At 64.0% G+C, this 57,671-nt stretch carries 44 protein-coding genes (1 of these 44 running past the window's edge); 20 read left to right on the forward strand and 24 right to left on the reverse strand.

Going from position 1 to position 57,671, the window contains the following annotated elements:
* Positions 1–2,457: aminopeptidase N (gene pepN / locus RTQ83_RS14275; RefSeq protein ID WP_312515804.1), on the reverse strand; the 2,457-nt coding region annotated here is incomplete at its 3' end.
* A 232-nt stretch (positions 2,458–2,689) separates the two neighbouring features.
* Here pepN and RTQ83_RS14280 point away from each other — a divergent pair.
* On the forward strand, positions 2,690–3,346 hold the full coding sequence (locus tag RTQ83_RS14280) for a DUF4136 domain-containing protein (RefSeq protein WP_312515807.1): 657 nt from the start codon (positions 2,690–2,692) through the stop codon (positions 3,344–3,346).
* 308 nt (positions 3,347–3,654) lie between these two features.
* On the opposite strand, the gene RTQ83_RS14285 is transcribed toward RTQ83_RS14280, so the two are convergent.
* From RTQ83_RS14285 to RTQ83_RS14310, 6 genes are all read right to left on the reverse strand, one after another.
* Positions 3,655–6,066: a TonB-dependent receptor domain-containing protein gene (locus RTQ83_RS14285; RefSeq protein WP_312515809.1), complete on the reverse strand. Its 2,412-nt coding sequence runs from the start codon at positions 6,064–6,066 to the stop codon at positions 3,655–3,657.
* Between the two features lie 93 nt (positions 6,067–6,159).
* The gene (locus RTQ83_RS14290; RefSeq protein ID WP_312515990.1) at positions 6,160–7,518 is read right to left on the reverse strand and encodes an enolase C-terminal domain-like protein; all 1,359 of its coding nucleotides are present in this window, start codon (positions 7,516–7,518) and stop codon (positions 6,160–6,162) included.
* A gap of 251 nt (positions 7,519–7,769) precedes the next feature.
* The gene (locus RTQ83_RS14295; RefSeq protein ID WP_312515812.1) at positions 7,770–8,858 is read right to left on the reverse strand and encodes a LacI family DNA-binding transcriptional regulator; all 1,089 of its coding nucleotides are present in this window, start codon (positions 8,856–8,858) and stop codon (positions 7,770–7,772) included.
* A 43-nt stretch (positions 8,859–8,901) separates the two neighbouring features.
* Positions 8,902–11,133 carry a beta-glucosidase BglX gene (gene bglX / locus RTQ83_RS14300; RefSeq protein ID WP_312515815.1) on the reverse strand — a complete coding sequence of 744 codons (2,232 nt, stop codon included), beginning with the start codon at positions 11,131–11,133 and terminating at the stop codon, positions 8,902–8,904.
* A gap of 11 nt (positions 11,134–11,144) precedes the next feature.
* Entirely contained in the window at positions 11,145–13,040 is a 1,896-nt protein-coding gene (locus RTQ83_RS14305; protein WP_312515816.1) for a glycoside hydrolase family 2 TIM barrel-domain containing protein, read from the reverse strand.
* A gap of 334 nt (positions 13,041–13,374) precedes the next feature.
* Positions 13,375–13,605, reverse strand: a complete 231-nt coding sequence (locus RTQ83_RS14310; RefSeq protein WP_312515819.1) for a hypothetical protein — start codon at positions 13,603–13,605, stop codon at positions 13,375–13,377.
* 469 nt (positions 13,606–14,074) lie between these two features.
* Between RTQ83_RS14310 and RTQ83_RS14315 the strand changes: the two genes are divergently transcribed.
* On the forward strand, positions 14,075–14,953 hold the full coding sequence (locus RTQ83_RS14315) for a CFI-box-CTERM domain-containing protein (RefSeq protein WP_409456115.1): 879 nt from the start codon (positions 14,075–14,077) through the stop codon (positions 14,951–14,953).
* A gap of 210 nt (positions 14,954–15,163) precedes the next feature.
* Here RTQ83_RS14315 and RTQ83_RS14320 read toward each other — a convergent pair whose 3' ends face one another.
* The 6 genes from RTQ83_RS14320 to RTQ83_RS14345 all read right to left on the reverse strand — a co-directional run bounded on the left by RTQ83_RS14320 (position 15,164) and on the right by RTQ83_RS14345 (position 19,019).
* A complete protein-coding gene (locus RTQ83_RS14320; protein ID WP_312515825.1) occupies positions 15,164–15,514 on the reverse strand; it encodes a hypothetical protein in 351 nt (116 codons plus the stop codon).
* 81 nt (positions 15,515–15,595) lie between these two features.
* Positions 15,596–16,480, reverse strand: a complete 885-nt coding sequence (locus RTQ83_RS14325) for a hypothetical protein (protein ID WP_312515828.1) — start codon at positions 16,478–16,480, stop codon at positions 15,596–15,598.
* An 89-nt stretch (positions 16,481–16,569) separates the two neighbouring features.
* Positions 16,570–16,785 carry a DUF4236 domain-containing protein gene (locus RTQ83_RS14330; RefSeq protein WP_312515831.1) on the reverse strand — a complete coding sequence of 72 codons (216 nt, stop codon included), beginning with the start codon at positions 16,783–16,785 and terminating at the stop codon, positions 16,570–16,572.
* Positions 16,786–17,435: 650 nt separating this feature from the next.
* The gene (locus tag RTQ83_RS14335; RefSeq protein WP_312515833.1) at positions 17,436–17,582 is read right to left on the reverse strand and encodes a hypothetical protein; all 147 of its coding nucleotides are present in this window, start codon (positions 17,580–17,582) and stop codon (positions 17,436–17,438) included.
* Positions 17,579–18,556, reverse strand: coding sequence for a quinone oxidoreductase (locus RTQ83_RS14340; RefSeq protein WP_312515836.1), 978 nt, complete (start codon positions 18,554–18,556; stop codon positions 17,579–17,581). The genes RTQ83_RS14335 and RTQ83_RS14340 overlap by 4 nt, the downstream gene beginning before the upstream one ends.
* A gap of 46 nt (positions 18,557–18,602) precedes the next feature.
* On the reverse strand, positions 18,603–19,019 hold the full coding sequence (locus RTQ83_RS14345) for a methylglyoxal synthase (protein ID WP_312515839.1): 417 nt from the start codon (positions 19,017–19,019) through the stop codon (positions 18,603–18,605).
* Positions 19,020–19,432: 413 nt separating this feature from the next.
* Between RTQ83_RS14345 and RTQ83_RS14350 the strand changes: the two genes are divergently transcribed.
* From RTQ83_RS14350 to RTQ83_RS14420, 15 genes are all read left to right on the forward strand, one after another.
* Positions 19,433–20,206: a DUF2182 domain-containing protein gene (locus RTQ83_RS14350; RefSeq protein WP_312515842.1), complete on the forward strand. Its 774-nt coding sequence runs from the start codon at positions 19,433–19,435 to the stop codon at positions 20,204–20,206.
* A 78-nt stretch (positions 20,207–20,284) separates the two neighbouring features.
* Complete coding sequence (locus tag RTQ83_RS14355) at positions 20,285–21,010, forward strand: YebC/PmpR family DNA-binding transcriptional regulator (RefSeq protein WP_312515845.1); 726 nt, start codon at positions 20,285–20,287, stop codon at positions 21,008–21,010.
* 13 nt (positions 21,011–21,023) lie between these two features.
* A complete protein-coding gene (gene purD, locus RTQ83_RS14360) occupies positions 21,024–22,289 on the forward strand; it encodes a phosphoribosylamine--glycine ligase (RefSeq protein WP_312515848.1) in 1,266 nt (421 codons plus the stop codon).
* Positions 22,290–22,607: 318 nt separating this feature from the next.
* Positions 22,608–23,519, forward strand: coding sequence for an oxygen-dependent coproporphyrinogen oxidase (gene hemF, locus RTQ83_RS14365; RefSeq protein ID WP_312515851.1), 912 nt, complete (start codon positions 22,608–22,610; stop codon positions 23,517–23,519).
* The gene (locus RTQ83_RS14370) at positions 23,516–24,232 is read left to right on the forward strand and encodes a nicotinate-nucleotide adenylyltransferase (RefSeq protein ID WP_312515854.1); all 717 of its coding nucleotides are present in this window, start codon (positions 23,516–23,518) and stop codon (positions 24,230–24,232) included. The genes hemF and RTQ83_RS14370 overlap by 4 nt, the downstream gene beginning before the upstream one ends.
* Positions 24,232–24,945, forward strand: coding sequence for a ribosome silencing factor (gene rsfS, locus RTQ83_RS14375; RefSeq protein WP_312515857.1), 714 nt, complete (start codon positions 24,232–24,234; stop codon positions 24,943–24,945). The genes RTQ83_RS14370 and rsfS overlap by 1 nt, the downstream gene beginning before the upstream one ends.
* 18 nt (positions 24,946–24,963) lie before the next feature.
* Positions 24,964–25,434: a 23S rRNA (pseudouridine(1915)-N(3))-methyltransferase RlmH gene (gene rlmH, locus RTQ83_RS14380; RefSeq protein WP_071361491.1), complete on the forward strand. Its 471-nt coding sequence runs from the start codon at positions 24,964–24,966 to the stop codon at positions 25,432–25,434.
* Between the two features lie 31 nt (positions 25,435–25,465).
* Positions 25,466–26,083: a Maf family protein gene (locus tag RTQ83_RS14385; RefSeq protein ID WP_312515860.1), complete on the forward strand. Its 618-nt coding sequence runs from the start codon at positions 25,466–25,468 to the stop codon at positions 26,081–26,083.
* Positions 26,084–26,238: 155 nt separating this feature from the next.
* Positions 26,239–27,702, forward strand: a complete 1,464-nt coding sequence (gene rng / locus RTQ83_RS14390) for a ribonuclease G (protein WP_312515863.1) — start codon at positions 26,239–26,241, stop codon at positions 27,700–27,702.
* A gap of 279 nt (positions 27,703–27,981) precedes the next feature.
* Complete coding sequence (locus RTQ83_RS14395) at positions 27,982–28,473, forward strand: type VI secretion system tube protein Hcp (RefSeq protein WP_312515866.1); 492 nt, start codon at positions 27,982–27,984, stop codon at positions 28,471–28,473.
* 17 nt (positions 28,474–28,490) lie between these two features.
* The gene (locus RTQ83_RS14400) at positions 28,491–28,871 is read left to right on the forward strand and encodes a BPSL0067 family protein (RefSeq protein WP_312515869.1); all 381 of its coding nucleotides are present in this window, start codon (positions 28,491–28,493) and stop codon (positions 28,869–28,871) included.
* Positions 28,872–28,873: 2 nt separating this feature from the next.
* On the forward strand, positions 28,874–29,308 hold the full coding sequence (locus tag RTQ83_RS14405; protein ID WP_312515872.1) for an STY0301 family protein: 435 nt from the start codon (positions 28,874–28,876) through the stop codon (positions 29,306–29,308).
* A gap of 140 nt (positions 29,309–29,448) precedes the next feature.
* Positions 29,449–30,105, forward strand: a complete 657-nt coding sequence (locus tag RTQ83_RS14410) for an N-methyl-D-aspartate receptor NMDAR2C subunit (RefSeq protein ID WP_409456116.1) — start codon at positions 29,449–29,451, stop codon at positions 30,103–30,105.
* Between the two features lie 181 nt (positions 30,106–30,286).
* On the forward strand, positions 30,287–32,701 hold the full coding sequence (locus RTQ83_RS14415) for a catalase (RefSeq protein WP_312515878.1): 2,415 nt from the start codon (positions 30,287–30,289) through the stop codon (positions 32,699–32,701).
* A gap of 274 nt (positions 32,702–32,975) precedes the next feature.
* Positions 32,976–33,767: a hypothetical protein gene (locus tag RTQ83_RS14420; protein ID WP_312515880.1), complete on the forward strand. Its 792-nt coding sequence runs from the start codon at positions 32,976–32,978 to the stop codon at positions 33,765–33,767.
* 27 nt (positions 33,768–33,794) lie between these two features.
* Here the strand turns inward: RTQ83_RS14420 and RTQ83_RS14425 are convergent, their stop codons facing one another.
* Positions 33,795–34,034 carry a hypothetical protein gene (locus RTQ83_RS14425; protein WP_312515883.1) on the reverse strand — a complete coding sequence of 80 codons (240 nt, stop codon included), beginning with the start codon at positions 34,032–34,034 and terminating at the stop codon, positions 33,795–33,797.
* A 260-nt stretch (positions 34,035–34,294) separates the two neighbouring features.
* Here RTQ83_RS14425 and RTQ83_RS14430 point away from each other — a divergent pair, with 260 nt between their 5' ends.
* Positions 34,295–36,583 (forward strand): family 1 glycosylhydrolase, encoded by a 2,289-nt coding sequence (locus tag RTQ83_RS14430; RefSeq protein WP_312515886.1) that lies wholly within the window; start codon positions 34,295–34,297, stop codon positions 36,581–36,583.
* Between the two features lie 242 nt (positions 36,584–36,825).
* Here the strand turns inward: RTQ83_RS14430 and msbA are convergent, their stop codons facing one another.
* The 5 genes from msbA to dnaE all read right to left on the reverse strand — a co-directional run bounded on the left by msbA (position 36,826) and on the right by dnaE (position 47,140).
* Positions 36,826–38,550 (reverse strand): lipid A export permease/ATP-binding protein MsbA, encoded by a 1,725-nt coding sequence (gene msbA / locus RTQ83_RS14435; RefSeq protein WP_312515889.1) that lies wholly within the window; start codon positions 38,548–38,550, stop codon positions 36,826–36,828.
* A gap of 18 nt (positions 38,551–38,568) precedes the next feature.
* Positions 38,569–39,573, reverse strand: a complete 1,005-nt coding sequence (locus RTQ83_RS14440; protein WP_312515892.1) for a glycosyltransferase family 9 protein — start codon at positions 39,571–39,573, stop codon at positions 38,569–38,571.
* Complete coding sequence (locus tag RTQ83_RS14445; RefSeq protein ID WP_312515895.1) at positions 39,560–40,786, reverse strand: O-antigen ligase family protein; 1,227 nt, start codon at positions 40,784–40,786, stop codon at positions 39,560–39,562. The genes RTQ83_RS14440 and RTQ83_RS14445 overlap by 14 nt, the downstream gene beginning before the upstream one ends.
* Before the next feature lie 334 nt (positions 40,787–41,120).
* Complete coding sequence (locus tag RTQ83_RS14450) at positions 41,121–43,334, reverse strand: DUF4214 domain-containing protein (protein WP_312515901.1); 2,214 nt, start codon at positions 43,332–43,334, stop codon at positions 41,121–41,123.
* 311 nt (positions 43,335–43,645) lie between these two features.
* A complete protein-coding gene (dnaE, locus tag RTQ83_RS14455; protein ID WP_312515904.1) occupies positions 43,646–47,140 on the reverse strand; it encodes a DNA polymerase III subunit alpha in 3,495 nt (1,164 codons plus the stop codon).
* A 175-nt stretch (positions 47,141–47,315) separates the two neighbouring features.
* On the opposite strand from dnaE, the gene RTQ83_RS14460 reads away from it, so the two are divergent.
* Positions 47,316–49,499 carry a glycosyltransferase family 4 protein gene (locus tag RTQ83_RS14460; RefSeq protein WP_312515907.1) on the forward strand — a complete coding sequence of 728 codons (2,184 nt, stop codon included), beginning with the start codon at positions 47,316–47,318 and terminating at the stop codon, positions 49,497–49,499.
* A 127-nt stretch (positions 49,500–49,626) separates the two neighbouring features.
* Positions 49,627–50,517, forward strand: coding sequence for a sulfurtransferase (locus RTQ83_RS14465; protein WP_312515910.1), 891 nt, complete (start codon positions 49,627–49,629; stop codon positions 50,515–50,517).
* 90 nt (positions 50,518–50,607) lie between these two features.
* On the opposite strand, the gene RTQ83_RS14470 is transcribed toward RTQ83_RS14465, so the two are convergent.
* The 5 genes from RTQ83_RS14470 to RTQ83_RS14490 all read right to left on the reverse strand — a co-directional run.
* Positions 50,608–52,365, reverse strand: a complete 1,758-nt coding sequence (locus RTQ83_RS14470; protein WP_312515913.1) for a radical SAM/SPASM domain-containing protein — start codon at positions 52,363–52,365, stop codon at positions 50,608–50,610.
* Between the two features lie 214 nt (positions 52,366–52,579).
* Entirely contained in the window at positions 52,580–54,118 is a 1,539-nt protein-coding gene (locus RTQ83_RS14475; RefSeq protein ID WP_312515916.1) for a class I SAM-dependent methyltransferase, read from the reverse strand.
* A 172-nt stretch (positions 54,119–54,290) separates the two neighbouring features.
* Positions 54,291–55,649, reverse strand: coding sequence for a TolC family outer membrane protein (locus RTQ83_RS14480; protein ID WP_312515919.1), 1,359 nt, complete (start codon positions 55,647–55,649; stop codon positions 54,291–54,293).
* 2 nt (positions 55,650–55,651) lie between these two features.
* On the reverse strand, positions 55,652–57,010 hold the full coding sequence (locus RTQ83_RS14485; RefSeq protein ID WP_312515922.1) for an HlyD family type I secretion periplasmic adaptor subunit: 1,359 nt from the start codon (positions 57,008–57,010) through the stop codon (positions 55,652–55,654).
* Positions 57,011–57,671, reverse strand: the final stretch of a protein-coding gene (locus tag RTQ83_RS14490) for a type I secretion system permease/ATPase (protein WP_312515925.1). 1,145 nt of this gene lie beyond the right edge of the window; only the last 661 of its 1,806 coding nucleotides appear in the window; its start codon lies beyond the right edge, outside the window — the gene reads right to left on this strand; the stop codon is at positions 57,011–57,013.

A 57,671-nucleotide genomic window follows, 5' to 3' on the forward strand; every position in this document is an offset into this window, starting at 1 on the left:
GGCGTAGCCGCTGCCGTCCGGGGCGTGGAAACCGACCGGGTTGTTGGCGCAGAATGTCGACACCAGGCTGCGCGCGCGGTTCGGGTTGCGCAGCGTGAAGGCCGGATGGCGCATCAGGGCGCGTACCGCCGCCACGTCAGTGGTCGGGGCCATCGCCTGCATCGCGAACCACTTGTCCACCACCAGCGCTTCGCCCTGGAACAGCTGGTAGAACTCGTCGAGCGCGTCGGCCGCTTCCGGCACGCGCGAGCCGATCAGGGCCGACAGCGCGGCGGCGCGGTCGGTCATGTTGCCGGCGTCGCTGAACTGGCGCTGGGCCAGGGTCACGCTTTCTTCATCCGGCGCCGCGTTCAGGTAGGCCAGCGCCAGGTTCTTCAGCGCGCGCTTGCCGGCGGACGCAGCATCCGGGCTGTACTCGCCCGGGGTCAGGTTGGCCTGGTAGGCGGCCAGCAGTTCGGTGCGCAGGCGGCTGCCGATGTTGGCGCGCACGAACTGGCGCGCCATGTGCACCGCCAGCGGATCGACGTTGTCGAGCTGCTCGGCAATCATGCTCTCGGACGGCAGCATCAGGCACTGTTCGCGGAAGGCCGGATCGAGGCTGTCGTCGACCAGTATCTTGCGCATCGCTTCGATGAAGGTTTCGTCCAGGTTCAGGCTGGCGCCGACTTTGGCTTCGCCGGTGAGTTTCAACAGGCGGCCCATCGCCAGGCGCTGGCCGGCTTCCCAGCGGTTGACCGGGTCGCTGTCGTGGTTGAACAGGTGCAGCAGGTCGAGGTCGGTGTAGCTGCCCTGCAGGATCACCGGCGCCGAGAAGTTGCGCAGCACCGACGGCACCGGCGAACTGGCGACGTTGGAGAAGACGAAGGTCTGCTCTTCGCTGAACAGTTCCAGCACCGCCGTGGTGCCACGCTCCTGGCCGTCGATGCTCAACGGCATGTCATTGCCTTCGGCATCCAGCAAACCGACCGCCACCGGAATGTGGAACGGCAGCTTTTCCGGCTGGCCCGGGGTCGGCGGGCACGATTGCGACAGCGTCAGCGAATAGGTCTGCGCCGCCTCGTCGTAACGTCCCTCGAAACGCAGCACCGGCGTACCGGCCTGGCTGTACCAGCGCTCGAACTGGGTCAGGTTCACGCCATTCGCATCGGCCATCGCACGGCGGAAATCGTCGCACTCGACCGCCTGTTCGTCATGGCGCTCGAAATACAGGTCCATGCCCTTGCGGAAACCATCGACGCCGAACAGGGTCTGGTACATGCGCACCACTTCGGCGCCCTTTTCGTACACCGTCACGGTATAGAAATTGTTGATCTCGACAAACGAGTCGGGACGCACCGGGTGCGCCATCGGGCCGGCGTCTTCCGGGAACTGGGCCTGGCGCAGCGTGCGCACCTGGTCGATGCGGGTCACGGCGCGGCCGGTGTCGGTGCCGATCATGTCGGCCGTGAATTCCTGGTCGCGGAACACGGTCAGGCCTTCCTTCAGCGACAGCTGGAACCAGTCGCGGCAGGTCACGCGGTTGCCGGTCCAGTTGTGGAAGTATTCGTGCGCCACCACCGCTTCGATGCCCTGGAAGTCGATGTCGGTCGCCACGCGCGGGTTGGCCAGTACGAACTTGGTGTTGAAGATGTTCAAGCCCTTGTTTTCCATCGCGCCCATGTTGAAGTCGCTGGTGGCGACGATCATGAAGCGGTCCAGGTCGAGCTCGAGGCCGTACTTTTCTTCATCCCAGCGGATGCTGTGCTTGAGCGACTGCATCGCGTAGTCGGTCTTGTCGAGGTTGCCCTCTTCGACCCACACCTGCAGCAGCGCGTCGCGGCCGTCGGCCAGGCGGAAGGTTTCCTCCTGGCACACCAGCTGCGCCGCCACCAGCGCGAACAGATACGAGGGCTTCTTGAACGGGTCTTCCCACAGTGCGTAGTGGCGGCCACCATCGAGCTCGCCTTCTTCGATCAGGTTGCCGTTGGACAGCAGCACCGGATAACGGGCCTTGTCGGCGCGCAGCATCACGGTGTACTTGGCCATCACGTCCGGACGGTCCGGGAAATAGGTGATGCGGCGGAAACCCTCGGCTTCGCATTGCGTAAAGAAGTTGCCGTTGGAAACGTACAGGCCGCTCAGGGTGGTGTTCTGTTCCGGCACGCAGACGGTCTCGATCTCGAGCACCACCTGGTCCGGCGTGTCCGGTGTATCGGGAATGACCAGCAAATTGTTGGCCAGGCGGTATTCGCCGGCCGTGAGCGCCTTGCCATTCAGGCGCAGCGCCACCAGTTCGATATCTTCCCCGTGCAGCTCGATCGCACGGTTCACGCCCAGCGGATTGCGGCGCAGCGTCAATCGGTTGGCGACGACGGTGCGGGCCGGGTCCAGGTCGAAGCCGAGCTCGACAGTATCCACGAGGTAGCTCGGCGGGGTATAGTCTTTCCGGTAGATGGTCTGGGGCGTATCGGTGCGCATAAGGAGTAGTCCGCTGACACAGTGGGAGAAGCCCTTATTGTACCCATAAGCCCCGCTTCTGAGCGTTTCGACAAGCTTGCCGGGCGCGCCATGCGTGAGCGGATTTCATGTGTCGGCATGTATCAGACGTGTGCGGCGCGTAACCGGGTGTAAATTCTGGTCTATGGATTCTGAACAAGCGCTAATCTGGAGCATCGGGGAAATACCGAACGTATAAAACAGGGAGAAATGCATGAAACGCCTCATCATGGTCGCTGCCGGTACGGCGCTCGCGCTGCTGCTGGGCGGTTGCGCGACCACCATCCGCAGCGATGTCACCACGTTCCACCAATGGCCGGCCCAGATCGCCGACAAGAGCTACGTCTTTGAAATCCCGCCGCCGCCGGACGATACGCTGGAATGGCAGAACTACAAGGAACTGGTGCGCAACCAGCTGGCGCAACAGGGCTTCCGCGACGCCGAAGGCGCGACGCCGGCGCTGACCGTGTCGATGCGCTTCACCACCACCGACATCCCGGTGCGGGTGCTGGAACCGATCATGACGCCGTACTACTACCCGTCGGCCCGCTTCGGCTATCGCGGCTACGGCTACCGCGGCTTCGGCCGGCGCTACTGGGGCGGCTGGTACAGCCCGTTCTACGATCCGTTCTGGGGTCCGTATCCGTCCTACCAGAGCTCGATCGAGCACCACTACCGGCGCGAACTGCAGGTGTCGATCAAGCAGGCCCGCGACGGCAAGCGCCTGTTCGACGTCACGGTGCACAACACCAGCCGCAATATGTCGACGCCGGAAATCATGCCGGCGCTGGTGCAGAGCGCATTTGAAGGGTTCCCGGGGCCGTCCGGCGTGGCGCGTCGGGTGGAGTTGAAGCAGGAACCGAAGTCGTAATCTCAGCGGATCTGCCGGTGTACGACCGGCGGATCCGCAGGTGGGAATATCTGCCAGCACACCAGCAACACCAATAATACTTTTAGCATCAGCACGTCATCCCCGCGCAGGCGGGGACCCAAGTTTCGCAGCGCACCGCTTACTTCACAGATAGTGGCAGTGCAACGGACTTGGGTCCCCGCCTTCGCGGGGATGACGGTTTTTAGGCTAGTGGAAACAGTTGCAGTGTCCTGCACGCAGACATAAAAAAACCCGCCCAACCGGGCGGGCATCAACACCGCGGGGAGACAACAGACGGCCGCGGTGATCTAGAAATTCACGTCCAGCTTGACCGCGATATTGCGAAACGCATTGCGCGGCGGGGTCCAGGTCGTGGTCTGCACGGTGGCCGGCGGGTTCGGCGCCATCGCATTGAAATTCCCCAGCTGGACCGAGCGGTTGCTCATGTAGCGCTTGTCCGTCAGGTTGTTGACCCGGAAGCTCAGCGTGTAGCGCCCGGTCTTTTCGCGCAACCCGAAGCCGGCGTGCAGGTAAGTAGTCGACTGCACGTAGTTGATCGGGTTCTGGTCGATGTTGGTGACCATGTCGCTGGCGTAGTTGAGGGTGCCGGTGACAAAAGCGTCGAAGCGGCGGCTCGGCATCCGGATGTCGTAGCGCATGTTGACGGTGGCCTTGCGCCGCGGCGCGAACGGCATGCGCCCGCCGCTGACGTCCTGCGTGTTCTGGTTGCCGAACTCCGGGTTGCGCAGGATGCAGGTGGCGTTGAAGCCGCCGTTGTTGCCGCCCGAGACCTGGTAGCACTGGGCGTTGCGGAACTCGGTGATGGTAGCGTCGGTGTATGCGAAGGCCGCGTTCACCAAGAGGTTGCTGGTCACCAGCGCATTCACATCCAGCTCCACGCCCTTGGTCTCCACGCCCGGCAGGCTGTTCAATCGGGTCTGGTAGATCAGCGTATCGGGAATATAGCTGCCCGAGTTCTGCTGGTAGTCCTCGAATCTGGAGCTGAACGCGGTGGCCGCCACCGTCAGGCGGTTGGCCAGGAAGCTGCCCTTGGCGCCGATCTCGTAGCTCTTCGCCGTCTCTGGCTTCACCGGCTGCTGGGCGGCGGTGAGCGCATTCAGGCTGCTGGTGATGTCGTAGGCGTGGCCCTTGTAGCCGGTGGAACCGGACACGTACACCATCAGGCCGGGCGTGATCTGCTGCTGCAGACTCAGTTTGCCGGTGACGTGCTGGTCGGTGTTGCCCAGGCTCGAAAAATTATTCAGCGCGACGAAGCCGGAGCCGAACGGCAGCGGCGACGGATTGCCGCTGCCGCGGAAGCGGTAGCCCGATTCCTGCTCGTTGTAGCGCAGGCCGGCGGTAAGCGTGGTGCGCGGGATGAATTCCCAGCCGGCCTGGCCGTAGGCGGCCTTGCTGATGTTGTAGGTGTCGCCATGGAACTCGGTCGGGCTGGTCGGACCGACGCCGTTCTCGCCGCGCTTGAAGTAGCGCGCCAGTTCGTTCTTGCCGTACCACAGGCCGGCCACATAGCGCAGGGTTCCGCGGTCGCTCGAGGTGTAGCGCAGCTCCTGGGTGCGCGAGACCACGTCGAAGCGGCCATGCTGCGACGAGCCGGCGTCGATCCCGGCCGGGCGGGTGGTGCCGATGATCGGGTAGTACAGCATCACCGGCAGGTCGGTGAAGTCCTGGTCGCGCGAATCGTTGGCGTGGTAGCGGTCAGTCGAGGTGATCGAGGTGATGCTGGCGCCGTTGTCCAGTTCCCAGTTGATGCGCAGGCCGGCGCCGCGGGTGGTCGACTCTTGGCCGGTGAAGGTGTCGTTGCGGATGTTGATGTTGCCCGGTTCGGCCGCGATCCCGTCCAGCACCAGCGAGATCGGGAACGCCGGCACGTTGTTCAGCAGGCCGTTCTGCACATTGGTGCCCGACACCCCGGTCAGCACCACCACGCAGCAGTCGGTGAGCGTGTGGTTGTAGCGCGGCGAAAAGTCGATGCTGACGTTGTCGAGCGGACGCCAGGTGAGTTTGGCGAGGAAGGTCTTGCCGCGCGCGCCGTTGGTCATCTTGCCGGTGGTGAGGTTGTTGACGTTGCCCGGGAAGTCGTTCTGGCTGGCGGCAATGCGAAAGCCGAATTTCTCCGACACGTCGCCGCCGACCGAGGCGCTCAGGCGCCACTCCTTATCGTCCGACATCAGCACGCTGGCGCGGGTGCGCACCGGGCCCGAGATCGGCTTGGTAACGATGTTGATGGCGCCGGCGATCGCCGACTTGCCGAACAGCGTGCTTTGCGGGCCTTTCAGGATCTCGACGCGCGAGACGTCGGTCAGGTCGCGGAAGGCCTGCACCTGCATGCCGATCGGGATGTCGTCGACGATCACCGCGACGTCCGATTCGACGCCGATGCCGATCGACTGGGTGCCGATGCCGCGCATGTTCAGGCCCGTGTTGGCGGGGTTGTCGGACTGGGTCTTGCTCAGCGACGGCGACAGCTCGATGATGTCGTCCAGGTCGCGCACGTTGTTGCGCTGCAGGAGTTCTTCGCCGATCACCGAGATCGACTGCGGGACGTTTTCCAGACGCTCGACCCGCTTGTTGGCGCTGACCACGACCTTTTCCAGCCCCGGCGCGGCTTCCTGCGCAGCCGCATGTTGCATCATGCCGGCCATGGCAAGCGCCACGGCGGCAGCCATCGGACACAAGGCGATTCGGTGATTCCTGTGCATGTTCGTCTCCTGAATTTTTGTTTGTGTGCTGCTGTTATGGGTACTACTTTTGTCCGTGCGGTTGCCCTGCTCCGTACTTGTTGCGCCCGCGCGTCAGCGCACCATGCACGGGGTCTTGCTGTCGAATCTCCAGTTCGGGATCAGGTGCTGCATCCCGGCCGCGTCGTCGCGTCCGCCCAGGCCCATCTCCAGGTACAGCCGGTGCGCGGCGTCGACCGCCTGCATGTCCAGTTCCACGCCCAGGCCCGGCGCCTGCGGCAGCGCCACCGCGCCGTCCACGATGCGCGGCGGATTGACGGTCAGGTGCTGGCCGTCCTGCCAGATCCAGTGAGTGTCGATGGCGGTGATCTCGCCCGGTGCGGCGGCCGCGACGTGGGTGAACATCGCCAGCGAGACGTCGAAGTGGTTGTTCGAGTGCGAGCCCCAGGTCAGGCCCCAGTCCTGGCACAGTTGCGCCACGCGGATGGCGCCGCCCATGGTCCAGAAATGCGGGTCGGCCAGCGGGATGTCGACCGCGTCGAGCTTGACCGCGTGCGCCAGCTGGCGCCAGTCGGTGGCGATCATGTTGGTGGCGGTTTTCAAGCCGGTGGCGCGGCGGAATTCGGCCATCGTCTCGCGCCCCGAATAGCCGGTTTCGGGGCCGCACGGGTCTTCGGCGTAGGCCAGCACCGGCGCCATGTCGCGGCACAGGCGAATCGCGTCGCTGAGCGACCAGCAGCCGTTGGGGTCGAGCGTGATGCGCGCTTCCGGGAAAGCGTGCTTCAGGGCGGTGACGGCCTCGATCTCCTGCTCGCCGCGCAGCACGCCGCCCTTGAGCTTGAAGTGGCGGAAGCCGTAGCGGGCCTGGGCGGCGCGCGCCTGGGCCACGATGGCGTCGGTATCGAGCGCTTTTTCGTGGCGCAGGCGCAGCCAGTCGTCGTGCGCATCGGGTTCGCTCGCGTACGGCAGGCCGGTGGCGGTGTGGTCGCCGATGTAGAACAGGTAGCCCAGCATCTCGACGCTGTCGCGCTGGCGGCCTTCGCCCAGCAGGTCGGCCACCGGCAGCTGCATGAACTTGCCGAGCAGGTCGAGCATGGCGCATTCGACGCCGGCCACGGCGTGGATCATCACGCGCTCGTCGAAGGTCTGCTGGCCGCGGCCGGCGGCGTCGCGCGCGGCGAAGGTGGTGCGCATGGCGCGCAGCACCAGTTGCGGGGCGCCGATCTGGCGGCCGATGACCAGCGGACGCGCGTCTTCCAGGGTCTGGCGGATGCGTTCGCCGCCGGGGACTTCGCCGAGGCCTTGCTGGCCGCTGCTGTCGGTGAGGATGACCAGGTTGCGCGTGAAGTACGGGGCGTGGGCGCCGCTCAGGTTCAACAGCATGCTGTCGCGGCCGGCGATGGGGAGGACTTGCATCGCGGTGATGCGAGGGGTGCGGCTGAGTTCTTCGGTATGTGTGTTGGGAAGGGTCATCATTTATTGTCGGTTGAGTTCTTGATACCGGTACCAAAGTGAAAATCATGATACCGGTATCTTTTTTGGGATGTCAACGATATTTGATAGGTGGTGTGTGGATCTGACAGGAGCTCGCTGCGCGAGCGTGGTGCTAGTGGGACGCGACGAACTTGGGTTCCCGCCTGCGCGGGAACGACGGTTTTAAGGGTGGTGGGAGAAGGAGGTTTGCGAGACGCTACGCACGTTGGACTGACGGCGTTGAGGTGGCGTCAGGTACTGCCGCGTTCGACGATGATGAAGCCGACGTCGCGTACCGGGTCGTCGACCGGCTTGTCTTCGGCGCGGTCGATCAGGAGTTGGGCGGCGGTGGTGCCGATGGCGGTGCCGTCGATGCGGACCGTGGTCAAGGGAGGATGCAGGTCGCGCGAGAACGACAGGTCGCCCAGGCCGATCACGGACAGCTGCTGCGGCACCTTGATGCCGAGGGCGAGCGCTTCGAGCAGGACGCCCTGCGCCATCATGTCCGAGCTGCAGAAGATGGCGTCGATCTTCGGATCGCGTTCCAGCAGTTCGCGCAGGCCGGTGCGGCCGCTGCCCAGGGTGGTGGGTGCGGGGACGATGCAGGTCGGGACCGCCGCGCGGTCGGTGCCGAGTTCGGGCTGCAGCGCCAGCACGGTGTCGGCGAAGTGGCGGTTGCGGCGCACGGCGCGCTCGTCGTCGGCGCTGATGGCGGCGATACGGCGGCGGCCGCGCCGGTGCAGGTATTCGGCCACCGCCTTGCCGATCTTTTCGTGCGAGAAGCCGACCAGCATGTCGATCGGGTCGGCGGTCAGGTCCCAGGTCTCGACCACCGGAATGCCGCTGGCCAGCAGGCGCCGCCGGCCCTGCTCCGAGCGCATGATCCCGGTCAGCACGATGCCGTCCGGACGGCGGCCGATGATGGCTTCCAGCAGCGCGTCCTCGCGCGAATTCTCGTAGCCGGCCTGGCCCAGCATCAGCTGGTAGCCGCGCGCGGCCAGGGCGTCGGTCAGCGCCTGCACCATCTCCAGGAACACCGAGCCGCTGATGGTCGGCACCACGGCCGCCACCATGCGGCTCTTCTTCGACGCCAGGCCGCCGGCCAGCAGGTTGGGCACGTAGCCGAGGCGGTCGACCGCGTCGCGCACCCGCTGCAGGATCTCGGGCGAGACCGCATCGGGATTGTTCATCGCGCGCGACACGCTCATCGGCGCCACCCCGGCCAGGCGCGCCACGTCGCGCACCGTGGGCGTGGCGCCCTTGCGGCTCTTGCGCGGAGCAGCAGGCGTCGCGCCCTCTTTAACGGGCGTGGCGGCGGCTTTCGATGCGGGCTTGGTCATGGAGGCGATTCTAGCATCGCGTCCATGGTTGCGGTACCAAGCCTCAATCCTGCAGCGTCAGCACGCCCTGTAGCCGGATCGCATCCGACGCCGTGCCGACCATGATGTCGAATTCGCCCGGCTCGGCGGTCCAGGCCAGCCTGGCATCGTGGAACGACAGCGTGTCGCGGTCGATCTCGAAGCGCACCGTGCGCCGCTCGCCAGCTTCCAGCTTGAGCTTCGTGAAACCCTTGAGCTCCATCAGCGGGCGCACGATCGAGGACACGCGGTCGCGGAGGTACAGCTGCGCCACCTCTTCGCCGGCGCGGCTGCCGGTATTGGCCAGCGTGAACGACACCGTCGCCTTGTCGCCGCGCCGCAGTGCCGGCTTGTCGATTGCCAGGTCGCTGTAAGTAAAGCTGGTGTAGCTCAGGCCATGGCCGAAGGTGTAGCGCGGCGTGTTGGGCGCGTCGATGTAGGCCGAGCGGTAGACGATGTTCTTCTCGTTCAGCACCGGTCGTCCGGTACGGTATTGCTGGTACGAGATCGGGATCTGGCCGACGCTGCGCGGGAAGGTCATCGGCAGCTTGCCGGACGGGTTGTAGTCGCCGAACAGCACGTCGGCCACCGCGTTGCCGCCCTGGGCGCCGGGGAACCAGGCGTACAGGATCGCCGCCGCCTTGTCGGCCACGTTGTCGAACACCAGCGGGCGCCCGGCCAGCATCACCACGACAATCGGTTTGCCGGTGGCAGCGAGCGCGTCGAACAGGGCTGCCTGGCGTCCCGGCAGGCCAATGTCGGCGCGCGACTTGGCTTCACCGCTCATGTCCCACGATTCGCCCAGCACCAGCAGCACGGCTTCGGCCTGATTGGCCGCGCTGACCGCGGCGTCGAAGCCCGCGGTGTCGGTGCAGGCCACGTCGCAGCCCCTGGCCAGCACCAGTTTCGTTTGCGGGGACAGGTGGTTGCGGATGCCGTCGGCCAGGCTGACCACGCGGCTTTCGTCCGACTGCACGATCCAGCCGCCCTCCAGGTCGCGCTTCGATTCGGCCAGCGCGCCGATCACGGCCAGCGATTTCAGGCCTTTGCTGAAAGGGAGCGCCTGGCGTTCGTTCTTGAGCAACACCAGCGATTTACGCGCCACGTCGCGCGCGATGCGGGCGTGTTCCGGGTCGTTCAGCACCGCCTTTTCGCGTGCCGCATCCGAGAAGCGGTAGGGATCGTCAAACAGCCCGAGCTCGAACTTCTTGCGCAGCACGCGGCGCACGGCATCGTCCAGCAACGTTTGTTTGACCTTGCCGCCCTTGACCTGCTGCGCCAGATGGCGGCTGTAGGCATAGCCTTCCATGTCCATGTCGCTGCCGGCGTTCAGGGCCTGGCTTGCGGCGTCGGCCAGGTTGGCCGCGTAGCCATGCTCCACCAGCTCCTTGATGGAAGCCCAGTCGCTGACCACGAAGCCGCCGTAGTTCCACTTTCCCTTCAGCAGGTCGCGCTGCAGGTAGCTGCTGGCGGTGGCCGGGACGCCGTTCAGGGTATTGAACGAGTTCATGAAGGTGGCCACGCCGGCATCGGCCGCCGCCCTGAACGGCGGCAGATAGGTTTCGTGCAGCTGCTGCTCGCTCATGTCGGCAGCGTTGTAGTCGCGCCCCGCGATCGCCGCGCCGTAGCCGGCGAAGTGCTTGGCGGTGGCCATCACGCGGTCCAGCGCGCCCGGCTGCTCGCCCTGGAAGCCCTTGATGCGCGCGACCGCGATCCGCGAGCCGAGATAGGCGTCCTCGCCGGCGCCTTCCATCACCCTGCCCCAGCGCGGGTCGCGCCCGACGTCGACCATCGGCGCAAAGGTCCAGTGGATACCGCTGGCGGCGGCTTCCTTGGCCGCGACGGCGGCCGACTGGCGCATCGCGTCCAGGTCCCACGACGCCGCTTCGCCCAGCGGCACCGGGAACACGGTGCGGTAGCCGTGGATCACGTCAAGGCTGAACAGCAGCGGGATCTTCAGGCGCGACTGCAGCGCCAGCGCCTGGATCTCGCGCGTCTCGGCCACGCCTTTCACGTTGAGCATCGAGCCGACCTTGCCACTCCTGATGTCGGCCAGCTTGTCGCTGAACTTTTCGCTGCCCGGGCCCGTCATCTGGCGTCCCGACAGCTGGTGCAGCTGGCCGACCTTTTCCTCGAGCGTCATCTGTGCCAGCAGCGCGTCGATCCGGCGCTCGATGGCAGCGTCCAGCGGTTGTGCCAGGGCGCCGGCCCCGGTGCCCAACATCGCCACCAGCAGCGCTATCGCGGTTCTGTTCATGCCAGCCCCCATCACTTGAACTTCTGCTGCATGGTGTCGTAGAACTGCTTCAGCGTATAGAACGCCTTTTTCTTCTGGCCAGTGTCCGAGATCAGGCCCTTGCGGTTCCAGAAGTCCTGGTAGTACGGATGCTGGCGCCGCGGCGAGCGGAAGTCGGCCAGGATCCAGGGCGTCATGCCGCGCAGGCCGGGGATTTTGGTGAGCATGGTGAACTGGTTCTTGTAGATCAGGTCCTGGTATTCCTCGCTCCAGCGGGTCTGGTCGTCGGCGTGGTAGCCGCCCAGCGCGTCGGCGCCGAACTCGGTCACCACCACCGGCTTGTCCGACTTGACGTTGAAGCGGAAGCCCAGCATGTCCTTCGAATTGCTCCAGTACCAGCCGGCGTATTCGTTGAAGCTGGCCAGGTCCAGCTTGTCGGCCAGCGGATCCTCGACGATGGCTTCCTTGCCTTCGCGGTGCACTTCCAGCGCCGCCGCCACCAGGCGCGTGTCGTCCAGGCCGCGCACGGTGTCGGCCAGCTTGCTCATGAAGGCGTTGCGAGCGGCGCCTGGCGGGGTCTCGTTCCCGATCGACCACACGATCACGCTGGCGCGGTTCTTGTCGCGCACCACCAGGTCGGTCAGCTGCTGATTGGCGTTGCGGTAGGTGTCGGGATTGGTCCACGAGATGGTCCAGTAGACCGGCACTTCGGCCCACACCAGCAGGCCCATTTCATCGGCCAGGCGCACCATCTGCTCGCTGTGCGGGTAGTGCGCCAGGCGCACGTAGTTGGCGTTGAGTTCCTTGGCCCACTGCAGCATCATGCGCATGTCGGCCTCGCCGCGCAGGCGGCCCTGGATCAACGGGTTCTCGTCGTGCAGCGAGATCCCGCGCAGGAAGATCGATTTCCCGTTGAGCAGGATGTCCTGGCCGCGCGTCTCGATGGTACGGAAGCCCACCTTGTCCTCGACCGCGTCAGGCCCGGCGGCGATGCGCACCGCGTACAGTTTCGGGTCTTCCGGCGACCAGCGCTGAAGCGCCGGCGCGGCGATGTCGATCGCGGCGCGGCCATCGGCGTCGGTGCGCACGCTGGTCTTGATGCCGGCTTCGCGGATGGTGACGGTGACTTCCTGCTGCGGGCGCACGCCGGCCAGCTGCACGTAGCCCTGGATGCGCTGGCCGTCGCCCTTGGCCAGCTGCACCTTGTAGTCGGCGATGTAGGCGGCAGCCGGCACCTCGGCCAGCAGCACGTCGCGCGTGATGCCGCCGTAGTTCCACCAGTCGGTGTTCACGGTCGGGATCTCGTCCTGGTGGCGCATGTTGTCGACCTTGACCACCACGAAGTTGCGGCCCTTTTTCAGCTTGCCGCTGACGTCGAACTGGAACGGCGTGAAGCCGCCCTTGTGCACGCCGATCTTCTTGCCGTTGAGGTAGACGTGAGCCTGGTAATTCACGGCGCCGAAGTAGAGGAAGTAGCGCTTGTCGTCCTTCGGCTCGGCCTGGAACACCTGGCGCATCCACACCGTGCCCTCGTACAGCTGCAGCTTCTCGGCCTGCGAATTCCAGTCGCCCGGCACCTTGAGCGTGGGTGACAGGTCGAAGTTGTACTCGACCCATTCGTTCTTGCTCTTCGGGGTCAGGTCTTCGTAGAAGCCGCCCTTGCCGCTGGGCGAGGCGTCGAAGGGCTCGTGACGGTAGTCGTAGTAGCCCATCTCGTAGGGGTCGATGATGTAGTTCCAGCGGCCGTTCAGGCTCAGGTGCTGGCGGGCGTAGATGTTTTGCAGGGGTGCGCTGGCCGGTGCTTCGGTGCCGGTGGTTCTGCTTGCGGCCTGGCCTGCGGCGGCGGGTGCCTGCGCCGTCGCCGGCAGGTGCAGGGTGAATGCCAAGGCGCATAGCCCGGCGCCGAATGCGTGCGTGAAAAGCTTCATTCTTCGTCTCCTCCGTATTTGCCGGCGCAAGGTCTGGATACTCTCTTGGTACCGGTACCATGATTGAACGGCTATGCTAGCGGCAGCTTATGGGCTTGTCAAACTGAAATGAACGTCGGGAGGGTCCTCTGTGGCAAGCTGATGTGCACCGCGCTGTAAACGGCGTTACTGCGACTGACAGCGTCGCAGCTATGGAATTTGCTCTGCAAATAACAACACCGTACACTCAGTCATTCTGTACAGCTGCTTTCGGCCAAGAGCGGACATCCGGCCGATAGCGAAAATGGTCTGCAGGCGCATGTCCGGCGACCATTTCTAATGTGGTGCATGCCGCTCAAAGTTGCAGAGCTTTACCATCTTCTCGAATACATACGCGGTCTTGAATGCCATGTTGCTTCCCATGTTCTTTTAGTTCTGTACGGCTCAGCGTCATTTGGTTGATCGCATCCATATGCGTCGCAACGATGGTCGCGTTCGGCACGGCTTCGTAGGCGTGAAACACATCGTCCTCGCAGCGCCGGCGTACGCGGCGGCTCGTCGCACAGGGGTTATCCCATGATGGCATCACCGTTGCTCAACAGGGCGAACAAGTCGAAACAGTCTTGCTGCTGCTTGGACACGCCGAGCCAGATCATGTTCGTCCGCACCTCCAGGTATCGCAGAAAAGGCTTGAAGACATGTTCACCATGGTTCTCTAGGTAGCCAAGTCAAAACAAGCTTAAAAGACAACTACTGAGGCGCATCGTCATGGCCGCCATGTTTTATCCCGTCAATTTCTATCGACTTAGCAAGCGTTAGCTTATAAAATTGCAAATACGAAACTCGTGTTGCTGCGCATATAGAGCCCGTCGGCGATGCGCACTTGTGCTGCACACCGCTGCACCTACGGATAAACCAAGGATAAGCTAATGACTTTTAGAACCGTAACGTGTCCTTCATGTGGAAAGGATCAGCAGCTACCTGCAGAATTAACCTCTGCGCACTGCATTTACTGTGGCAAGAGCGTTACCATTCAGGGCTTAACGCAAGTATCCATGGGGCCGGCTCTCGAGAACCTATTGGGCATGGCACGTACGGCCGAATCGGCTAATAACGTTGATGAAGCGGTAGCGTATTACAACAGGGTACTTGAAATAGATCCTAATTTGGCCGAGGCTTGGATCGGCAAAGGGCGGGCTGCGGGCTTGCAATCAACATTGGCCCATCTGCGAATCAACGAAAGTGTTGTGGCATTCAATCACGCGATCGCCAACACACCAGTTCAGCAGCGTGATAACGTAATCGACGCGTGTGTAGCTGAAACAAACCGGCTAGTGGCTATAATTTACGGCATGTCTGTAGGTCAGGCTCAGGAGTTCGCCGCCGTTGACGGACAATGGGCCGCGCATATAGGCCGTGTGACGCAACTGCTTCAGGCTCTAGAAACCGTACGGACTTGGCGGCATGACGATAAAACTACGCTTAATAATATTGTTACCTTATGTTCGCAGCTAATTGAAGGTATGCAATATGTTGGCTTTGATCGAGTTCCGAGAGCAAATTTTCTTGTTCCTCAGTTCGAGCAACAGATGCGTGATCAAATGCTGTCGGCGGCGAACCGCCTGGCTGAGCTTAACCCAGACTTTTTAATACCGAATCCGGTAGCTAAACAGCCGGCGTCGGCGTGCTTTGTGGTCGCTGCGGCCATGGGAAGTGAAGATCACCCGACGGTGGAGATACTTCGCCAATTCCGCGATCATTGGCTGAACAAACGGAGCTGGGGTCGTGATTTCATTTCGTTTTATTACCGGCAGGGCCCATCTGCCGCTGATTACATCCGACATCGAAAGCTCGCAAGGGTTGTAACCTACGCCATTCTAGTGGCCCCAGCTGCTACAGTCGCCCGCGTTATTCTGAGCAGTATCCGACGTTGACACACGTGTTAGCCAATATCGAAGGGTTAAAACGTCGCGTAGGCAGGGAAGCAGCGAGTCTCAGGGCCTCGGTGACGGCAGCGGGTATCGACAATGATCACGCAGCTACCACACTACCAATCCGTATTCCAGAGGGTCTTGCACTTCTATAGTTTGAAAAGTTCAAGAGCGCGTCAATACCGTTCTGTCGAAACTCGTTATCGGTATTTTTCATCGTGTTTGGGCACACACAAAATTCACCAAATCGGATTTGCTCGATCCTGACAGAATGTCAGTCCATTTGCTAGGAGTGCCAGCAATTTTTTCAGGGCCGTTCTCGCTATAGCCCATGTCACGGTACTGCATAGTCTTGCAGTTAATCTCTGTCTTTGAGTAGCCAGTCTCGTTAACACCAACGCGCTTATGCATCGTTGTTGTAATACCGTCCTTGATTTTTGCGCTTAACAAATAATATCTACCTTTATCAGCCATGGAGCGAGGAAACTGAACTTCTGCGCCAACGGCTGTGCTGCAAACAATCATCATTGATGAAAAAAGATAGAAGATGATATTTTTTTGCATTATGTTCTTTCCGTTTTTTAGGGTGAATTGTTGAAGCTCATGCGCTTTATGTCACATCTATCCCTGCGTCGACGCGGTCATCTACGTAACAATGTCCAAAGGTGTTATCGGCTTGAAAATTCCTGTCGCCGTCATGTTACGTTGCAGATCGAAAGCAGCAAGAGCTTCGCTAGGGTCGATCTGGTTGAGCATCGCAAAATTAATCTCATTCCACTGATAACGATCTACGCGAACTGAGTAGAGGTAGTCCTCTTTCGTTTTTCCAGTGGCGCTGTCGAGACGCTGCGAATAACCCGACAGCACTATCGTACGAACTGTCGGCAGCGCAGCGAAGGCCTCACCAAGGATACGAAACCCTAGTGAATGCACGTGCTGCTGATAGAGCTTGCGCGTGGCTGTAGCGCCAGCTTCTTTAATGGTTAGATCCCAGCTTCGAGCCCCGAGAGTCGCCCGCATTGTAGGCATATGCTCGATTTCGGGGAGATCGACGTCAAGCTCAAGCGCCATGCCGTCTTCGCTCACCGAAAGACTGATTAACGTTTCTCTAGGCCAGACGATCTCACGGAGACGATGTTCCAGCAGCCTTTCCATTGGATCTGGGTTGCCTGCCATGGCCGCGCTGTATGCCATGCGCGCCTGCACGTTTTTCTCGACGTGAGCCGCCTTTTCTTGTTCGTACTGTTCGAGCGCTGCGCGATACTCGCTTTGCCGACGCAAGTTCTCAGCCTCTTCCCATCGCCGCTTACCGGGCAAGAACCGCTCAGCAAACGTTAAGTTCACTTCTTCTGGAGGCCGAGGCTCTGCCAAATCGAATGGCGCAGGAACGAATTTAGGAGACAGGAGTGGTGCCGGTGTGTACCAGTGCAAATTGCCAAGGGCCGAGATGTCATTATTGATCTCGTTGCAACGCCGCTCAAGAAGCTGACGAATCGCATCTGGGTGCTGCCGGCGCGCCTGTGCAATCAATTCTTCTGAGACCGGAGATCCATTCTGGTCACTATAGCGAACGACACCGTCCTCACTAACTTGAAGCGATAGCGAAACCTTTACCGTTTCTAGTTCAGCCGTACGACGGGGGCAGCCGTAGGGGCATCAAGGCGAGTTCGCGAAGACAGTCCAGTACCAGGGATATTGGCGTTGAAATAGGTACCGCGCTTACCAATGCTAACTGATGCGCCACGAGGGCCGAGCGACCAGGACATTCCTGAACCGCTGACGTTGAGCCGAACACCCGGCGCAAGTTTGAAGGACTTTCTAAATCGCAAACCCATTATCACCTCGATCCTCGATTATTCAACGATCATATGAGGGTATAGCTTATTTAGCAAGCCATCTAAATGCAAAAAATGAAACAGTGACAAAGTGCGTATTTTTGCCGTCTCCATAACGGTATTCTTTGATACCTGAGACGCATGCGCCCATTCATTGCGCTAAGCCGGGAATATAGAGGGTTGATAGATGGAGAGGCTACGAAGCCACACTTTGATTTTGCTGTTCTGTGCGTTCGCTGCTCTCCCAGCCATGGCTAAGGATCGCCGAGCCGTCTCGGATCAAGAAATAAAACAACGGATAGTCGAAGATTCGATCGCTTCTTATCCAGGTAGGTGCCCATGTCCCTACAACGTAACGCGTAATGGAAGCTCATGCGGCGGGCGCAGTGCATGGAGCCGGAGAGGAGGGTATGCCCCGATTTGTTATGAGCGCGAAGTGACAAAAGAAATGGTGAGTCGACGCAAGGAGCAAGATCGCCACAGATCCGAGGCTGAGCCCATTTCTTTACGCTAGCACTATCCGCCGATACTGGTGCAATGGCTACGAACGATATGTCATCTGTTGCCAACGTATTGATAATGGCAGCGTCCGCTTTGGGTCAAAAACAGACAGTCCAAGTATTCAGCTAGCGAGGATGCAGCTCAAGGGCTCAGCTGAAGTACGCTTCCGACCCAAACGTAATCGCCACGATCAGCAGCAAGGCGAACGCCAGCACGATCAGCAGCCGTCCGAACTTCGGCGCGCCGTCGCCGCCCGGGACAGGCGCCGACGGCCGTTCGTCATGCGTGTCCCTCACGGCAGCAGCACCGTCGAGCCGACCGTGCGCCGCCCTTCCAGCGCGCGATGCGCCTCTGCAGCCTGCGCCAGCGGAAAGCGCTGGCGCACCTCAACCTTCACCTTGCAGCTGGTGACCACCTCGAACAGGTCGGCCGCCATCGCCTCCAGCTCGTCGCGGGTGGCCATGTAGTCGCCCAGCGTCGGCCGCGTCAGGTACAGCGAGCCGTGCTTGGACAGCTCGCCCGGCGCCACCGGCGGCACCGGGCCGGACGAATTGCCGAAGCTGACCATCAGCCCACGCCGGCGCAGGCAGGCGAGCGAGGCGGCGAAGGTGTCCTTGCCGACCGAGTCGTACACCACCGGCACCCCTTCACCGCCGGTGATCGCGCGCACGCGCGCGGCGATGTCTTCCTCTTTGTAATTGATCACGTGGGCGGCGCCGTGCGCCAGCGCCAGCTCGCCCTTCTCTTTCGAGCCCACGGTGCCGATCAGCTCGACGCCGAGGGCGCGCGCCCACTGGCAGGCGATCAGGCCGACGCCGCCGGCCGCGGCGTGAAAAAGGATGGTTTCACCGGCTTTCACCGGATAGGTGCTGCGCAGCAGGTACTGCACCGTCAGGCCCTGCAGCATCATGGCGGCGGCGGTGTCGAAGCCGACCGCATCCGGCAGGCGCACCAGCACGTCGGCCGGCATCGTGCGCAGCTCGGCATAGGCGCCGTTCGGTCCGCCCGCGTAGGCGACCCGGTCACCCGGCTGCAGGTGGGTCACGCCCTCCCCCACCGCCTCCACCACGCCCGCGCCTTCGCGGCCCAGGCCGGACGGCAGCGGCTGCGGATACAGGCCGGTGCGGTAATAGACGTCGATGAAGTTCAGGCCGATCGCGTGCTGGCGCACCAGCGCCTCGCCGGGGCCGGGCGCGCCCACTTCGACGTCGACGTATTCCAGGACTTCGGGGCCGCCGGTGGCGGCGAAGCGGATCGCTTTGGCGTGCATGGACTTCTCCTTGTCGGCTAAAGAATAGGATCAGCGGAAGTTCGGATCAGCGGCGCGTGCTTTGCAGCTGCGACAGCACCAGGCGCGCGGTCGAGACGTTGGTGGCGCACGGCACGTTGTGCACGTCGCAGGCGCGCACCAGGGCGTTGATGTCGGGTTCGTGCGGCTGCGGCGTCATCGGGTCGCGCAGGAAGATCACGCAATCGATCAGGCCATCGACCAGCTGGGCGCCGATCTGCAGGTCGCCGCCGACCGGGCCGGAATGCTTGCGCTCGACGTTCAGGCCCAGCTCGTTGATCAGGCGCCCGCCGGTGGTGCCGGTGGCCGACAGCGTGCAGCCTTTCAGGAAGTCGAGATACTCGGCGGCGAGCGAGATCATGTCGTCCTTCTTCTTGTCGTGGGCAATCAGGGCGATGCGTGGAAACGGGGTGGCGGCGGTCGAAGCGGCTGAGGTCGTGGTCATGTCGATGGCGGCGAATTCCGTAATGACGGGGGAGCGCCAAGCATACCGCATCCGGTCACCGCTCAAGAATAAACACTGGCTCCGTTTACAGGTACTGAAGAGTATCAATCGCGGCGCACGGCTGTGGCGGCGATGCCGACACGCGGCGTCCGGCACGCGCTCCGGACCACGATTGCACCGACCAGCACGCATGGCGGCGTGGCGCGGGAGTTGCAGCGGCGCGGGCAGACGGCTCATGCAGCCGGCGAACCCGGCATCGGTCGCTGGCGGCGTCATCCACGCCCCGTTTTTCCTGTGGCCGCGTCCGCCGAACGGGTGGAGCGATGGCGCGGTCGAACAGCCCATTCCAACCCGACAGGAGAAGTCGTCATGACCCGCACCACCTTCGCCGAGCATGCCCCGGGAGCGCCGCAATGAACGTCGGCGAACCCGATGCGCGCGCAGGCAGCGACCGCCCGGTCGCCCTGGCCCTGCTGCTGCTGTCGCTGCTGGCCAGCGTGTTCTGGGCCGCGCTGGCCTTGGTGACGCCGGGCGGCGATGCCGTGCTAGACGCCGGTGCCGCAGCGCCATCCCTGCCCTACCGCGCCGCCCGGCTGGCGCTGGTGTTCCTGATGTGGGCCGGTCTGTGCACGGCCCTGATGCTGCCGCTGGCCAGCCGCGCCGCGGTGCTGTTCGCGCGGCTGGCGGGCCGGCGCGCGCAATCGGCGCGGCGCCGTGCGCGCCTGTGCACCTTGTTGTTCGTGCTGGCCTACCTGCTGGCCTGGACCGGCTTCGCGCTGCTGGCGATGGTCGTCCAATGGACGCTCGATGCGGCGGCCGCCGCCGGCACGGCGCGCCATCCCGCCGTGCTCGGCCTGGCGCTGGCGGCGGCCGGCATCTACCAGTGGACGCCCGCCAAGCACGCCTGCCTGGAGCACTGCCGCGCGCCGCTGCCCGGCATCCTGGCCGGCTGGCGCGACGGCCTGGCCGGCGCCTTCGGGCGCGGCCTGGCGCACGCCCACCAGAGCCTGGGCTGCTGCTGGCTGCTGATGCTGGTGCTGCTGGCGGCGGGGCCGGACAACCCGGCCGCGATCGCCGCCATTGGCCTGTTGGTACTGGCCGAAATCCGCCTGGAAAGCGGGCACTGGATCGCCTGCGCGGGCGGCCTGGCGCTGCTCGCGCTGGGCACCCGATTGTTGTTTCCATGACGCGTTGGCGGCGATTTTGGAAGGGGGCGCTATGCTAGAATGTCGGCCACTCTTGCATACCGTCTAAGGATTTTCGACATGGCTGGACACAGCAAATGGGCCAATATCAAGCACAAAAAAGCGGCAACTGACGCCAAGCGCGGCAAGATCTGGACGCGCCTGATCAAGGAGATCACCGTGGCGGCGCGCATGGGCGGCAGCGACATCGCTTCCAACCCGCGCCTGCGCCTGGCGGTCGACAAGGCGGCCGACGCCAACATGCCGAAGGATAACGTCACCCGTGCGATCCAGCGCGGTTCGGGCGAACTCGAAGGCGTGAACTATGAAGAAGTGCGCTACGAAGGCTACGGCATCGGCGGCGCGGCGATCATCGTCGATTGCCTGACCGACAACCGCGTGCGTACCGTGGCCGAAGTGCGCCATGCCTTCAACAAATACGGCGGCAATATGGGTACCGAAGGTTCGGTGGCATTCATGTTCCAGCACACCGGCCAGTTCCTGTTCGCGCCGGGCGTCGAAGAAGACAAGCTGATGGAAGCGGCACTGGAAGCCGGCGCCGACGACGTGGTTCAGGATGAAGAAGGCGGTTTCGAAGTGCTGTGCGATCCGCACGCCTTCGCCGGCGTGAAGGAAGCGCTGGAAGCGGCCGGCTTCAAGGCCGAGGTGGCCGAAGTCATCATGAAGCCCGCGACCGAGACCGTGTTCACCGGCGAAGATGCGATCAAGATGCAGAAGATCCTGGACGCGCTGGAAAACCTGGACGACGTCCAGGAGGTGTACACCAACGCCGTGATCGAAGAATAAGAGTAGGTAGCATATGAAAATCCTCGTAGTCGGCTCGGGCGGCCGCGAACACGCGCTGGCGTGGAAACTGGCCCAATCGGAACGTGTGCAGACGGTCTTCGTCGCGCCCGGCAATGGCGGCACCGAGCGCGATGCGCGCCTGGTGACGGTGCAGCTGAGCGACCCGGAAGCGCTGGCCGACTTCGTGGTGTCCGAAGGCGTGGCGCTGACCCTGGTCGGCCCGGAAGCGCCGCTGGCGGCCGGCATCGTCAACCTGTTCCGTTCGCGCGGCCTGAAGATCTTCGGCCCGACCCGCGAAGCGGCCCAGCTGGAAAGCTCGAAGGACTTCGCCAAGGCCTTCATGCAGCGCCACGGCATCCCGACCGCCAAATACCAGACCTTCTCCGACGCGGCTGAAGCCCACGCCTACATCGACGCCAACGGCGCTCCGATCGTGATCAAGGCCGACGGCCTGGCCGCCGGCAAGGGCGTGGTGGTGGCGATGTCGCTGGAAGAAGCGCACGCTGCGGTCGACCACATGCTGTCCGATAACGCCTTCGGCGACGCCGGCGCGCGCATCGTGATCGAGGAATTCCTGGCCGGCGAAGAAGCCAGCTTCATCGTCATGTGCGACGGCCGCAACGTGCTGGCCCTGGCCACCAGCCAGGACCACAAGCGCCTGAAGGACAACGACCAGGGCCCGAACACCGGCGGCATGGGCGCCTATTCGCCGGCGCCGATCGTGACGCCGTCGATGCATGCGCGCGTGATGCGCGAGATCATCAACCCGACCATCCAGGGCATGGCGCGCGACGGCATCCCGTTCACGGGCTTCCTGTACGCCGGCCTGATGATCGACGGCGAAGGCAACCCGCGCACGCTGGAATTCAACTGCCGCATGGGCGACCCGGAAACCCAGCCGATCATGACGCGCCTGAAGAGCGACTTCGCCACGGTGCTCGAGCACGCCTGCAACGGCACGCTCGATACGGTCGAGCTGGAGTGGGACCGCCGCACCGCGGTGGGCGTGGTGCTGGCCGCGGCCGGCTATCCGGAAGACCCGCGCAAGGGCGACGTCATCGACGGCATCCCTGCCGAGACGCCTGAATGCATCACCTTCCACGCCGGCACCCGCATCGTCGGCGGCACGCTGCAGACCAGCGGCGGCCGCGTGCTGTGCGTGGTCGGCCTGGGCGACAGCGTCAAGATGGCGCAGAAGCAGGCGTACGAGACGGTCGAGCGCATCCACTTTAATGGTGCGCAGTACCGGCGCGATATCGGCTGGCGCGGCGTGAAGTAATTCGTCTGCGCGGCTGAGCGAACGCTGGCTGAACTTGGGTTCCCGCCTGCGCGGGAATGACGTTTCAACGCAGGTGGTGCTAAAAGCTTGCAGGTGTCCGGCGAGATACCGCGCGATCGACAGCCCCCCGTCCTAAAGACCGTCATTCCCGCCACTGGCGGCAATGACTTCCCGCGCAGGCGGGAACAATGCCATTGGCATCGTTCCCCCCAAGTCCGTTGATCAGCCCCCAAGCATCCATTCACCGCCCCCAAATGTAATCAACCCCACCCGCAGGTGTACAATCTGCGCACTTTTTCACTTCCACACCCGAACCGCATGTCCTCCCCCGATCCCGCCATCGTCAAAGCCTGGCTGCTTGACCTGCAAGCGCGCATCGTCGCCGCCCTCGAGCAGGTCGACGGCAAGCCGTTCCTGCGCGACAGCTGGCAGCGCCCCGAGGGCGGCGGCGGCATTTCGCGCCTGATCGAAGAAGGCAATGTGTTCGAGCGTGGCGGCGTCAACTTCTCGCACGTCACCGGCGCCGCCCTGCCGCCGTCGGCCAGCGCCGTGCGCCCCGAGCTGGCCGGCCGTGCCTGGGAAGCGATGGGCGTGTCGCTGGTGCTGCACCCGCGTAACCCGTACGCCCCGACGGTGCACATGAACGTGCGCTTCTTCGAAGCCACCGCACCAGGCAAGGACCCGGTCTGGTGGTTCGGCGGCGGCATGGACCTGACCCCGTACTACGGCAACCAACAGGACGTACGCCACTTCCACCAGGTCTGCCACGACGCCCTGGCCCCTTACGGCGAGACGCTGCCCGCGCGCTTCAAGACCTGGTGCGACGAGTACTTCTACCTGAAGCACCGCAAGGAGCCGCGCGGCGTGGGCGGCATCTTCTTCGACGACTTCAACGAACTCGGTTTCGACGAGTCGTTCGCGCTGGTGCAAAGCGTCGGCAACGGCTTCCTCGACGCCTACCTGCCGATCGTCAATGCGCGCAAGGACCAGCCATACGGCGAGCGCGAGCGCGACTTCCAGGCCTATCGCCGCGGCCGCTACGTCGAATTCAACCTGGTGTGGGACCGCGGCACCCTGTTCGGCCTGCAGTCGGGCGGACGTACCGAAGCGATCCTGATGTCGATGCCGCCGATCGTCAAATGGCGCTACGACTGGCAGCCGGAACCCGGCAGCGCGGAAAGCGCGCTGTACTCCGACTTCCTGGTGCACCGGGATTGGCTGGCGCCGTGAACGCAGGTGCCGGTACGCAGGGGCGCCGCCCCTGCATCGCCGTGCTGGGAGGGAGCTTCGACCCGGTGCACCACGGCCACGTCGCGCTGGCGCGGCTGTTCGCCGAGCTGCTGCAACCGGACCAGCTGCGCATCCTGCCGGCCGGCCGCCCATGGCAAAAGCAGTCGCTGCAGGCGAGCGACGACGACCGCGTCGCGATGCTGGAACTGGCCTTCGCCCACGCGACGCCGCCGATTGCGCCGCCGGTCACGGTCGACCGCCAGGAAATCGCACGCAGCGCCGGCGGCGCTCCGACCTACAGCGTCGACACCCTGCGCGCGCTGCGCGCCGAACTGGGCGAAGAAGCCTCGATCGTGTTCGTGATGGGCGCCGACCAGCTGCAGCGGCTCGACACCTGGCGCGACTGGCGCGACCTGTTTGGCCTGGCCAACCTGGGCGTGGCAACGCGCCCCGGCTACGACCTGGCCCAAGAGAAATTGCCACCTATGGTGGCGCAAGAATTGTCGGCGCGGCTTGCAACGCCCGACGCCGTGCGCGACAGCGCGCACGGCAAAGTCTGTCTCGCGCAGACGCTGGCGGTCGATATCTCGGCCTCCCGGATCCGCGCGGCCTTGCAGTCCGTTACGAAGGCAAACTTCGGGGCAGACCTGAACGCGCTCGTAACGACGCAAGTGCTAGACTACATTCAACAACATAACCTGTATAAGAACTAATGGATATCAAGAAACTGCAAACGCTCGTGGTCGACGCCCTGGAAGACGTCAAGGGCCAGGACATCGTCCTGTTCGACACGACCCACCTGACCAGCCTGTTCGACCGCATCGCCGTGGTCTCGGGTACGTCGAACCGCCAGACCAAGGCGCTGGCCGCCTCGGTACGCGACAAGGTCAAGGCCGCGGGTGGCGACGTCATCGGCCTGGAAGGCGAAGACACCGGCGAATGGGTGCTGGTCGACCTGGGCGACATGATCGTGCACATCATGCAGCCGGCGATCCGCCAGTACTACCGCCTGGAAGAGATCTGGGGCGAGAAGCCGGTCAAGCTGGGCGCCGCCAAGCGCAAGTCGACCGTCGAGGGCATCGAAGCCGATGCACCGAAGACCAAGTCGAAGCACCTGGCCGCCAACCAGGATCAGGTCGAAGCGAAACCGGTCAATGAACGCAAGCCGGCCGCCAAGCGCGCCACCGCCGCCTCGAAGACCGCTGCCGCCGGCACGGCCGCAGCGAAGAAGCCGGCCGCCAAAAAGGCCGCCGTCCCGACCGGCAAGACCGTGAAGGTCGCGCCGAGCAAGAGCGAAACCGCCGCCGTCGAAGCGCTGAAGGCGAAACCGCCGAAGCGTACGCCGAAGGCAGCCGCAGCACCAAGCGCGGAAGCAGCTGCGCCGGTGAAAAAGGTGATCCGCCGCATCAAGAAGACCGAAGAGTAATCGTTCGGAAGCTTCTTCATGCAGCTGATCATTGCCGCGGTCGGTCATAAGATGCCGGCCTGGATCGAATCCGGCTTTACCGAGTACACCAAGCGCATGCCGCCCGAGCTGCGCATCGTGCTCAAGGAAATCAAGCCGGTCGAACGCTCGGGCAGCAAGACCGCGGCCACCGCGATGGCGCTCGAACGCGAGCGCATCGAGGCGGCGCTGCCGAAGGGCGTGCGCATCATCGCCCTCGACGAGCGCGGCAAGGACCTGACCAGTGTCGGCCTGTCGCAGCAGCTGGAAACCTGGCAGCGCGACGGCCGCGACACCGCTTTCCTGATCGGCGGCGCCGACGGACTCGACCCCGAACTCAAGGCGCGGGCGGAAGGTTTGATCAGAATTTCGAGCATGACATTGCCACATGGCATTGTCCGTGTCATGCTTGCGGAACAATTGTACCGAGCCTGGTCGATCACGCAGAACCATCCGTACCACCGCGTCTGATCGCCGGGCCTGAATCACCGTCCCAACGTCGATGAAACACAAGCACAACAGAATCTACCTCGCTTCCAAAAGCCCGCGCCGGCGCGAACTGCTGCGTCAGATCGGTGTCGATTTCGAACTGATGCTACTGCGCAGCGACCCGGGCCGTGCGGTCGATGTCAGCGAAGACGTGTGGCCGGGCGAGGACGTGCACGACTACGTGGCGCGGGTGGCCAAGGAAAAAGGCGCATTCGCCTTCAACCTGCTGCTGCAGCGGCGCCAGCCGCTGCGTCCGGTGCTCACTGCGGACACTACCGTCACCATCGACGGCGAAATCCTGGGTAAGCCCATCGATAACCGAGAAGCGGTCGCCATGCTCGAGCGCCTGTCGGGCCGCACCCACCAGGTCCTGACCTCGGTGGCGGTACACGCCGAGCGCTGCTCGGAACAGATCACGCAGGTGTCCAATGTGCGCTTCGCCGAGCTGACCGCGGCGCAGATCCGCGCCTATTGCGCCACCAGCGAACCGTATGACAAGGCCGGCGGCTACGGCATCCAGGGGCCGGCGGCGCTGTTCATCGAGCATATCGAGGGCAGCCATTCGGGGATCATGGGGCTGCCGCTGTTCGAGACGGCGAATCTGCTGCGTAAGGCGGGGTTGTCGATCTGAGCGTTGCGTTCGCGGGGTATTCCGGCGTGCGTTGAACGCGTCGGCGCCAACGCGTAATGACGCCGATTGCGTCTTCAAATACTCTCCCCCGTCCTCTCTCACGCCCCACCCCAGCGTGTATCATGTCACCCTGAACAATACGCGCGTCCGGGCCCATGAACGAAGACATCCTCATCAACATCACTCCGCAGGAAACGCGCGTGGCGCTGGTCCTGCAGGGCGCGGTGCAAGAGCTGCACATCGAGCGCACGCTCACGCGCGGGTTGGCGGGGAACGTTTATCTGGGCAAGGTGGTGCGGGTGCTGCCCGGCATGCAGTCGGCCTTCATCGACATCGGCCTGGAACGCGCCGCCTTCCTGCACGTGGCCGACATCTGGGAAGCCCGCCCCCACGACGGCAGTAACGCCCCGCCGACCCCGATCGAAAAGCTGCTGTTCGACGGCCAGGTGCTCACCGTGCAGGTGATCAAGGACCCGATCGGCACCAAGGGCGCGCGCCTGTCGACCCAGATCTCGATCGCCGGCCGCATGCTGGTGTACCTGCCGCAAGACCACCACATCGGCATCTCGCAAAAGATCGAGAAGGAAGCCGACCGCGAGCAACTGCGCACCAAGCTGCAGAACCTGCTCCCGGCCGACGAAAAAGGCGGCTACATCGTGCGCACCCAGGCCGAGGAAGCCTCGACCGACGATCTGGCCGCCGATGTCGACTACCTGCGCAAGACCTGGGGCGCGATCGTGCAAGGCGCGCGCACCCTGCCCCCGACCACCCTGCTGTACCAGGACCTGAGCCTGGCCCAGCGCGTGCTGCGCGACTTCGTGCATGACGAGACGGCCAGCATCCAGGTCGATTCGCGCGAGAACTTCCTGAAACTGGTCGAGTTCGCCCAGGTCTACACCCCGAGCGTTCTGTCGCGCATGGCGCACTACACCGGCGAACGGCCGCTGTTCGACCTGTACGGCGTGGAAGAAGAAATCCTGCGCGCGCTGGGGCGGCGCGTCGACCTCAAATCCGGCGGCTACCTGATCGTCGACCAGACCGAGGCGATGACCACCATCGACGTCAATACCGGCGGCTACGTAGGCGGACGCAATTTTGCCGACACCATTTTCAAGACCAATCTGGAAGCGGCACATGCCATCGCGCGCCAGCTGCGCCTGCGCAACCTGGGCGGCATCATCATCCTCGACTTCATCGATATGGAGAACAACGAGCACCGCAACCAGGTGCTCGCCGAACTCAAAAAGACCCTGGCGCGCGACCGCACCAAGGTCTCGGTGAGCGGCTTCTCGGCGCTGGGCCTGGTCGAGATGACCCGCAAGCGCACCCGTGAATCGCTGGCCCACATCCTCTGTGAACCGTGCCCGGCCTGCGCCGGCAAGGGGCAGGTCAAGACCAGCCGCACCATCTGCTACGAGATCCTGCGCGAGCTGCTGCGCGAAGCCAAGCAGTTCAACCCGCGCGAATTCCGCATCGTCGCCTCGCAAGAGGTGATCGACCTGTTCCTGGAAGAAGAGTCGCAGCACCTGGCCATGCTGGGCGACTTCATCGGCAAGCGCATTTCGCTGCAGGTGGAAAAAGGCTATCCGCAGGAACAGTACGACGTGATCTTGATGTAAGGCTGCGTTTGTCCACAGTGCCGCCAGTGAAAATCGAACTCAAGATGCGCTCCTGGCACGGCTCCCCATTCGTCCTTTTCTTAAACACAGCGGAATCGTTCCAAGCGGCTCCTGGCGCGAATCGTCATAGGCGCTAACATATGTTGTAGGTCATTGATACTGACCAGAACTCTTCTGCGTTTGATTTTGCTTCATGTCAGAAGCAACTCAACCTTTGCGCCATCCCGCCTCCGGCACTAACGCCTCGGCTCAACATGAGAAATTTCGAGAGGGATTTCCATGGCAATCGATGTTTATCTTCAGTTAGACGGTATCAAAGGCGAATCTGCCGACAGCCAACATGCAGGCTGGATTGAATGCACGATGGCTGACTGGATGATTAGTCAGCCGAGATCGGCTACTAGCTCTACCAGCGGCGGCCACACCGCCGAACGTTGTGAACACTCCAGCTTTGCTCTTCGAAAGCTCACCGATCTCGCGACGCCGATTCTTCTTCAACACTGCGCGATGGGGAAAACCATCCCTTCCGGACGGCTCGAGTTTTTTCGTGCAGACGGATTAGGATCGCGAGTGAAGTATTTCGAGCTTGAACTCACAAACGTCCTGGTTAGCGAGGTTGCACCGGAACTGCAGGAAGGCACCTTCATGTCCGAGCATGTGAGTCTCAAATACTCGAAGGTGAAATGGCGGTACATCAAGCAGAAAGTCGGTGGCGGAACCGCAGGACTCACTGCTGGCGGATGGGATCTTGCTGTCAATCGTATCTGCTAAGCCCGGGAGAACCCATCATGTCAGAGGTATATACGGGCGTGGGCAGCCTGGAAGGTCTGCCAAAAGAAGGTAATGGCGAGTGTGTCACCCTCGTCAAAAATCACACCGCAGTGGGATGGACTGGCAACTGGAGGCAAGGAGAACAGGTTGTCGGTAACAACAACCTTGCGCGAGGGACTGCAATTGCTACTTTCGTCGATGGCAGGTACCCAAACCACTCTCATGGTAATCATGCAGCCTTCTACATGGGGCAGGTATCGGATGGCATTTACGTCATGGACCAGTGGCGCTCAAAGCCGAAAATCGGCAAACGCCTCCTCCGTCGGTTGGGCAAAGACGCACACGGAAGATTTATTAGCCCGTCTAACAATGCAGATGCTTTTTTCGTGATTGAGTGAACATGAAGAACTTTTCGATGGCCGTCGCCATATCCTGCGCATTCGTCGTGTCGATGGATGTACTTGCGGGGCAGACTTTATATGAATGCCCAAAATCCATTCCCGAAACTTCTTTGCAGCTAACTTCACCGAATCAGGATTGGAAATCATTTATCTCCTCGCCGTTATATCTGAGTAGCGCAGCGCCAGCAGACGGCCCTCCAGAGCGCTTGGGGATTCTGCGAGAGGACGACTACACGAAGACGAAAGCGGGCTGGAAGAGGAAATATGCGCTGACTGGTCAATATCCTGAAGGGAAATGGTTGAGGTGTGATTACGGCTCGCTCGGTGAAGTGTCGCTGGCAAAGCGACTTCCTGATGATATCAAGGAATGCACCGTTACTGGCAAGAAGGGCTCCCATGCAGGAGAATCGCTGGTAGAAATTCTGTGCCAGTAAATTAAGAAGATTCTCTACACAGCAAAGCCCCAGTTTCTGGGGCTTTTTATTTTTGACTTCAAGGGCGGCACATGATGAGCGATGATAGTCACGCGACAGTTCTAATTTCCGATCCAGATCCGATTTTATGTGAGTTGATGATGAGTACAACGCGATCAACAGTATCCGCAGCGACAGTGGAAGCGCTAACGCACCGCTGGCAGACTCTATCGCGGCATTTGATGCCGACGCAGCACTCCAGTCTGTTGACGCAACTTCTCGACGCCTGGCGCGAACCGCAGCGCCACTACCATACCCCGCAGCACCTGTCCGAATGCCTGTCCCTGTTCGATGAAGTGCGCGACCGGGCAGCGCACCCGCTCGAAGTCGAACTGGCGCTCTGGCTCCACGACGCCGTCTACGACGTGCGCGCCCACGACAACGAAGAACGCTCGGCGCACTGGGCCGACCAGGCCTTGAGCGACGCCGGCCTGGCGCCGGACAGCGTGCGCCGCATCCACGACCTGATCATGGCCACCTGCCACGCCGCCGCCCCGCACACCCTGCACACCCCGGACGCGCCCCTGCTCATCGACATCGACCTGGCCATCCTCGGCGCCCCCGTCCCCCGCTTCGCCGAATACGAACGCCAGATCCGCGCCGAATACGCCTGGGTGCCGCCGCAGCTGTACGCCGACAAGCGGCGCGCCGTGCTGCGCGGCTTCCTGGAGCGCCCGCGCATCTATGCCACGCCGCTGCTGCACGACCGGCTCGAACTGCGCGCCAGAGCCAATCTGACACGAGCCACGGCAGGGTAATCAGCAAAGCGGGCAACCGCAACGCCCGCCCGCCGCACCGCTCATCAATATTCCCTATCCGATCCATAGAAATAATTTCGGATAGAAAATTCGCTGTGTGTGTGATCCCACAGAGTTGTCCTTTGTTGCCGAGCTATTTTGTTGGGGCTATTTCTTAACCCCACAACCAACGAGGACAAGGATGACCACTCCCATCAACCCCAACGCTGTCGAAGGCGCCGGCTCGATCCTGAGCACCGTCGCCGGCCCGTCCGATGCCAATCCGCCGAGCAGCCTGGGGGTCAGCAACCCGGTCGCCGACCGTCTGCTGGACAAGATCCCGTCCGAACAGGAACTCGCCGCCGACCGCCCCTACAATGCCACCAAGGCCAGCGAATACGGCGAGGCGTCGCGCACCCCGACCGAGGGCGAGCACTTCAAGCCGTCGACCCACGCCGCCACCGGCAGCACCGCCAGCGAAATCATCGCCAATGACAAGGTCGGCGACGGCAACCCGCCGAAGGGCGAGAACCCGACCGTCGACCCGCTCGATCGCGTGCGCGTCGACCCGGCCAAGCGCGTCCTGACCACCAACCAGGGCATTCCAGTCGCCGACAACCAGAATTCGCTGAAGGCCGGCCTGCGCGGTCCGACCCTGCTGGAAGACTTCATCCTGCGCGAAAAGATCATGCACTTCGACCACGAGCGCATCCCGGAACGCGTGGTGCATGCGCGCGGCTCGGCGGCGCACGGCTACTTCGAAGCCTATGACAACTTCAGCAACCTGACGCGCGCGATTCCGTTCTCGAAGAAAGGCAAGCGCACCCCGGTGTTCGTGCGCTTCTCGACCGTGGCCGGCGAGCGCGGTTCGACCGATACCGCGCGCGACGTGCGCGGCTTCGCCGTCAAGTTCTATACCGAGGAAGGCAACTGGGACCTGGTGGGCAACAACATCCCGGTGTTCTTCATCCAGGACCCGATGAAGTTCCCCGACCTGGTGCACGCCGCCAAGCCGGAACCGCACCACGCCATGCCGCAGGCGGCCACCGCCCACGATACCTTCTGGGACTTCGCCTCGCTCTCGCCCGAGATCGCGCACATGCTGATGTGGGTGATGTCCGACCGCGCCATCCCGCGCAGCTACCGCACCATGCAGGGCTTCGGCGTGCACACCTTCCGCCTGGTCAATGCGCAGGGCGAATCGCGCTTCGTCAAGTTCCACTGGACCCCGAAGCAAGGCACCCACTCACTGGTGTGGGACGAGGCGGTGCGCATCTCGGGCGCCGACCCTGACTTCCACCGGCGCGACCTGTGGGAATCGATCGAGGCCGGCAACTTCCCCGAGTACGAACTGGGCCTGCAGATCTTCACCGAAGAACAGGCTGCCAGCTTCCCGTTCGACATCCTCGATGCGACCAAGATCGTGCCGGAAGAACTGGTGCCGCTGACCCCGGTGGGCAAGCTGGTGCTGGACCGCAATCCGGACAACTTCTTCGCCGAGACCGAGCAGGTGGCGTTCTGCACCTCGCACGTGGTGCCGGGCATCGACTTCACCAACGATCCGCTGCTGCAGGGCCGTAACTTCTCCTACCAGGACACGCAATTGACGCGCCTGGGCGGCCCGAACTTCCACGAGATCCCGATCAATTCGCCGATCGTGCAGATCCAGAACAACCAGCGCGACGGCTTCCACCGCCAGGCGATCAACCGCGGCCGCGTCAATTACGAGCCGAATTCGCTGGGCGGCGGCTGCCCGTTCCAGGCCGGCAAGATGGGCTTTACCAGCTTCCCCGAGCGCATGCCGAGCGAAGACAAGGTGCGCGGCAAGCCCGAGCTGTTCGCCGAGCACTATGGCCAGGCGCGCCTGTTCTGGCAGAGCCAGACCCCGGCCGAGCAGAACCACATCGTGAACGCCTTCCGCTTCGAGCTGACCCGTGTTCAGACCCCGGCCGTGCGCCAGCGCATGCTGGCGCTGCTGGCGAATATCAACGAGACCCTGGTGAGCCGCGTGGCGGAAGGCCTGGGCCTGGAGGTGCCGGCACCGCTGCCGCGTGCCAGCGAAGCGCCGGTCCCGGCCTACCCGGATTCGCCGGCGCTGTCGATCCTGAGCCGTCCGGGCGAGACCGGCATCAAGGGCCGCCGTGTGGCGCTCCTGGTCGGCAACGGTGTCGATGGCAAGTCCGTCGGCAAGCTGTACGCCAGCCTGCTCAAGGCCGGCGCGGTGCCGCGCCTGGTCGGCAATATGCTGGGCAAGGTCGCCAGCGTCGATGGCGACAAGCTGGATATCGAGATCTCGGTGGAAGCCGGCCCGTCGGTGATGTATGACGGCGTGATCGTGCCGGACGGCGCGGCCAGCGCCGAAGCGCTGGGACGCAATGCGCTGGTGATCGAGTTCCTGCGCGAGCAGTACCGCCACGGCAAGCCGATCCTGGTGTACGGCGCCGGCTCGACCCTGCTGTCAAAAGCGATGCTCCCGCAGGCGCTGCCGGATGGCGCGGCCGACCCGGGCCAGATCCTGGGCGATCCGGCCAACCTGGAAGCGGCGCTGGACGGCTTTGCCACGGCGCTGGCCGGGCACCGCGTGTATGCGCGCGAGACCGATCCGCCTGCCGTGTAAAACCGCTGACGTAGTCGTGTCCTGTCCCCGTTCGGCGCTGCCGGCGGGGACAATGCATCAAACTGACAACGCCGGTTGTTGCAATTCGCTTCAAACATCCAGAATTTACAAAAATATATTTTTTAGTATCAAATTACTATTGTATGTAGCGTTTTGCTAACGTAATCTTCCTGTCATACAACGGTCATCTTCCTGTCATGTGCCATGTCATCTCCAATGCGATGACAAGCGACGACGCGGTGGATGGCAACAATAACGACAAGGAGAGAACCTCATGCAATCCTACCGCTTCAGCGGCAGCCCGCGCGCCTTCGCCCAGGTCCTGGGCATCATCATCGTCTGCCTGCTGTGCGCCAATGCCATCGGCCTGGTATTTCGCTTCGGCTTCGACCATGACTACGTGATGGGACTGGTGCCCCTGTTCGACGTCGACACCGAAGGCAACATCCCCACTTTCTTCTCGGTCGCCATGGCGCTGTTCAGCGTGGTGCTGTTCACCATCATCGCGCTCGACGCCAGGCACCGTGCCAGCGTCGATACGCGCTACTGGTTCGTGCTGGCCGGCGGCTTCCTGTTCCTGGCCTACGACGAAGCGTTCCAGGTGCACGAAAAGATGACGGTCCCGATGCGCGACATGCTCGGCAAGGAAGACCTGGGCTTCCTGCACTATGCCTGGGTGGTGCCGGCGCTCGGCGCGGTGCTGCTGGCGACGCTGTTCTTCCTGCGCTTTCTGCTGCGCCTGCCGGCCGCCACCCGGCGCCGCCTCTTGGGCGCCGGCGCGCTGTTCCTGGGCGGCTGCATCGGCATGGAACTGATCAACGGCCGCCACTTCGCTGCGCATGGCGACACGCTGTTCTACAACTGCCTGGTCATGATGGAAGAAGGCCTGGAAATGGCGGGCCTGGCGACGCTGATCTACGCACTGGTGAGCCACATCGCCGAGTCGGGCCGCAGGGTGGAATTCGACCTGCAGGCAAGCCGGGCGACGCCGCCGCCGGTGCTGGCAGTCGTGCCGGCCGTGGCGCCGCTCGCGCAAGCCGACGCCGCGGCCGCCGCCGCCCGCTAAGCCGGCCTGGCGCAGACGCCGCGACCTTCAGCGGCGCCGCTTCTTCCAGTTGTAATCGGGGCCGGTCACATCCACGCCGGGGTGGCCGACCACGTCCGGGTGCTCCGAGCACATGGTCACAAAGCGCACTCCTTCGCCGCCGCGCTGGCGCTTGCGCAGCTCCTCCATGAATCCCATCGCCTTGACCATGTCGCTCGTGTCGAAGGCCTGCGCATGCGGTGCGCCAGCTCCTTCTCCATCCAGCTCGGTCCAGTAGACCATGTACATTGCTTGCTCCCTGCTGCGGTTCTGTTTGCGTTGACGCCGATTGTCGCGCCTTTGGCGCCGCGATGGCGCACATACGTTGCGCAAAACAATGATTGAAGCAGATAAGTGCAGTTAAAGCCGGTTGAGTACCAGAAGGACCCGAATTACCCATAGAAAGTAGGACTTGTCCGAAAAATCACTTTTATGTGGTCCACTTCACATTAGCAGCCGCATCAGGCTATTAGGCTGCAACCTGTGTTCATAACGCAGGTACAGCTTTCATGGATATCCATCACGACTCCCAATCCGTCAGCACTTCGGATTCCTCTTCCGACCTCGCACTCTGGGGCGGACTCGAATGCACCGTCAACCGCGTACGCGACAACTACTTCAGCCAGATGGACCGCAACGGCCACGCCGAGCGCCTGCAGGACATCGAACGCTTCGCTTCGCTCGGCATCAAGGCGATCCGTTATCCGGTGCTCTGGGAGCGCACCGCACCCGACGGCGTCGACCGGGCCGACTGGTCCTGGCCCGACGAACGCCTGCCGGCCCTGCGCGCGCTGGGCGTCAACCCGATCGTCGGCCTGGTCCACCACGGCAGCGGCCCGCGTCACACCAGCCTGATCGACCCCAACTTCCCCGACCTGCTGGCCGAGTACGCCGGCGCGGTGGCGGCGCGCTATCCCTGGGTCGAGTACTACACCCCGGTCAACGAGATCTGCACCACGGCGCGCTTCTCGGGCCTGAACGGCGTCTGGTACCCGCACGGCGGCGATGAAGCGACCTTCATCCGCGCCCTGCTCACCCAGTGCAAGGCCACGGTGCTGTCGATGCGCGCCATCCGCGCCGTCAACCCGGACGCCAAGCTGGTGCAGACCGACGACCTGTCCAAGACCTACGGCACGCCCGAGATGGAAGAGATCACCGGCTTCTTCAACGAGCGCCGCTGGCTGGCCTGGGACCTGCTGTGCGGGATGGTCGACGATGGCCACAAGCTGTGGAACTACCTGCTCGAATCCGGCGCTACTGAGGACGAACTGCGCTGGTTCCGCGAGAACCCCTGCCCGCCCGACGTGATGGGCGTGAACTACTACATCACCAGCGAACGCTGGCTCGACCATCGTCCGGAACGCTATCCGGAAACCCACCGCCACGTGTACCGCGGCGCGCCGCACGCCGACATCGAAGCGCCGCGCGCGCTGGCCACGCCGACGCCCGGCATCGGGCCGCTACTGATGGAAACCTGGGAACGCTACGGCCTGCCGATCGCGATCACCGAAGCCCACATCGACGCCAACCGCGAAGACCAGCTGCGCTGGCTAGTCGAGATTTGGAATGCGGCGCTCAAGGCGCGCCAGCAAGGCGCCGACGTGCGCGCCGTCACGGTCTGGGCGCTGCTCGGCTCCTTCGACTGGAACTGCCTGGTGACCGAATGCCGCGGCTACTACGAGCCGGGCCCGTTCGACGTGCGCGGCGCGACCTTTGGCAATGCACCGCGCCCGACCGCGGTGGCGACCCTGATGCGCGAGCTGGCCAGCAAGCGGCCGCTGTCCAATCCCGTGCTGCAGGGCGAAGGCTGGTGGCGCCGTCCCGGACGCTTCCTGTGCAAACCGGTGGCGACCCGCCTGGCGGTGGCCGACATCGCCGTACGCAGCCAGTTCAAGTCGACCCACGTGCAGCCGATCCTGATCAGCGGCGCCAACGGCACCCTCGGCTCGGCCTTCAAGCGCATCTGCGAGAAGCGCAACCTGGCCTGCCATGTGCTGACGCGCCAGGAGATGGACATCACCGATCCGGCCTCGGTCGAAGCGGCGATCGTGCGCTTCAAGCCATGGGCGATCATCAATGCCGGCGGCTACGTGCGGGTCGACGAGGCCGAGGGCGACGAAGAGCGCTGCATGCGCGAGAACACGCTGGGCCCGACGGTGCTGGCGCTGGCCTGCATCCGCCACGGCCTGCGCTTCATGACCTTCTCGACCGACCTGGTGTTCGACGGCGCCAAAGACCGGCCGTACCTGGAATCGGACCCGGTCAATCCGCTCGGCGCCTACGGCCGCAGCAAGTTCGAGGCCGAGCAGCGCGTGCTGGAAGCCGACCCGCAGGCGCTGGTGATCCGCACCAGCTCCTTCTTCGGGCCGTGGGACCAGCACAACTTCGTGACCCAGGCGCTGAACGCGCTGGATATCGGCCTGCCGTTCCAGGCCGCCGGCGACGTCACCGTTTCGCCGACCTACGTGCCGGATCTGGTCAACGTCTCGCTCGACCTGTTGATCGACCGCGAGCGCGGTATCTGGCACCTGGCCAATGCCGACGCGGTGAGCTGGGCCGAACTGGCGCGCCGGGCCTGCGTGGCGGCCGGGGTGTCGAGCGAGCGGCTGGAGGAAGTATCTTCCGCGTCGTGCGGCTATACGGCGCAGCGGCCGGCGTACAGCGCGCTGGGCAGCGAACGGGCGATGCTGCTGCCGCCGCTGGACGATGCGCTCAAGCGTTATGTGGTGGCGGTGCAGGAACGGGCCAACGAGGTCGGGACCGGGCAGCCGGGAGAGGCGGCGCATTACGCCAGCTGATGGGTTGACGACAGCTTGTCTGTGATTGCCGCGCATGCCGTCAGGCTGCGCGGCTTTTTTGTGCGTGGGTACGCGGGATGCCAGCGTAAAAATCTTTTGTTAGCTTACGAACGTCATCCCCGCGAAGGCGGGGATCCAAGTTCGTCGCATAGCCACTTTGTTCTGCGCTGTTGGCGGAACAAGCAAACTTGGATCCCCGCCTTCGCGGGGATGACGTGCAGAAGGAGCGGGCAATAACGCCGTTATTTGCTCTCGGCCGCGAACTGCAGGCGGTACAGGTTGGCATACATCCCGCCCTGCGCCAGCAGCTCGTCATGCGTGCCCTGCTCCATCACCTGTCCCGCTTCCATCACCACGATGCGGTCGGCACGCTCGATGGTCGACAGCCGGTGCGCGATCACGATCGTGGTGCGGCCAGCCATCAGGGTGTCCAGTGCCGCCTGCACCGCGCGTTCGCTTTCGTTGTCCAGCGCCGACGTGGCTTCGTCCAGGATCAAGAGCGGCGCGTCCTTGTAGATGGCGCGCGCGATCGCCACGCGCTGGCGCTGGCCGCCCGACAGGCGCGAGCCGTTTTCGCCGATGCGGGTGTCGATGCCGTCCGGCAGGCGCGCCACCACGTCCGTCAGGTGCGCGGCCTTGACCGCGGCGCCCAGGCGCTCGTAGTCGATCTTTTCCATGCCATAGGCGATGTTCGCCGCCAGTGTGTCGTCGAACAGCACCACGTTCTGGCTCACCATCGCCAGCTGGCCGCGCAGGCTGGCCAAGGCGATGTCGTGGTACGGCACGCCGTCGAGCAGCAGGCGCCCGCCTTCCGGATCGTAGAAGCGCGTCACCAGATTCACGAACGTCGACTTGCCGCCGCCCGACACGCCCACCAGCGCCACCGTCTGCCCCGGCTGCACGTCGAGCGAGACGTTGTTGAGCGCCAGCGCCGCTGCATTCGGATAGCGGAACGTCACGTTCTCGAGCACCAGGTGGCCGCGTGCGCGGCCCAGGTCGCGCGTACCGGTGTCCTGCTCTGGCTCGGCGTCCGTGAGGCCGAACACGGTTTCGGCGGCGGCGATTCCGCGCTGCATCGGGCCATTCACCTCGGCCAGCGATTTCAGTGGCGTGAGCAGCATCAGCATCATGGTCACGAACTGGGTGAATTCGCCGACCGTCATGTCGGCCTGGATCGCCAGCACGATCACGAGCGACAGCGCGAGCGAGGTGGCGATCTGGGTCACCGGCGTGGTCGCGGCGAATGCCACCGTCATGCGCTGCGAGAAGCCGCGCAGCGCTTCGCTGCGCTGGTGAAAGCGCCGGCGTTCGTAGGTTTCGCCCGAGAACACGCGGATCACCTGGTGGCCGCGCGCGGCTTCCTCGACCACGCCGGTCATCTCGGCGGTGACGCGCTGGCTTTCGCGGTTCAGGTTGCGCAGCCGCTTGGTGGTGGTGCGCACGATGACGGCGGTGAGCGGCACCACGATGATCGCGACCAGGGTCAGTTTCCAGTTCAGGTACAGCAAGGTGCCGAGCAGGCCGATCACCACCAGCACGTCGCGCACGCAGGCCACGAACACCGACTGGATCATGTCCACTACCTGGCGCACGTCGTTGACCACGGTGTTGATGATCTTGCCGGTGGATTCGTCCTGGTAGCGCGCCACCGGCAGGCGCAGCACGCGCTCGAAGGCCATCGCGCGCAGGTCGTTCAGCACGCGCGACAACACCCAGTTGTTGAAGTAGGCGGTGGCAAAGGTGCCGATGCCGCGCAGGACGAAGATCGAGACCAGGATCAGCGGAATCCACCACAGGCTGAAGTCGACCTGCTCCTCGAAGCCTTTATCGAGCAGCAGCTGCAGCGCCTTGCCCAGCAGCGGCTGGGTGGCGGCGGTGAGCGCCATCGCCAGCAGCGCCATCCAGGCACGCGACTGGTACGGTTTGATGATCGCCAGCAGGCGTTTGACGATGACGTTGGTTTCCACGTTCTTGCCTTCGTTGGTTCAGTTCCGCGCCCACGCGCGCAGGCGCGCGGCGACTTGTTGCGGCGTGATCGATGCCATGCAGGTGCAGGTCGCCGTGTCCTTGCAGCCGGCGCACGGCTGGTCGGCGCAGAGTACTTCGGCGCGCGTGCCGAGCGGACCCCAGCGGCCCGGGTCGAGCGGTTTGATCGGCGGGAACAGCCCCAGCGTGCGCGTACCCACTGCGGCCGACAGGTGCAGCGGCCCGGTGCTGCTGGCCACCAGGCCGTCACAGGCGCCGATCAGGGCCAGCAGGCCGTCCAGATCCAGCTTGCCGCACACGTTTTCCACGTTCGGCAACGCCAGCAAGTCCGGCGCCTGCTGCGCGATCAAGCTGCCTTCGGCCGCGCTGCCGGTGACGAACAGGCGAATCTGCGGGTCCGTCGAGAGCTCGCGCGCCAGCGCCGTGAAGTGGTCGAGCGGCCATTCGCGTCCGCTGCCGTTCGACTTTGGATGCAGGATGAAGTGGCGCGTGCCGGCCTGCAGCAGCGCGTCGACCGCCGGCCGGCGCGGCGCTTCGAGCCCGTACAGGGCCGGCATCTCGTCCAGCTGCGGCACGTGCTCGATGCCCAGGGGTTTGAGCAGCAAGAAGTTCAGCTGCGCTTCGTGCAGGTTCGACTTCACGCGGCTGAAATGGGCCAGGCGGTTGCAGGTGAACCAGTGGTACAGGCGGTGGCTGGTGCCGACCCGCTGCGGCACGCGCGCGCGCTTCGCGGCCTTGGCCAGGCGGCGGTCGGGGAAGGCGAAGATCACCGCGTCGTAGCGCTCCTGTTCGAAGAAATCGGCCGGCTCGCCCGCTTCTTCGATCGTGATCACGCGGTCGAGAAAGCGCGAATGGCGCATCGCCGGCGCCACGTAGGCGCGGCACAGCAGGTCGATGCGCGCCTGCGGGAAGCGCGATTTCAGGTAGCCGGCCAGCGGCAGCGTCAGGACGACGTCGCCGATATTATCGGTGCGGCAGATCAGGATGCGGTCAGGTGGTCGCATGGCGTTCGTGCGAGGAAATGGAGGTGGCTGCCGCCGGCGTCTTCGCCGCCAGACAGAAGCCGGTCAGGATGCAGATCGTGGTGGCGTAGAAGGCCTTGGTCAGCATCAGCCAGAACATCACGTCGGTCAGGCCGAACACGATGAAGCAGATCACCAGCAGCAGCCCGGCCAGCGCCGGCCCGGCAGCAGCCGGCGGTCCGTGGCGCAGGGTGCGCATGAAGAAGGCGAACGGCGCGCCGTAGATCAGCAGCAGGAAGCTCAGGTCGAGCAGGCCGCCGGTGGCCAGGGTGTTGAGCACGTCGTTGTGCGGGGTGCTGTAGATCAGGGCCAGCGACTTCTGCAGCCGCCCTTCGCGCTCGAGCGCCTGCAATTCGTCGTGGAATTCGTCCCGGCCGACGCCGACCAGGGGATGCTCGGCGATCATCATCGCCGACGCCTTCCACAGTTCGAGGCGGATGCCGACATTGGTGCTGGCGTCGTTCAGGCTGTGATAGCGCTCGATGTCGGACACCGCTTCGCCCATGCGGCCGGCCACGCCGGTCTGCGGCACCAGGTAGGCGCCGACGCAGGCAGCCAGTACCAGGCCGACCGTGACCCGGATCGTCTTGCCGTGCATGTGGCTGCCGTACTTGAGCATCGGCCACAGCGCCACCAGCAGGCCCAGCCAGGCGCCGCGCGAACCGGAGAACAGCGACGCCAGCGCGCCGCACAGCAGCCCGACCAGCGGCAGCCAGGAAAAACGCGTGTTGCGCAAGTCGTTCAGGGCGCAGAACGACATCACGCCCATCGCCACCGCGATGTCGCCGAAGCTGATCGCATGGTGGGTGGCGCCGACCGCGCGGTCTTCGCCCAGCACGAACCACTGGTAGCCGCCGATCAGGGCGGCGCCGATGGTGCCAATGCACAGGCCGATCCAGAACATGCGGATATTCGGGCGCAGCATGCCGACGAAGCCGATGCAGCCGAGCGCGAAGAGGAGCCGCGATGGCCCGTCCAGTGTGCCGGCGGAATCGCGGAACCAGAGCATGCGCAGCACGGTCAACAAAAAATAACCGCCGAAGGCCAGCGCGATCCAGCGGATCTCGCGCGCATGCGCGGCATAGAACGACGCCAGGCCGCGCCGTACCAGAAAGGCGAGCGACAGCAGCACGATCAGGAGCGTCAGGTGCACGCCGAAGCTGGTGGTCAGTACCGATGCGGGGAACAGCAGCATGAGCCAATCCGCCGCCTTGCCGCTGCGGTTGCCGACGCGCGCGGGCGTTTCCGTCGTTATTGTTTCTGTCATTAATTGAGCCAACCGCGCGTGCCGCGTGTCGAGAAGTCAGGATTATAGTCGATGGTCCGCAAGCGCCGCGGGTGCGCCGGAGCCGGCGTGCGATATGCGACGGGACTGCGTTCGCAGGTGCGGGAAGCGGGCCTGGCAGGACGAGATGTCGCGCCGCCAGCACAGGGCGGCGCTGAGCCCGCGCCCGTGGCTCGGGTGGGGAAGATTCAGGGAAGGCGATATGCGGCGCGCTCACCTCGGTGAGCGCGCCGCGAACGGCAGGTCAAGCCGTGATGAAGTCGGCGGCAACCGCCTGGGCGACGCCCACGACCTGCACCGGCGCCGGATCCTGCGGCAGCGGCACGCCGGCCCAGGGAATGAATTCCATGCCGTCCGAGGTGCTGGCCAGAACCTGGGCCTTGTTTTCCACGCTGTCGCTGAACTCGAGCATGATCTGCTCACGGCTCGAATCGTCGACCCGGGTCAGCCAGTAGGCGAAGCCGTCGGCGTCCGGCGCGCGGTTCAGGACGTTCTGGTACAGGCGTTCGAGGAACACCACGTCGCTCGGATTCTCGCCGTATTTCTGGTCGAATTCGGGCTGCCAGGTGAACTCGTGGGCAATCTGCTGCATCGAGGTGCCGTTATCCAGACGATCCATCCAGTAGCCCAGGCCGAATGCCTCGGGATCGCGGCCGAGCGCGGCGCGGTAGAGACGGAAGATCGAGGCCGCGCCTTCATCGATGGCCTGCCAGCCGTCGTTGAACTGCAAGCGCTCGACGTCGTACAGACCGGTGACATTGCCATCCTGGCCGGTGATCGCGTAGCCCCAGCTATCCTTGGCGATCGTGTAGTCTTCGCGGGTGCCGTCGAAGACGGCGATGTCGATGCCCTTGCCGCCGCTGACGGCATAGCCGCCGGCACCCATCGTGAAGGTGTCGGCGCCGTCGGTGCCGATCCGGTCCATGGCGCTGTCCACCGTCAGCTGGACTTCGCGCGTGCCGCTGGTCGCATTGCCTGCGCCATCGACCGATGCGGCAAACACGGTGTAGGTGCCGTCGGGCAGAGGCTTGGAGTTGAGTTGCCAGGTGCCGTCGGCACGCACTTCCGCCGTGCCGACCTGAATGAAGTCGCCGTCGCGATACAGCTCGATCTTGGTGCCGGCTTCACCGGTGCCGTAAAACACCGGCTTGTTGCTGCCTTCGCTCAGTGCCACCCGCACGGTCGGCGCTGACGGCGCGATCGAGTCGATGTTGAATTTCACGACATTGCTCGCCGCCGAGACGTTGCCGGCTTCGTCGATCACCAGCGCGGTGGCGCTGTAGCCGAGACCGTCGGCCAAAACCGCTGGCGACTTGGCGTTCCACATGCCGTTCTCATCGGTCTTGACGGTGGCCACCAGGCGGCCGTCGATGAAGACCTGGACCGTCGAATTCAACTCTGCCGAACCATAAATCGTCGGCACGTTGCCACGCACATAGTCCTTGGCGTTCAGCGTCATGCCCACCACGGCCGGGGCCGGCGCAGTGACGTCGAACAGGCTGGCGCGTTCCACGCTCATGTCGGCGAATTGCAGTTGTTCGATGTTGTACAGGGTCGTGGTGCCTTCCGCCGCGTTCGACACCGTCAAGCCGCCGTTGGCCAGGTTACCGAATGCATAGGTGCTGCGAATGCCGTTGAATACTGCCGTATCCCGGCCTGCTCCTCCGTCGATCATGTCGTTTCCTCCATTGCCTTGTAAAGTATCGTTGTATTCGGTTCCGATCAGGGTATCCGCCTTGCCGGTGCCAGTGATGTAGCGTCCGCCAGTGCCGTTGATGCCGAGTTCGCCGCGCAGGCCGTCGCCGCCGTACAACCAGTTCAGCGCGGCGATGTCGTACGGGCGCAGCGCGCTGTACGGGCCGCCGCTGTGGGTATAGGACATCAGGGTATTGGCGGTATTGTCCTCGGCGGCGCTCAGCACGATTTGCTGCGCTTCGCCGTTCGCTTCGTAGAACGGATGCTTCAGGCCCAGTGCATGGCCCAGTTCGTGCAGCAGCGTTTCATAGCCGTCGCCGCCCGGCGTCAGGTCGCGCGTCATGCTGCGGAATTCGGCGTTATCCAGGTACACATAGGCATTCGCGCTATAGCTGCTCAGGGTATCGCCATACATGCCGTAGTTCGCGCGCCAGCTGGCCAGGCCGATGGTGTTGTAGCCTTCGATATCGATATTGGCCAGGTGGAGCTGTGCTGCCGTGCCGTTCTGGGTTTCCTGGAATTCGATGCCCGTGATTTGCTGCAGATAGTCGAACGCAGTGCGCGTCCATGCCTGCTGGGACAGCGAAAACATTTCCTGCCCGCTCACACCGTCCTCGTTGCCCGAGGCCGTGGAAAAGGTGTAATACAGGATGTTCCCGTAAGGATTGGTCAAATAATTCCAATCCGGCCCTTTGTCCAGCAAAGCGTCGATATGATTCAGGCCCGAGAGCGGGGTGATGGTGATGTCGGAAACGGTTGCCATTGCTGAAAAAGAGACTTGCCGAGGGGAAAATGGTTTGAATAAATCGCTAATGAACAAGTATTTCTTGCTCGACAGTTCTAGTCAAATGCGATTTTCAATCGTGCGCACCTCTTGCCACCCCATCAAGGCTTGGACGCAACAGTTCGTGAGAATGTTATCTGGATGGCTAGATAATTCAGCATCGGTGGATGCTTGCTACATCCAGCCGCACTCTGTTGTAGAGGTGCGACATTACGCCGCAGCGAAGCTGCGGCAAGACCAATATTGCATCGGTCGTTCCTGGCGCGGCCGTGCCGGCCGCGCCGCGTGGATCAGTACTCGACCGCCACGTCTTTCGCGCCCAGCGTCAGCTCCAGGGCCTGCTTGAGCGTATCGGACGGCGCCACGCGCCACTCGTCGCCCAGCTGCATGATGTAAGGGATGCCGTTGGTCTCCAGACGCAGGCTGACCGGCATGCCGTCGTGCACGCGGTACGGCTGCAGCACCTCGGCGATCTTCGCCGGGCTGACCGTGGTCGCCAGATCCATCTCCAGCTTGTGGCCGTACTGGATGCGCGAGCTGGCCAGGTCGAACACCTTCTCGGCCGTGATGCGCAGGCCGCCATTAAAGCGGTCTTCGGACACCTTGCCGACCACCAGCAAAAATTCGTCTTCCTTGAACGCGTTCTTGTTGGCCTCGGCCACCTCGCTGTACACGGTCACTTCGACCACGCCGGTCTTGTCGTCCAGCGCCACGATCAGGATCTTGCCGCGCTGGGTCATCTGGGTGCGCACGCCGGTGATCACCCCGCACAGCATGCGCGGGTCGCGCGACGGCTCCAGGTCCTTCAGCTTGGTCTTGGCGAAGCGCCGCACCTCGGCCGCGTACGAGTCGAACATATGGCCCGACAGGTAGTAGCCGAGCGCGATCTTCTCTTCCGACAGCTTCTGGCGGTCGGTCCACGGCGTCGCCTTGACGTACTCGGGCGGCGCCACCAGGTCGGAATCGTCGCCGCCGAACAGGCTGACCTGGTTCGCCGCGGCCGCCGCCTGGCCCGCCGCTTCCATCGCGAAGCCGACCGAGGCCAGCAAAATCGCGCGGTCGACGCCGAAGGCGTCCATCGCACCGGCGCGGATCAGGGATTCGATGGTGCGGCGGTTGATCTGCTTGCGGTCCACCCGCTTGCAGAAGTCGAACAGGTCCTTGAACTTGCCGCCCTCCGCGCGCGCGGCGATGATCGCCTCGATCGCACCCTGCCCCGCGCCTTTCACGCCGCCCAGGCCGTAGCGGATCTGGCTCACCTGCTTGCCGGTCTTCGAGCGCGGCTCGCCTTCCGGGGTGAAGCGGAACTGCGATTCATTCACATCGGGCGGCAGGATCACGAGCTTACATATTTCTTTTGCATCCTCGACCAGGATCTTGATCTTCTCGGTGTCTTCCATCGCCAGCGACATGTTGGCTGCCATGAACGCGGCGGTATGGTGCACCTTCAGGTAGGCGGTGTGGTACGACAGCAGCGCATACGCGGCCGCGTGCGACTTGTTGAAGCCGTAGCCCGCGAACTTTTCCATCAGGTCGAAGATCTCGTCGGCCTTCTCGGTCGACAGGCCGTCCTTGGCGGCGCCGGCGCGGAAGATCTCGCGGTGCTCGGCCATCTCTTCGGCCTTCTTCTTGCCCATCGCGCGGCGCAGCATGTCGGCGCCGCCCAGCGAGTAGCCGCCGACGATCTGCGCCATCTGCATCACCTGCTCCTGATAGACCATGATGCCGTAGGTCTCGGACAGGATCGACTCGGTGCGCGGATCGGGATAGTCGAATTTTTCCCCGTGCTTGCGCTTGCAGAAGTCGGGGATCAGGTCCATCGGGCCCGGACGGTACAGCGCGACCAGTGCGATGATGTCCTCGAAGCGGTCGGGACGCGCGTCCTTGAGCATGCCCTGCATGCCGCGCGACTCCAGCTGGAAGATCGCGACGGTCTTGGCATCCGACAGCAGCTTGTACGACGGCCGGTCGTCCAGCGGCAGCGTCTCCAGGTTGAAGCCGGCGTCCTGCGGGTCGAGCGCGCGGATGTAGTTGACGGCGCGGTCGAGAATCGTCAGCGTGGTCAGGCCCAAAAAGTCGAACTTGACCAGGCCCACGGCCTCCACGTCGTCCTTGTCGTACTGCGACACCACGCCGGCGTCGCCGCCCTGGGTGTACAGCGGGCAGAAGTCGGTCAGTTTGCCCGGCGCGATCAGCACGCCGCCGGCGTGCATGCCGATGCCGCGCGTGATGCCTTCGACCTGCTGCGCCAGGTCGAGCAGCTGCTTCACTTCCTCCTCGTTCTCGAGGCGTTCTTTCAGCAGCGGTTCTTCCTCGATCGCCTCGGCGATCGACACCGGTTTGCCCGGCTTGAACGGAATCAGCTTGGAGATGCCGTCGCAGAAGTTGTAGCCGAAATCGAGCACGCGGCCGACGTCGCGGATCGCGCCCTTGGCCGCCATGGTGCCGAAGGTGGCGATCTGCGACACCGCGTCGCGCCCGTACAGGTCTTTCACGTGCTGGATGACGAGTTCGCGCTTTTCCTGGCAAAAGTCGATGTCGAAGTCGGGCATCGAAACGCGTTCAGGATTCAGGAAGCGTTCGAACAGCAGGTTGTATTTCAGCGGATCGAGGTCGGTGATTTTCAGCGCGTACGCCACCAGCGAGCCCGCACCCGAGCCGCGGCCCGGGCCGATCGGCACGCCGTTGTTCTTGCCCCACTGGATGAACTCCGCCACGATCAGGAAGTAGCCCGGGAACTTCATCTTGATGATGGTGTTGTTCTCGAATTCCAGCCGCGCCTCGTAGCGCGGGCGCTCGGCTTCACGCTTGGCCGGGTCCGGGAACAGCTGCACCAGGCGCTCTTCCAGGCCCTTCTTGGTCTCGGCCACCAGGAACTCGTCGATCGTCATGCCCGGGGTCGGGAAGTTCGGCAGCTGCGGTTTGCCCAGCGTGAGGGTGACGTTGCAGCGCTTGGCGATTTCGACCGAGTTGGCCAGCGCGCCCGGCAGATCGTGGAACAGCTGCGCCATCTCGTCCTGCGACTTGAAGCACATGTTCTCGTTGAAGCGGCGCACGCGCTTGGCGTTGGCCAGCATCTCGCCTTCGGCGATACAGACGCGCGCTTCGTGGGCGATGAATTCGTGCTTTTCCAGGAACTGCACCGGGTGCGTCGCCACCACCGGCAGCCCGAGGCGGCCGGCCAGCGCCACCGAGTGGCGCACCTGCTGCTCCTGGTTCGGCTGGCCGGCGCGCTGGATCTCGATGTAGAAGTGGCCCGGGAAGATGCGCGCCCAGCGCTCGGCATTGGCTTCGGCTTTCGCCAGGTCGCCGTTCTCGATCGCCTGGCCGACGTCGCCGAAGTGGGCGCCCGAGAGCACGATCAGGGCGTTGGCCTGCGGCTCGTCCGGGTGCAGGGTCGAGACCGAGGTGGCAAGGGCTTCGAGCCACTCGGCGCGCAGCTCGGCGCGGCCCTTGTACTGGTTGGTGAGCCAGGCGCGCGCCAGCAGGTCGCACAGCTGCAGGTAGCCGGTGTGGTTCTTGGCCAGGATCAGCAGGCGATGCGGCTTGTCGCGGTTGTCGTCGTTGGTGATCCAGGCATCGACCCCGACGATCGGCTTGATGCCCTTGCCGCGCGCCGCTTTATAGAAGCGCACCAGGCAGAAGGTGTTGGCCAGGTCGGTCACGGCCAGCGCCGGCTGGTTGTCCTTGACCGCCGCCTTGACCAGGTCGTCGATGCGGACCAGGCCGTCGACGATGGAGTATTCGGAGTGGACGCGCAGGTGGGTGAAAGTCGGGGAAGTCATCCCGTCATTTTACCTCGGCAGGCGTGCCGGCGGAGATCGGACCCGCAGCGCCGCGACGGCGCGCCCGAGGCGATACGCGGCGATAAGCGGCAAGATAGTTGCAGTTTCACAACGGTTAGGCGGCGATGCGTTGACGTCTATAATGCCGCTCACTCTATTCACCGACGTCGCACGCATGCCAACCCACTCCGACCATCCACGCCCCGCTGATCCGCTCCTGGCATGCCTGAGCGCGCCGATCGAGACGCCGGATGGCGCAGCGTGCGCGGTCGTCGTGGTGGCGCCGCCAGCCCCCCCAGCCGGCAATGCCGCCGCTGCACCTGCCACGCCGCGCGCGGCGTCGCCCCTGCGGCGCCTGGCGCGGCCGCTGCTGTTCGCGGCGCGCCTGGTGCTGCGCCGTCCACGCGCGCGCCAGCTGGCGCTGCGCGTGCTCAAGCGCTTCCCGGCCCTGTACCAACGCGCCTATCGCATGGTGATGGCATCGGGCAGCGCGCCGCCGGCCGCGGCCCAGTCCCGGCCCGGCCACGTGGCCACGCTGTCGCCGCGCGCGAATGCCATCCTGCGCGGCTTGCGCACCCTGGACCGCGCGCCTGCCAACGCCGGCGCACGGCCGCGCCTGGCCTTCGTCTCGCCGCTGCCGCCAGAGCGCAGCGGCATCGCCACCTATGCCACCGAACTCTTGATGGAACTGACGGCGCATGCCGACATCGAGCTGGTCGCAGCCCAGGACGAGGTGCGCATGCCCGCGAGCCTGGCCCACCTGCCGCTGCGCACCGCGGCCTGGTTCCTTGACCATGGCGCCGGTTACGACCAGGTGCTCTACCAGCTCGGCAACAGCCCGCTGCACAGCCATATGTTCGCCCTGATGGCCCGCCATCCGGGTGTGGTGGTGCTGCACGACTTCTTCCTGGGCGGCGCGCTGGTACACGCGCAGATGAGCGGTGCCGCGCCGCACGCCTGGCTCGACGCGTTGTACCAATCGCATGGCTACCTGGCGGTGCGCGCCAGCGAGGCCGCGGCCGCGAACGGACAAGGCCAGGTCCACAAGGACTGGCCGGGCAGCCTGCCCGTGATCGAGGGCGCGACCCGCACCATCGTCCATTCGCGGCACGCGTGCCAGCTGGCCGCCGACTGGTACGGGCCGGGCGCAACGCGCCGCATCGACGTGATCCCGCATCCGCGCACGCCGCCCGCGTCGGTAGACCGCGCCGCCGCGCGCGCCGCGCTCGGCATCGCACCCGACTGCTTCCTGGTGTGCAGCTTCGGCTTCATCGCGCCGCATAAGCTGACCCACGAACTGCTGCGTGCCTGGACCGCGTCATCGCTCCATGCCGACCGCGACTGCGCGCTGATCCTGGTCGGCGCCAACCACGACAGCCCGTATGGTATGGAAGTCGAAGCGCTGATCCGCCGCGCCGGCCCGCATGCCAACATCCGCATCGCCGGCTGGACCGACGACGACACCTATCGCCAGTACCTGCAGGCGGCCGACGTCGGCGTGCAGCTGCGCACCAATGCCCAGGGCGAAAGCTCGGGCGCGGTACTGGACTGCATGAACTACGGCCTGGCCACGATCGTCAACGCCAACGGCTCGATGGCCGAGTTCCCCGAGGACGCGGTGTGGCGCCTGCCTGACGTGTTCGGCGAGGCCGAACTTGGCGCGGCGCTCGAGACACTGCACGCCGATGCGGCGCGCCGCCAGGCGCTGGGCGAGCGCGCGGTGGCGCTGCTCGATGCCTCGTTCCGCCCTGCCAAATGTTCGCGCCAGTACCTGGACACGCTGGCGCAGGCGCGCGCCGAGACCGCGGCGCGCCATGCGGCGTGGCGTGCGGCGCCGGCACAGACCGCACCAAGCGATGAGAGCGGCTTACAGCGCCTTGCCGCCCGCCTGGCGCAGGACGAGACGCCGGCGCGGCGCCAGTTGCTGGTCGACGTCAGCGACTGGGCGCGGCCCGGCGCCGCCTTCGATACCCTGGCGGCGGCCCAGCTGCGCGAACTGCTGGCGCAGGAATATCCCGGCCTGCGCGTGGAGCCGGTGTATCTGGACCAGGCCGGCGACCTGCCCTGCTACCGCCAGGCGCGCAATGCGGTCGGAGGCCTGCTGGGACTGGGCTGGCCGGCGCAGGACGAACCGGTGGTGGACGTGCATGCGGGCGACATCTATTACGCGCCGGATGCGGCGTCGCGCGCGGTCGCTTCGGCCGGCGCCGCCGGCCTGCTGGCCGCCTGGCGCGCACGCGGGGTGACGGTCAATCTGCTGGTGCGTACCGAGCAAGACATCGCGGCCGCGCGCGCCGCCGGCGCCGATCGCCTGCTGTGCACGTCGGACGCGGTGGCTCGCCGGCTTGCACATGCGTGAAGGGCGGCCTACGGCAGCGCTTCACCGTTGAATTGTCGCGAAAATGCCGGCAAGTGGCAGTTGCCCGAGCCGGCTGACTTATAATGTCGGCCTGTCTTTTCTTCAGCCTTTGCAAGGCCTATCGACCATGTCTTCCGAAATCCAATACGTCAACATCGCCGCCTATAAATTCATCACGCTCGACAACCTGGAAGAATTGCGTCCGCAATACCAGGACCTGTGCAACGAGCTCGGATTGAAAGGCACTGTGCTGCTGACGCCGGAAGGCATCAATATGTTCCTGTCGGGGACGCGCGAACACATCGACCAATACCTGGCCTGGGTGCGCAGCGACCCCCGCCTGGCCGACCTGGAGTGGAAGGAAAGCCTGTCGAACGAGCAGTCGCACAAGCGCATGCTGGTCAAGATCAAGAAAGAGATCATCACCATGCGCATGCCGCTGATCAAGCCGGAACTGGGCCGCGCACCGGCGGTGGACGCGCGCACGCTCAAGCGCTGGCTCGACCAGGGCCATGACGACGACGGCGTCGAGGTGGTCATGATGGAAACCCGCAACGCCTTCGAAGTGGACGTCGGCACATTCGACAACACGCTCGACTACCGCATCGACAAGTTCACCGAGTTCCCGGCGGTCGCGGCCGAGCACAAGGACGAACTGGCCGGCAAGACCGTGGTCACCTTCTGCACCGGCGGCATCCGCTGCGAGAAAGCCGCGATCCACATGAAGGAAATCGGCTACGACCGCGTGTTCCAGCTCGAAGGCGGCATCCTCAAATATTTCGAGGAAGTCGGGGGTGACCACTATTCGGGCGACTGCTTCGTGTTCGACTACCGTACCGCGCTCAATCCGAAGCTGGAGCCGACCGAGACCGCGCAATGTTTCGCCTGCCGCGCCGTGGTGACGCCGCGCCAGCAGCTCTCGCCCGACTACGTGGTGGGCGTGTCGTGCCCGCATTGCGCGGGCAAGGGGGCCAACGGCGCCGGCCATCCGGAAAACAGCGGCGTCGCCGCCGGCTGACTGCCAGGGCTCCAATGACAATGCCCCGGGCTGCTCGCGCGGCCCGGGGCGTTTTTTCGTCGTCAAGTACAGGGCACCCGCCCTGTCCCGTCAATCCTGACCGACCAGCAGCCTCCGCAAACGCGTGAACAGGCCGGCCGACGGCAGCGCCGGCTGCGGCAGCGGCTCTTGCGCCTCTTGCAGCGACTGCGGCTTGGCAGCAGCAACCTGTTCCACGCGTGGCTCGCGATACTGCACACCGGCTTCGAACAGCATCAGGCCGAGCGCGCGCTGGTCACCGCTGCCGTCGGCGCCGCCAGGCACGAAGGTCGGCGACAGCAGATCGATGCGGTACAGCTTGCCGGCCTCGAAGTTCAACGCCAGCTCCGCCGTGCTCACTTCGTTCTGCGTTGCGTGGAAGGTCACACGCTGCACGACCTCCGAGACGCGGTTGCTGCCCCGGTCGAGTTCGCGCAGTTCGACCGTCAGCGGCGACGAGGAATCGTGTACGCTCAGATACCGCAACGACAAGGTATTGGCGCTGTGGCGCGCCAGGAAATACATCCAGCCCTGGCCATTCGACCAGCGTCCGCCGATGCCGTTTGCTTCCGGCTCGAACGGGTACCAGCCGCGGCCGAACTTGTCGATGCGCGCAGCCTCGGCGCCGGCCGCTTCCGGGTCGAACACGAACATATTGCCCTGGCAGCGCCGGCACACTTCCGTCTGCATCGAATCCTTGGCGATCGCCTGGCGCTCCGGGCTGCGCAGCAGTTCGACCACCGAGGTGTCGCGCAGGTTGGGCAGCTTCATCTCGCCCTCGTAGTCCAGACAGCACAGCGACAACTGGCCATCGGCGAGCATCGAGACGTTGTGCGCCATCGAGCAGTCCAGCGCTTCCTCGCGCTCTTCCACATAGACGATCGACTCCTTCGGCAAGAACGTCTTCATGAACGATTCTTCCTTGGTCCACAGGCCGAAGTTCTTGAAGCGGATGAAGCAGTTGGGGGCGAACATATAGCCCCAGAACTGGTCTTCGGTCAGGTCGGGCGCATTCTCCGGCACGTCGGCACGGCTGGCCGCCAGGTGATTGCGGGCGATCTGTTCGCCGTACTTGTCCAGGGAGCGCGCCTGCTCGGCGGCATACTGCTCCGGGAATTCCTCGCGCAGTTGCGCGGAAAACGCCTCGAACCGGTCCAGCATGCCGCGGATGAATGCGTCCTTGTCTTCGGATGCGAACGGATCCCACATATCGAGTTCGACGTCGGACTGGATAGTGGAATCGGCGCGCATGTTCGAGGTCGACGTCACGTGCACTTCGACGCGCGACTGGCTGCCGTTCGCGAACTTTTCGCGCAGCGCCGGGAAGATGCGGTCGAAATACTCCTCGTAGCTCAGCTTGTCGTAGCCGCGCAGGCGCTTGTACGAATCTTCGGTCGGCGTTTGCAGGCTGAGCACCAGCGCGACGTTATCGTGCTGGAAGATCGACTGCGCGCGCTGCTGGTCCAGGATCGAGATATTGCTGATCAGGTAGACCTCGATACCGTATTGCTCGCACAGGTCGATGTATTTGTAGACCTTCTTGTTCAACAAGGGCTCGCCCAGGACATTGAACTGGATCGGCCGCTTGATGTCCAGATCGCGCACCTGTTCGATGAAACGCACCGCCAGTTCGTCGTCGGCATTGGTGCGTTCTTTTTTCAGGTAGTCGGACGGACAGAAGGTGCAATGCATATTGCAGTGATTGGTCAGCTCCAGGAAAAACACGTCTGGCTGAATGATCCAGTCATTTACCGGCGCCGGCTTCTGTTCCGTCGTTGGCAGGGGCGTATCCTTACGCGGCGTCTCGGGATGGATTGGTATGTGGATCATGTAGGAGCGGATATCGTCGGCGGTGAACCTGAAAATTATACCAGCGGTATGCACCCGCCACGGCGCATCGTCGACGGCCGCTTACGCGCCGCGGCCTGGAATGAAAACGCGCGCCGTGCCAGCACGAGCGCGAGAAATAACATGCGCGCCCCGTTAAAACAAACGCCCTGGCCGCGCGATGCGGCCAGGGCGTTTATCGAGGACGACAATCGATTCAGCGCGCCACGCCCAATGCCTGCAGCAGCGGCAGGCGCGCTTCGGCGAATTTGGCGGCCTGCTTGCCGAGTTCTTCCAATTGATGCGCCGGCGAATCGACCGGCTTGCCTTCAATCAGAATGCGCTGGTTCTGCGATTCCAGCAGTGCCGACGCAAACCTGGCCCATTCCTGCGGCTCACTGCTTCCACTTTCCCTGGAGAGCAGGAACAGCTGCTCCAGGCGCGGCACCAGCACGCCGCCGCCGGTCACCGGCGAGGCCAGGTAATTCATGTCGGTGGAATAGCGCGCCTGGCGGCACAGCCGCGCATTGATGGCGTCGGTTTCCGGACGTGCCTTGCGGATCGCCTGCTCGTCCTGCACCGGGAAGATGGTCCCGTTGCCGGCCAGGATGATCAGCGCCTGCAGGATCTGGCTGATGGTGATGCCACGTTCGGCCACGGCGCGTTCGATGTCGCTGACGTAGTGCGGCTGGTAGTCGCTCAGGACGTCGAGGATGGGACGATAGATTTCCTCTTTCAGATCGGCTTCCAGCAGCATGCCCTTGGCTTTCAGCACCACCTTGTCGAGCGGCGTGCCCAGCACGACCTGCTGCGCGCGCAGGCGCTCGGTCTGTTCCAGCGGGGTCAGGCGGCGCGCGCCGCGGATCCAGTAGTCGCGCCGGAAACGCTGGTTCACCATGAAATCCTTGGCAGTCTCGCGGAAGCCCTTATTGGGAATCTCGTTGAGCAGTTTGACCTGGTCGCCGCTCAGATTCAGGGCGTCGACGTGATCGAGGTAATGCGCCGATCCGGCAAAGCTGAGCTTGAGCGACTCCATCCAGTCGGCCATTTGCGAGAACGGCATCGGCATCCAGTCGCGATTGAAATACTCGTGCGCCAGGTAGTTGCTTGGGTGGCTGCTCAGGCGCTTCAGGTGTTCGGTGACGGACGGATTGGCGCGCCCGTACAGCGCGCCGCTGTCGAGCACCTTGCCGGCGAATTCGAGCGAGGCCGCGATCCGCTTGCCGGTATCCAGGCCCGGCACCGCCAGGGTGTCGCTGAATCCGGTCAGCAGGTCGCGCAGCGGCGCCAGCGCCGCCCAGCCCGGCTGGGTGTTATAGCTGATGTAGAGCACCCCGCCGACCTTGAGTTTGCGCCGGATGAATTCGGCGATCACGGCGCGGTTGGCGTCCGAAATCCAGCTCCAGATGCCATGCAGGCTGATGAAATCGAAATCCGGCAGGTCGCTGCGGTTGCAGAAGGCATCGAATGCATCGTCGAAGATGCGCGCCGCCCGCGCCGGATTGCCGGCCAGCTCCTTCGCGAACGCGGCCTGGGTCGGATTGAAGTCGGTGCCGAACCATTCGGTGGAAGAGGCGGCTCCGTGGATGTTGATGCTCAGGCCCTGGCCGAAACCGAGTTCGCAGGCGGTCCCGATTTCGGGGTACGCATAGCCGGCGTTCAGCAGCGCCAGACGGGTGCGTAGGGGATTCAGTTCAGCGTAGTACCCGTATGTGTATTCCACATCCGTCATGTAACCGTCAGACCAAGCTTGCATGGCAATTCCTGTTCGTGTGAATAAATCAGTTCGTGCGGCAGATAGGTGCAATTGCAAACTTTATCATTTATTCACGAGGAATTTTGCTTGATCGCTAATTTTTCCGGTTCGGCGCTGCCATGAAAAACGGGCGCTGTACGCGCCCGTCAGACCTCTGCGGCAGCCAGTCCGGTCAGCGGAAGTAAGCGGCAACTTCGCGCACGGCCTGCTCGTCGAGGGTACCTGCGTCGGCGCGCAAGCGCAGCAGCGCCAGCAGATAGCTGTAGCGGGCCTGGGCCAGGTCGCGCTGGCTGGTGTACAGCTGCTGTTGGGCGTTGAGCAGGTCGAGGTTGATGCGCACGCCGCCGGCGACGCTCTTTTCGGTCGCGACCATCAATTCCTTGCCCGAATCGACCGCCCGCTCCAGCGCGTTGATCTTGGCCACGCTGTTCAGTACCAGGTCGTAGGACTTGCGCAGTTCGATCATGATGCGGTCGCTCTGGTAATCGAGTTCGGCGCGCGAGCGTTCGAGGTTGGCGGCCGCCTGGCGCGTCGTTGCGCTGATGGCGCCACCCTGGTAGATCGGGATATTTACCTGAACACCGACGGTCCGGTTGATCGAATCCTGGCGGTAGTTGGTCAGCGACGCCGCGTCGTCGCGGCTGTAGCCGGCGACCAGGTCGACCGTCGGGAAGTGACCGGCCTTGTCGCGCTTGACCTGCAGGCGCGCGTTCTCGATCGCCAGCCGGCCCGCGGCCAGCAGCGGATTGCGCTCCTGCGCGATGGCGCGCCAGTCTTCGTACGATTTCAGCGGCAGGTCCTGGAAGCGGAACTCGGTCCCGAGCTGGTCGAGCGTGCCCGGGTCCATGCCGATGATGCCGGCCAGCGTGTTGCGCATCGCAACCGCATTGTTCTGGGCCTCGACCAGTTGCGCTTCGGCCAGGTCCAGGCGCGCCTTGGTTTCGAGCATGTCGGTCTTGGTGCCCTCGCCTTTTTCGAACAGGCGGTTGTTGACCTTCATCTGCTCCATATACATGTCGCGCTGCACGCGCGAGAGCTCGACCTGGTCTTCGGCGAACAGGGCGTCGGCATAGGCGCCGACCACGCGCATGATCACGTCATTGGTGTCGGATTCAAATTTCTTGGCGCCCTGCGCGGTTTGCACCTTGCCCTGGCGGTAGCGGAAGATCGCGTCCAGGTTCAGGATCGGCTGCTGCACCTGGATCGCCGACGAACGGCTGATGTAGCGCGGATACTCGAGCACCCTCTGGCCAGCCAGGTTACAACAAGTATTTGTATCGGCAATATTACGATTGGCCCGATAACTGGCCGACACCTGCGGCAGCAGGAACGAGCGTCCGAGGATCGCGTTTTCCTTGACCGACTCGTTCTCGTAATAGTTCATGCGGTACTGAGGATCGTTCTTCAATGCCGCTTCGTAGGCCTGGTGCAGGCTGACCGCGCCGGCATTGCCGGCGGCCAGCGCCAGCACCGCGCCGATGGCCAGTCCGTGACGGCGCAGGAAGCCCTGCTTGCTGATCGCGTGCGCCATGATCAATCCTCGCTCATCGACGAGCGGGCACGATCCATCAGCGGCTTGAGCAGGTAGCTCATCATCGTGCGTTCGCCGGTCTTGACGAACATGTCCACCGGCATGCCGGGACGAATGGTCATGTTGTGGTGGGCGATCATCTTGGCGCCTTCCGGCGACACTTTCACGCGCACGTGGTAGTACGGGGCGCCGCTGCGCTCGTCGACGCTGCGGTCGGCCGACACGGTTTCCACCACGCCCGGGATGTGCGGCGTGCGGTTGGCATTGAATGCCGAGAAGATCAGCTCGGTCGGCAGGCCGTCATACACCTTGTCGACCAGGTTGACCGGCAGCTGGCCCTCGACGATCAGCATGTCGTCGGTCGGCACGATGTCCATCATCTTGAAGCCGGGCTGCACCACGCCGCCGTTGGTGAACACCGCCAGGCCGACCACGGTGCCGCTGACCGGCGCCTTGACTTCGACGTTCGACAGCTCGAATTGCTGGGCGCTCATGCGCGCTCCCTGGGCCTCGACCTCGCGTTGCGTGTCGGCCAGGGTCGTGCGCACTTCCTTCTGGTATTCCTGCATGCGCTGCGATTTACGCAGCGTCAGTTCCATGACCTGACGCTGGGCGCGCCCGATGTTGCCGATATCCTCGGAGATCTCGCCCTGGAGCTGGGCGTAGGTGCGCTCCAAGTCGAGCAGGCGGTTGCGGGCCACGTAGCCTTCCTTGGCCAGGTCGCGCATGCCGTCGAGCTGCTCCTTCAGGAAACCGACCTGGGACTTCTTGCTGTCGCGCGATTCCTGCAAGCCCTGGATCTGCACCTTCAGGCCGCCGATATTTTCATCCAACCCGCCCAGCTCACTTTGCAGCGAGGCCTGGCGCGACGTCAGCAGCTGGTTTTGCAGCGTCATCATCTCGGCCACGCGCGCATCGTTGGCGTGTTCGGTCAACTCTTGCGGGAAGCGAATGGTCTTCTGGCCCGTCAGTTCGGCCATCAGGCGCGCTTCGGTCGCGCGCGCGGTCAGGTACTGCGCTTCGGTGATGTCATAGCCGGCCTTGGCGGTAATCGGGTTCATCCGTACCAGCACCTGCCCTGCTTTCACCACGTCGCCGTCGCGCACCAGGATTTCCTGGATCGTACCGCCGGTCTGATGCTGCACGCTCTTGCGGTTCGACTCCTTGGCCACGGTGCCGGACATCGGCACGCCACGGTCGAGCGGCGCGAACGACGCCCAGATCAGGAACCCGATCACCCCTACCAGCACGATCAGCCAGCCGATACGCGCATACGAACGCGCATCGGTATTCACCGTCAGCGGTGCGACATCATGGCTGATGACTTCGGCAGCCGCATCCTTTTGTTGAATCAGCTTCATTTATTTGCTTCCTTGTTCGGTCGTTGCCGGCGCGGCGGCGGCGTTCTGTGCCTGCAGCTGCGCCTGGCGAGCCTGTTGCGCCGCCTGCTGCTGCGCCTGGGCCTGGGCCTGCGCTTTCTGATTCTGCTCCTGGATCGCAGCCAGCACCTGGTCGGTCGGGCCGAACAGCTGGGCAACGCCGTCACGCAGCATCAGCAGCTTGTTGGTGGCGCCGATGATGCTGGTGCGGTGCGTGATCAGGACCACGGTCTTGCCGCGCCGGCGCATGTCGAGCACGGCATGGACCAGCGCCTGTTCGCCGACATCGTCGAGGTTCGAATTCGGCTCGTCCAGCACCAGCAGCGCCGGATCGTCGTACATGGCACGCGCCAGCCCCAGGCGCTGCTTCTGGCCGCCGGACAGGCCGGCACCGCCGTCGCCCAGCGGCGTGTCGTAGCCCTTCGGCAGGTGCAGGATCATGTCGTGCACGCCGGCGCGCTTGGCCGCTTCGACGACTTTTTCCGCATTCACTTCGCCGAAACGGGCAATGTTGTCGCTGACGGTACCGCTGAACAGCTCGATGTCCTGCGGCAGGTAACCGATATTCGGACCAAGCTCCGCCTTGTTCCAGCTGAAGATGTCGGCGCCGTCCAGGCGCACCTTGCCGCCGGCCGCCGGCCAG

The organism is Massilia sp. (assembly GCF_031995545.1).
Classification (GTDB): Bacteria; Pseudomonadota; Gammaproteobacteria; order Burkholderiales; family Burkholderiaceae_D; genus Telluria.

Excerpts from the sequence above, each read along its gene's own strand:
- RTQ83_RS14485 (WP_312515922.1), bottom strand. The coding sequence starts at position 57,010 with ATGAAGCTGATTCAACAAAAGGATGCGGCTGCCGAAGTCATCAGCCAT.
- RTQ83_RS14400 (WP_312515869.1), top strand. The coding sequence starts at position 28,491 with ATGTCAGAGGTATATACGGGCGTGGGCAGCCTGGAAGGTCTGCCAAAA.
- bglX (WP_312515815.1), bottom strand. The coding sequence starts at position 11,133 with ATGAACAGAACCGCGATAGCGCTGCTGGTGGCGATGTTGGGCACCGGG.
- RTQ83_RS14445 (WP_312515895.1), bottom strand. The coding sequence starts at position 40,786 with ATGCTGCTGTTCCCCGCATCGGTACTGACCACCAGCTTCGGCGTGCAC.
- RTQ83_RS14415 (WP_312515878.1), top strand. The coding sequence starts at position 30,287 with ATGACCACTCCCATCAACCCCAACGCTGTCGAAGGCGCCGGCTCGATC.
- RTQ83_RS14450 (WP_312515901.1), bottom strand. The coding sequence starts at position 43,334 with ATGGCAACCGTTTCCGACATCACCATCACCCCGCTCTCGGGCCTGAAT.
- RTQ83_RS14405 (WP_312515872.1), top strand. The coding sequence starts at position 28,874 with ATGAAGAACTTTTCGATGGCCGTCGCCATATCCTGCGCATTCGTCGTG.
- RTQ83_RS14315 (WP_409456115.1), top strand. The coding sequence starts at position 14,075 with ATGGGGCCGGCTCTCGAGAACCTATTGGGCATGGCACGTACGGCCGAA.
- RTQ83_RS14465 (WP_312515910.1), top strand. The coding sequence starts at position 49,627 with ATGTCTTCCGAAATCCAATACGTCAACATCGCCGCCTATAAATTCATC.
- RTQ83_RS14305 (WP_312515816.1), bottom strand. The coding sequence starts at position 13,040 with ATGAAGCTTTTCACGCACGCATTCGGCGCCGGGCTATGCGCCTTGGCA.
- RTQ83_RS14475 (WP_312515916.1), bottom strand. The coding sequence starts at position 54,118 with ATGCAAGCTTGGTCTGACGGTTACATGACGGATGTGGAATACACATAC.
- RTQ83_RS14395 (WP_312515866.1), top strand. The coding sequence starts at position 27,982 with ATGGCAATCGATGTTTATCTTCAGTTAGACGGTATCAAAGGCGAATCT.
- purD (WP_312515848.1), top strand. The coding sequence starts at position 21,024 with ATGAAAATCCTCGTAGTCGGCTCGGGCGGCCGCGAACACGCGCTGGCG.
- RTQ83_RS14330 (WP_312515831.1), bottom strand. The coding sequence starts at position 16,785 with ATGGGTTTGCGATTTAGAAAGTCCTTCAAACTTGCGCCGGGTGTTCGG.
- RTQ83_RS14280 (WP_312515807.1), top strand. The coding sequence starts at position 2,690 with ATGAAACGCCTCATCATGGTCGCTGCCGGTACGGCGCTCGCGCTGCTG.
- RTQ83_RS14420 (WP_312515880.1), top strand. The coding sequence starts at position 32,976 with ATGCAATCCTACCGCTTCAGCGGCAGCCCGCGCGCCTTCGCCCAGGTC.
- RTQ83_RS14285 (WP_312515809.1), bottom strand. The coding sequence starts at position 6,066 with ATGCACAGGAATCACCGAATCGCCTTGTGTCCGATGGCTGCCGCCGTG.
- RTQ83_RS14425 (WP_312515883.1), bottom strand. The coding sequence starts at position 34,034 with ATGTACATGGTCTACTGGACCGAGCTGGATGGAGAAGGAGCTGGCGCA.
- RTQ83_RS14290 (WP_312515990.1), bottom strand. The coding sequence starts at position 7,518 with ATGACCCTTCCCAACACACATACCGAAGAACTCAGCCGCACCCCTCGC.
- hemF (WP_312515851.1), top strand. The coding sequence starts at position 22,608 with ATGTCCTCCCCCGATCCCGCCATCGTCAAAGCCTGGCTGCTTGACCTG.
- RTQ83_RS14355 (WP_312515845.1), top strand. The coding sequence starts at position 20,285 with ATGGCTGGACACAGCAAATGGGCCAATATCAAGCACAAAAAAGCGGCA.
- RTQ83_RS14470 (WP_312515913.1), bottom strand. The coding sequence starts at position 52,365 with ATGATCCACATACCAATCCATCCCGAGACGCCGCGTAAGGATACGCCC.
- rlmH (WP_071361491.1), top strand. The coding sequence starts at position 24,964 with ATGCAGCTGATCATTGCCGCGGTCGGTCATAAGATGCCGGCCTGGATC.
- RTQ83_RS14340 (WP_312515836.1), bottom strand. The coding sequence starts at position 18,556 with ATGCACGCCAAAGCGATCCGCTTCGCCGCCACCGGCGGCCCCGAAGTC.
- RTQ83_RS14460 (WP_312515907.1), top strand. The coding sequence starts at position 47,316 with ATGCCAACCCACTCCGACCATCCACGCCCCGCTGATCCGCTCCTGGCA.
- RTQ83_RS14440 (WP_312515892.1), bottom strand. The coding sequence starts at position 39,573 with ATGCGACCACCTGACCGCATCCTGATCTGCCGCACCGATAATATCGGC.
- rng (WP_312515863.1), top strand. The coding sequence starts at position 26,239 with ATGAACGAAGACATCCTCATCAACATCACTCCGCAGGAAACGCGCGTG.
- RTQ83_RS14385 (WP_312515860.1), top strand. The coding sequence starts at position 25,466 with ATGAAACACAAGCACAACAGAATCTACCTCGCTTCCAAAAGCCCGCGC.
- RTQ83_RS14430 (WP_312515886.1), top strand. The coding sequence starts at position 34,295 with ATGGATATCCATCACGACTCCCAATCCGTCAGCACTTCGGATTCCTCT.
- RTQ83_RS14345 (WP_312515839.1), bottom strand. The coding sequence starts at position 19,019 with ATGACCACGACCTCAGCCGCTTCGACCGCCGCCACCCCGTTTCCACGC.
- RTQ83_RS14310 (WP_312515819.1), bottom strand. The coding sequence starts at position 13,605 with ATGCCATCATGGGATAACCCCTGTGCGACGAGCCGCCGCGTACGCCGG.
- rsfS (WP_312515857.1), top strand. The coding sequence starts at position 24,232 with ATGGATATCAAGAAACTGCAAACGCTCGTGGTCGACGCCCTGGAAGAC.
- dnaE (WP_312515904.1), bottom strand. The coding sequence starts at position 47,140 with ATGACTTCCCCGACTTTCACCCACCTGCGCGTCCACTCCGAATACTCC.
- RTQ83_RS14320 (WP_312515825.1), bottom strand. The coding sequence starts at position 15,514 with ATGCAAAAAAATATCATCTTCTATCTTTTTTCATCAATGATGATTGTT.
- RTQ83_RS14295 (WP_312515812.1), bottom strand. The coding sequence starts at position 8,858 with ATGACCAAGCCCGCATCGAAAGCCGCCGCCACGCCCGTTAAAGAGGGC.
- RTQ83_RS14350 (WP_312515842.1), top strand. The coding sequence starts at position 19,433 with ATGAACGTCGGCGAACCCGATGCGCGCGCAGGCAGCGACCGCCCGGTC.
- RTQ83_RS14410 (WP_409456116.1), top strand. The coding sequence starts at position 29,449 with ATGAGTACAACGCGATCAACAGTATCCGCAGCGACAGTGGAAGCGCTA.
- RTQ83_RS14480 (WP_312515919.1), bottom strand. The coding sequence starts at position 55,649 with ATGGCGCACGCGATCAGCAAGCAGGGCTTCCTGCGCCGTCACGGACTG.